Source organism: Phenylobacterium sp. (assembly GCF_037189685.1).
In the GTDB taxonomy this organism is placed as follows: domain Bacteria; phylum Pseudomonadota; class Alphaproteobacteria; order Caulobacterales; family Caulobacteraceae; genus Phenylobacterium.
This window is the reverse complement of sequence record NZ_JBBCIT010000012.1, coordinates 55003-107605: the sequence shown is the minus strand read 5'-3', so window position 1 is coordinate 107605 and position 52603 is coordinate 55003. Positions and strand designations below refer to the sequence as shown.

The 52603-nt window shown below is 70.3% G+C and carries 72 protein-coding genes; 15 read left to right on the top strand and 57 right to left on the bottom strand.

Going from position 1 to position 52603, the window contains the following annotated elements; genetic code table 11:
- The coding region (locus WG212_RS08915) for a Plug domain-containing protein (protein ID WP_337186742.1) at positions 1–414 on the bottom strand (414 nt) is incomplete at its 3' end.
- Between the two features lie 847 nt (positions 415–1261).
- On the opposite strand from WG212_RS08915, the gene ilvD reads away from it, so the two are divergent.
- From ilvD to gatA, 3 genes are all read left to right on the top strand, one after another.
- Entirely contained in the window at positions 1262–2992 is a 1731-nt protein-coding gene (ilvD, locus tag WG212_RS08910; RefSeq protein WP_337186741.1) for a dihydroxy-acid dehydratase, read from the top strand.
- A 70-nt stretch (positions 2993–3062) separates the two neighbouring features.
- Positions 3063–3350: an Asp-tRNA(Asn)/Glu-tRNA(Gln) amidotransferase subunit GatC gene (gene gatC / locus WG212_RS08905; protein ID WP_337186740.1), complete on the top strand. Its 288-nt coding sequence runs from the start codon at positions 3063–3065 to the stop codon at positions 3348–3350.
- Positions 3351–4832: an Asp-tRNA(Asn)/Glu-tRNA(Gln) amidotransferase subunit GatA gene (gatA, locus tag WG212_RS08900; protein WP_337186739.1), complete on the top strand. Its 1482-nt coding sequence runs from the start codon at positions 3351–3353 to the stop codon at positions 4830–4832.
- A gap of 163 nt (positions 4833–4995) precedes the next feature.
- Here the strand turns inward: gatA and WG212_RS08895 are convergent, their stop codons facing one another.
- Positions 4996–5313, bottom strand: coding sequence for a hypothetical protein (locus WG212_RS08895; protein ID WP_337186738.1), 318 nt, complete (start codon positions 5311–5313; stop codon positions 4996–4998).
- A gap of 130 nt (positions 5314–5443) precedes the next feature.
- Between WG212_RS08895 and gatB the strand changes: the two genes are divergently transcribed.
- Entirely contained in the window at positions 5444–6943 is a 1500-nt protein-coding gene (gene gatB / locus WG212_RS08890; protein ID WP_337186737.1) for an Asp-tRNA(Asn)/Glu-tRNA(Gln) amidotransferase subunit GatB, read from the top strand.
- A gap of 4 nt (positions 6944–6947) precedes the next feature.
- Here gatB and WG212_RS08885 read toward each other — a convergent pair whose 3' ends face one another.
- A complete protein-coding gene (locus WG212_RS08885; protein ID WP_337186736.1) occupies positions 6948–7469 on the bottom strand; it encodes an RcnB family protein in 522 nt (173 codons plus the stop codon).
- A gap of 225 nt (positions 7470–7694) precedes the next feature.
- On the opposite strand from WG212_RS08885, the gene WG212_RS08880 reads away from it, so the two are divergent.
- Positions 7695–7967, top strand: a complete 273-nt coding sequence (locus WG212_RS08880; protein ID WP_337186735.1) for a sel1 repeat family protein — start codon at positions 7695–7697, stop codon at positions 7965–7967.
- A 254-nt stretch (positions 7968–8221) separates the two neighbouring features.
- On the opposite strand, the gene WG212_RS08875 is transcribed toward WG212_RS08880, so the two are convergent.
- The 15 genes from WG212_RS08875 to WG212_RS08805 all read right to left on the bottom strand — a co-directional run bounded on the left by WG212_RS08875 (position 8222) and on the right by WG212_RS08805 (position 13875).
- Complete coding sequence (locus WG212_RS08875) at positions 8222–9343, bottom strand: tyrosine-type recombinase/integrase (RefSeq protein WP_337186734.1); 1122 nt, start codon at positions 9341–9343, stop codon at positions 8222–8224.
- The gene (locus WG212_RS08870; RefSeq protein ID WP_337186733.1) at positions 9330–9539 is read right to left on the bottom strand and encodes a hypothetical protein; all 210 of its coding nucleotides are present in this window, start codon (positions 9537–9539) and stop codon (positions 9330–9332) included. The genes WG212_RS08875 and WG212_RS08870 overlap by 14 nt, the downstream gene beginning before the upstream one ends.
- Positions 9540–9553: 14 nt before the next feature.
- Positions 9554–9856 carry a hypothetical protein gene (locus tag WG212_RS08865; protein ID WP_337186732.1) on the bottom strand — a complete coding sequence of 101 codons (303 nt, stop codon included), beginning with the start codon at positions 9854–9856 and terminating at the stop codon, positions 9554–9556.
- Positions 9853–10494 (bottom strand): J domain-containing protein, encoded by a 642-nt coding sequence (locus tag WG212_RS08860; RefSeq protein WP_337186731.1) that lies wholly within the window; start codon positions 10492–10494, stop codon positions 9853–9855. Before WG212_RS08860 ends, WG212_RS08865 begins: the two co-directional genes overlap by 4 nt.
- A complete protein-coding gene (locus WG212_RS08855) occupies positions 10487–10627 on the bottom strand; it encodes a hypothetical protein (RefSeq protein ID WP_337186730.1) in 141 nt (46 codons plus the stop codon). The genes WG212_RS08860 and WG212_RS08855 overlap by 8 nt, the downstream gene beginning before the upstream one ends.
- Positions 10628–10630: 3 nt before the next feature.
- Positions 10631–11011, bottom strand: coding sequence for a hypothetical protein (locus tag WG212_RS08850; RefSeq protein WP_337186729.1), 381 nt, complete (start codon positions 11009–11011; stop codon positions 10631–10633).
- The gene (locus WG212_RS08845; protein ID WP_337186728.1) at positions 11008–11289 is read right to left on the bottom strand and encodes a hypothetical protein; all 282 of its coding nucleotides are present in this window, start codon (positions 11287–11289) and stop codon (positions 11008–11010) included. The genes WG212_RS08850 and WG212_RS08845 overlap by 4 nt, the downstream gene beginning before the upstream one ends.
- A 93-nt stretch (positions 11290–11382) precedes the next feature.
- A complete protein-coding gene (locus WG212_RS08840; RefSeq protein WP_337186727.1) occupies positions 11383–11667 on the bottom strand; it encodes a hypothetical protein in 285 nt (94 codons plus the stop codon).
- A 106-nt stretch (positions 11668–11773) separates the two neighbouring features.
- Complete coding sequence (locus tag WG212_RS08835; RefSeq protein ID WP_337186726.1) at positions 11774–12013, bottom strand: hypothetical protein; 240 nt, start codon at positions 12011–12013, stop codon at positions 11774–11776.
- Positions 12006–12257 carry a hypothetical protein gene (locus WG212_RS08830; RefSeq protein WP_337186725.1) on the bottom strand — a complete coding sequence of 84 codons (252 nt, stop codon included), beginning with the start codon at positions 12255–12257 and terminating at the stop codon, positions 12006–12008. Before WG212_RS08830 ends, WG212_RS08835 begins: the two co-directional genes overlap by 8 nt.
- On the bottom strand, positions 12257–12481 hold the full coding sequence (locus tag WG212_RS08825) for a hypothetical protein (RefSeq protein WP_337186724.1): 225 nt from the start codon (positions 12479–12481) through the stop codon (positions 12257–12259). The genes WG212_RS08830 and WG212_RS08825 overlap by 1 nt, the downstream gene beginning before the upstream one ends.
- 2 nt (positions 12482–12483) lie before the next feature.
- The gene (locus WG212_RS08820) at positions 12484–12639 is read right to left on the bottom strand and encodes a hypothetical protein (protein ID WP_337186723.1); all 156 of its coding nucleotides are present in this window, start codon (positions 12637–12639) and stop codon (positions 12484–12486) included.
- Positions 12640–12642: 3 nt separating this feature from the next.
- Complete coding sequence (locus WG212_RS08815) at positions 12643–12912, bottom strand: DUF2312 domain-containing protein (protein WP_337186722.1); 270 nt, start codon at positions 12910–12912, stop codon at positions 12643–12645.
- Between the two features lie 220 nt (positions 12913–13132).
- A complete protein-coding gene (locus tag WG212_RS08810; protein ID WP_337186721.1) occupies positions 13133–13429 on the bottom strand; it encodes a WYL domain-containing protein in 297 nt (98 codons plus the stop codon).
- A gap of 17 nt (positions 13430–13446) precedes the next feature.
- Positions 13447–13875 carry a hypothetical protein gene (locus WG212_RS08805; RefSeq protein ID WP_337186720.1) on the bottom strand — a complete coding sequence of 143 codons (429 nt, stop codon included), beginning with the start codon at positions 13873–13875 and terminating at the stop codon, positions 13447–13449.
- On the opposite strand from WG212_RS08805, the gene WG212_RS08800 reads away from it, so the two are divergent.
- The 7 genes from WG212_RS08800 to WG212_RS08770 all read left to right on the top strand — a co-directional run bounded on the left by WG212_RS08800 (position 13874) and on the right by WG212_RS08770 (position 17830).
- Complete coding sequence (locus WG212_RS08800) at positions 13874–14098, top strand: helix-turn-helix transcriptional regulator (protein ID WP_337186719.1); 225 nt, start codon at positions 13874–13876, stop codon at positions 14096–14098. The genes WG212_RS08805 and WG212_RS08800 overlap by 2 nt on opposite strands.
- Positions 14095–14373 (top strand): hypothetical protein, encoded by a 279-nt coding sequence (locus WG212_RS08795; RefSeq protein ID WP_337186718.1) that lies wholly within the window; start codon positions 14095–14097, stop codon positions 14371–14373. Before WG212_RS08800 ends, WG212_RS08795 begins: the two co-directional genes overlap by 4 nt.
- 768 nt (positions 14374–15141) lie before the next feature.
- Positions 15142–15609 carry a hypothetical protein gene (locus tag WG212_RS08790; protein WP_337186717.1) on the top strand — a complete coding sequence of 156 codons (468 nt, stop codon included), beginning with the start codon at positions 15142–15144 and terminating at the stop codon, positions 15607–15609.
- Positions 15606–16442: a hypothetical protein gene (locus WG212_RS08785; RefSeq protein ID WP_337186716.1), complete on the top strand. Its 837-nt coding sequence runs from the start codon at positions 15606–15608 to the stop codon at positions 16440–16442. The genes WG212_RS08790 and WG212_RS08785 overlap by 4 nt, the downstream gene beginning before the upstream one ends.
- A gap of 464 nt (positions 16443–16906) precedes the next feature.
- The gene (locus WG212_RS08780; RefSeq protein ID WP_337186715.1) at positions 16907–17221 is read left to right on the top strand and encodes a hypothetical protein; all 315 of its coding nucleotides are present in this window, start codon (positions 16907–16909) and stop codon (positions 17219–17221) included.
- 4 nt (positions 17222–17225) lie between these two features.
- Positions 17226–17657 (top strand): hypothetical protein, encoded by a 432-nt coding sequence (locus WG212_RS08775; RefSeq protein WP_337186714.1) that lies wholly within the window; start codon positions 17226–17228, stop codon positions 17655–17657.
- Entirely contained in the window at positions 17654–17830 is a 177-nt protein-coding gene (locus WG212_RS08770) for a hypothetical protein (RefSeq protein WP_337186713.1), read from the top strand. The genes WG212_RS08775 and WG212_RS08770 overlap by 4 nt, the downstream gene beginning before the upstream one ends.
- On the opposite strand, the gene WG212_RS08765 is transcribed toward WG212_RS08770, so the two are convergent.
- From WG212_RS08765 to WG212_RS08715, 11 genes are all read right to left on the bottom strand, one after another.
- Positions 17827–18180 carry a hypothetical protein gene (locus WG212_RS08765; protein ID WP_337186712.1) on the bottom strand — a complete coding sequence of 118 codons (354 nt, stop codon included), beginning with the start codon at positions 18178–18180 and terminating at the stop codon, positions 17827–17829. The two genes, WG212_RS08770 and WG212_RS08765, sit on opposite strands and share 4 nt — an antisense overlap.
- Positions 18181–18191: 11 nt before the next feature.
- Positions 18192–18494 (bottom strand): ogr/Delta-like zinc finger family protein, encoded by a 303-nt coding sequence (locus WG212_RS08760; protein WP_337186711.1) that lies wholly within the window; start codon positions 18492–18494, stop codon positions 18192–18194.
- A 79-nt stretch (positions 18495–18573) separates the two neighbouring features.
- Positions 18574–19563 carry a contractile injection system protein, VgrG/Pvc8 family gene (locus tag WG212_RS08755; protein ID WP_337186710.1) on the bottom strand — a complete coding sequence of 330 codons (990 nt, stop codon included), beginning with the start codon at positions 19561–19563 and terminating at the stop codon, positions 18574–18576.
- Positions 19563–19994: a phage tail protein gene (locus WG212_RS08750; RefSeq protein WP_337186709.1), complete on the bottom strand. Its 432-nt coding sequence runs from the start codon at positions 19992–19994 to the stop codon at positions 19563–19565. The genes WG212_RS08755 and WG212_RS08750 overlap by 1 nt, the downstream gene beginning before the upstream one ends.
- 2 nt (positions 19995–19996) lie before the next feature.
- On the bottom strand, positions 19997–22378 hold the full coding sequence (locus WG212_RS08745; RefSeq protein WP_337186708.1) for a phage tail tape measure protein: 2382 nt from the start codon (positions 22376–22378) through the stop codon (positions 19997–19999).
- 12 nt (positions 22379–22390) lie between these two features.
- A complete protein-coding gene (locus WG212_RS08740; protein WP_337186707.1) occupies positions 22391–22522 on the bottom strand; it encodes a hypothetical protein in 132 nt (43 codons plus the stop codon).
- 8 nt (positions 22523–22530) lie between these two features.
- Positions 22531–22848, bottom strand: coding sequence for a phage tail assembly protein (locus WG212_RS08735; protein WP_337186706.1), 318 nt, complete (start codon positions 22846–22848; stop codon positions 22531–22533).
- A 46-nt stretch (positions 22849–22894) separates the two neighbouring features.
- The gene (locus tag WG212_RS08730) at positions 22895–23404 is read right to left on the bottom strand and encodes a phage major tail tube protein (RefSeq protein WP_337186705.1); all 510 of its coding nucleotides are present in this window, start codon (positions 23402–23404) and stop codon (positions 22895–22897) included.
- A 79-nt stretch (positions 23405–23483) separates the two neighbouring features.
- A complete protein-coding gene (locus WG212_RS08725; protein WP_337186704.1) occupies positions 23484–24617 on the bottom strand; it encodes a phage tail sheath subtilisin-like domain-containing protein in 1134 nt (377 codons plus the stop codon).
- Between the two features lie 18 nt (positions 24618–24635).
- Positions 24636–25019 (bottom strand): GPW/gp25 family protein, encoded by a 384-nt coding sequence (locus WG212_RS08720; RefSeq protein WP_337186703.1) that lies wholly within the window; start codon positions 25017–25019, stop codon positions 24636–24638.
- Positions 25016–25537 carry a phage baseplate assembly protein V gene (locus tag WG212_RS08715; protein ID WP_337186702.1) on the bottom strand — a complete coding sequence of 174 codons (522 nt, stop codon included), beginning with the start codon at positions 25535–25537 and terminating at the stop codon, positions 25016–25018. Before WG212_RS08715 ends, WG212_RS08720 begins: the two co-directional genes overlap by 4 nt.
- A gap of 202 nt (positions 25538–25739) precedes the next feature.
- On the opposite strand from WG212_RS08715, the gene WG212_RS08710 reads away from it, so the two are divergent.
- Positions 25740–26456 (top strand): PEPxxWA-CTERM sorting domain-containing protein, encoded by a 717-nt coding sequence (locus tag WG212_RS08710; RefSeq protein WP_337186701.1) that lies wholly within the window; start codon positions 25740–25742, stop codon positions 26454–26456.
- Here the strand turns inward: WG212_RS08710 and WG212_RS08705 are convergent.
- From WG212_RS08705 to WG212_RS08590, 24 genes are all read right to left on the bottom strand, one after another.
- Entirely contained in the window at positions 26446–29580 is a 3135-nt protein-coding gene (locus WG212_RS08705) for a hypothetical protein (protein ID WP_337186700.1), read from the bottom strand. The two genes, WG212_RS08710 and WG212_RS08705, sit on opposite strands and share 11 nt — an antisense overlap.
- Positions 29577–30440 carry a hypothetical protein gene (locus WG212_RS08700; RefSeq protein WP_337186699.1) on the bottom strand — a complete coding sequence of 288 codons (864 nt, stop codon included), beginning with the start codon at positions 30438–30440 and terminating at the stop codon, positions 29577–29579. Before WG212_RS08700 ends, WG212_RS08705 begins: the two co-directional genes overlap by 4 nt.
- Before the next feature lie 3 nt (positions 30441–30443).
- On the bottom strand, positions 30444–31199 hold the full coding sequence (locus tag WG212_RS08695) for a hypothetical protein (protein ID WP_337186698.1): 756 nt from the start codon (positions 31197–31199) through the stop codon (positions 30444–30446).
- A 211-nt stretch (positions 31200–31410) separates the two neighbouring features.
- Positions 31411–32241 (bottom strand): DNA adenine methylase, encoded by an 831-nt coding sequence (locus WG212_RS08690; protein WP_337186697.1) that lies wholly within the window; start codon positions 32239–32241, stop codon positions 31411–31413.
- Positions 32242–32437: 196 nt separating this feature from the next.
- The gene (locus WG212_RS08685; protein ID WP_337186696.1) at positions 32438–32842 is read right to left on the bottom strand and encodes a hypothetical protein; all 405 of its coding nucleotides are present in this window, start codon (positions 32840–32842) and stop codon (positions 32438–32440) included.
- Between the two features lie 39 nt (positions 32843–32881).
- Complete coding sequence (locus WG212_RS08680; protein ID WP_337186695.1) at positions 32882–33562, bottom strand: hypothetical protein; 681 nt, start codon at positions 33560–33562, stop codon at positions 32882–32884.
- Positions 33562–33990: a hypothetical protein gene (locus tag WG212_RS08675; protein WP_337186694.1), complete on the bottom strand. Its 429-nt coding sequence runs from the start codon at positions 33988–33990 to the stop codon at positions 33562–33564. The genes WG212_RS08680 and WG212_RS08675 overlap by 1 nt, the downstream gene beginning before the upstream one ends.
- A 9-nt stretch (positions 33991–33999) precedes the next feature.
- The gene (locus WG212_RS08670; RefSeq protein ID WP_337186693.1) at positions 34000–34800 is read right to left on the bottom strand and encodes a hypothetical protein; all 801 of its coding nucleotides are present in this window, start codon (positions 34798–34800) and stop codon (positions 34000–34002) included.
- 3 nt (positions 34801–34803) lie between these two features.
- Positions 34804–35013 (bottom strand): hypothetical protein, encoded by a 210-nt coding sequence (locus WG212_RS08665; protein ID WP_337186692.1) that lies wholly within the window; start codon positions 35011–35013, stop codon positions 34804–34806.
- An 11-nt stretch (positions 35014–35024) separates the two neighbouring features.
- Complete coding sequence (locus WG212_RS08660) at positions 35025–37313, bottom strand: hypothetical protein (RefSeq protein WP_337186691.1); 2289 nt, start codon at positions 37311–37313, stop codon at positions 35025–35027.
- A gap of 3 nt (positions 37314–37316) precedes the next feature.
- Positions 37317–38555 carry a phage tail protein I gene (locus tag WG212_RS08655; protein ID WP_337186690.1) on the bottom strand — a complete coding sequence of 413 codons (1239 nt, stop codon included), beginning with the start codon at positions 38553–38555 and terminating at the stop codon, positions 37317–37319.
- A complete protein-coding gene (locus WG212_RS08650) occupies positions 38548–39459 on the bottom strand; it encodes a hypothetical protein (protein WP_337186689.1) in 912 nt (303 codons plus the stop codon). Before WG212_RS08650 ends, WG212_RS08655 begins: the two co-directional genes overlap by 8 nt.
- A gap of 69 nt (positions 39460–39528) precedes the next feature.
- Entirely contained in the window at positions 39529–40023 is a 495-nt protein-coding gene (locus WG212_RS08645) for a phage virion morphogenesis protein (protein ID WP_337186688.1), read from the bottom strand.
- A complete protein-coding gene (locus WG212_RS08640; protein ID WP_337186687.1) occupies positions 40020–40562 on the bottom strand; it encodes a phage tail protein in 543 nt (180 codons plus the stop codon). Before WG212_RS08640 ends, WG212_RS08645 begins: the two co-directional genes overlap by 4 nt.
- Entirely contained in the window at positions 40559–40792 is a 234-nt protein-coding gene (locus tag WG212_RS08635; protein ID WP_337186686.1) for a hypothetical protein, read from the bottom strand. The genes WG212_RS08640 and WG212_RS08635 overlap by 4 nt, the downstream gene beginning before the upstream one ends.
- Positions 40755–41153, bottom strand: coding sequence for a hypothetical protein (locus tag WG212_RS08630; RefSeq protein WP_337186685.1), 399 nt, complete (start codon positions 41151–41153; stop codon positions 40755–40757). The genes WG212_RS08635 and WG212_RS08630 overlap by 38 nt, the downstream gene beginning before the upstream one ends.
- Complete coding sequence (locus WG212_RS08625; protein WP_337186684.1) at positions 41150–41908, bottom strand: hypothetical protein; 759 nt, start codon at positions 41906–41908, stop codon at positions 41150–41152. Before WG212_RS08625 ends, WG212_RS08630 begins: the two co-directional genes overlap by 4 nt.
- Entirely contained in the window at positions 41908–42252 is a 345-nt protein-coding gene (locus tag WG212_RS08620; RefSeq protein ID WP_337186683.1) for a hypothetical protein, read from the bottom strand. The genes WG212_RS08625 and WG212_RS08620 overlap by 1 nt, the downstream gene beginning before the upstream one ends.
- A complete protein-coding gene (locus tag WG212_RS08615; protein WP_337186682.1) occupies positions 42249–42572 on the bottom strand; it encodes a hypothetical protein in 324 nt (107 codons plus the stop codon). The genes WG212_RS08620 and WG212_RS08615 overlap by 4 nt, the downstream gene beginning before the upstream one ends.
- Before the next feature lie 4 nt (positions 42573–42576).
- On the bottom strand, positions 42577–42804 hold the full coding sequence (locus tag WG212_RS08610) for a tail protein X (protein ID WP_337186681.1): 228 nt from the start codon (positions 42802–42804) through the stop codon (positions 42577–42579).
- Positions 42804–43295 (bottom strand): head completion/stabilization protein, encoded by a 492-nt coding sequence (locus WG212_RS08605; protein WP_337186680.1) that lies wholly within the window; start codon positions 43293–43295, stop codon positions 42804–42806. Before WG212_RS08605 ends, WG212_RS08610 begins: the two co-directional genes overlap by 1 nt.
- 142 nt (positions 43296–43437) lie before the next feature.
- Positions 43438–44436, bottom strand: coding sequence for a phage terminase small subunit (gpM, locus tag WG212_RS08600; protein ID WP_337186679.1), 999 nt, complete (start codon positions 44434–44436; stop codon positions 43438–43440).
- Positions 44437–44591: 155 nt separating this feature from the next.
- Positions 44592–45659 carry a phage major capsid protein, P2 family gene (locus tag WG212_RS08595; protein WP_337186678.1) on the bottom strand — a complete coding sequence of 356 codons (1068 nt, stop codon included), beginning with the start codon at positions 45657–45659 and terminating at the stop codon, positions 44592–44594.
- A gap of 56 nt (positions 45660–45715) precedes the next feature.
- Positions 45716–46588 carry a GPO family capsid scaffolding protein gene (locus WG212_RS08590; RefSeq protein ID WP_337186677.1) on the bottom strand — a complete coding sequence of 291 codons (873 nt, stop codon included), beginning with the start codon at positions 46586–46588 and terminating at the stop codon, positions 45716–45718.
- 158 nt (positions 46589–46746) lie between these two features.
- On the opposite strand from WG212_RS08590, the gene WG212_RS08585 reads away from it, so the two are divergent.
- Both WG212_RS08585 and WG212_RS08580 read left to right on the top strand, forming a co-directional pair.
- Complete coding sequence (locus tag WG212_RS08585) at positions 46747–48549, top strand: terminase family protein (protein ID WP_337186676.1); 1803 nt, start codon at positions 46747–46749, stop codon at positions 48547–48549.
- Entirely contained in the window at positions 48546–49604 is a 1059-nt protein-coding gene (locus WG212_RS08580; RefSeq protein WP_337186675.1) for a phage portal protein, read from the top strand. Before WG212_RS08585 ends, WG212_RS08580 begins: the two co-directional genes overlap by 4 nt.
- Here WG212_RS08580 and WG212_RS08575 read toward each other — a convergent pair.
- From WG212_RS08575 to WG212_RS08560, 4 genes are all read right to left on the bottom strand, one after another.
- On the bottom strand, positions 49546–50127 hold the full coding sequence (locus WG212_RS08575; protein ID WP_337186674.1) for a hypothetical protein: 582 nt from the start codon (positions 50125–50127) through the stop codon (positions 49546–49548). The two genes, WG212_RS08580 and WG212_RS08575, sit on opposite strands and share 59 nt — an antisense overlap.
- A gap of 621 nt (positions 50128–50748) precedes the next feature.
- On the bottom strand, positions 50749–51054 hold the full coding sequence (locus tag WG212_RS08570) for a hypothetical protein (protein WP_337186673.1): 306 nt from the start codon (positions 51052–51054) through the stop codon (positions 50749–50751).
- Between the two features lie 411 nt (positions 51055–51465).
- Positions 51466–51675, bottom strand: a complete 210-nt coding sequence (locus tag WG212_RS08565) for a hypothetical protein (protein WP_337186672.1) — start codon at positions 51673–51675, stop codon at positions 51466–51468.
- Positions 51675–52484, bottom strand: a complete 810-nt coding sequence (locus WG212_RS08560; RefSeq protein ID WP_337186671.1) for a DNA adenine methylase — start codon at positions 52482–52484, stop codon at positions 51675–51677. The genes WG212_RS08565 and WG212_RS08560 overlap by 1 nt, the downstream gene beginning before the upstream one ends.
- Positions 52485–52603: the final 119 nt, after the last annotated feature.

Below are 52603 nucleotides of genomic sequence, written 5' to 3'. Positions count from 1 at the left end.
GAGCGTGCCCTGGGGCCCGCGCAGGATCTCGACCCGCTCCACGTCCAGCGGCGGGCCGCCGGCCAGCACCGTCGAGGTCGTGAACAGGCCGTCGATGTAGATCGACACCGCCCCGTCCACCGCGTGCACGTTGGTCAGGCGACCGATGCCCCGCATGCTCGAGCGGTCGTTCGACGACTGGTAGACGAAGCCCGGGGTGAAGTTCGTCAGGTCCTGGACCGTGCTGATGCCCACCATGTCGCGCTGCTTGCTGGTGAACGCCGAGATGGCCACCGGCACGTCCTGCAGGCTCTGCTCGCGCTTTTCAGCGGTGACGACCAGTTCCTCGATGGTGAAGCCGCTTTGGGCGTGGGCCGAGCCGGCGACAGCCGCGGCCAATGCGCCCGAGGCGAACAGAAACGCTTTCAACTTCATATTATGAGACCTCCCAGCAGCGCGGCGCTTTGGTGCGCCCTCTTGTGAAATTTGGAACGGCGCCGGCCCTTGGGGCCCACGCCTTCGACGATCGAACGGATTTGTCGCAGGTGACGCGCATCTCGGCATACGGCGTCCCGGTCGGCGGGGCCGAGAGGATGCCGATGGCTTGGGCGGAGGTCGCCACGGGCCCATCCTGCCCACGCTCTTCGCGCCCCTCCGCGGTCACGACCAACTCCGCGAGGGTGTTCGCGGATATCTACGCCTGGGCCGATTAGCCTGGTCGGATGCGCCGATCAGGGCGGCCAGCGAGGCGCTGGCCGCCAGCAACTGATGCCTCAACCCCATCTGAAGTGCCTCCCCGCAGCTTCGATGACGGCGCTATTCCCTGCGCCTGCCTTGGAAGGCTGAAGCAGGTGCTGATCGACGTCAACGCAATTGCCGAATATGAACGCCGATAAGTTAATTAGACTCAGTTAGTGTGGCCGTTATGCAAAAGTAGGATTCTCCTGAAGACTTGTAAATTTGAAGGAAATGAGGGACTATCTGCTGGTTTCTGACTTTGTTCATCCCAATGACAACCTATGGGCGCGCGAAATGCGCGCCCTTTTTTTATTTGATTGACGTATTTGAGCCGCACAATCCGGATATTTCGCAATTGCGAAACAAATGGACGCCTTACGCAATAAAGGGCGGCGTGAGTTTGAAGACCGGCGTTATCTGCAATGCAGCAATCCGGGTTGCGCTCCCGAAAATTCGCCCTGAAGTTGATTTTTCGGACGCCTCTTTCGTCGGCGGCCCGCCGCCCTTAGAGAGGGCCGCGCAAAACCGCGGAGGCGAATGACCCATGCACCGGAAGCCCGACGGATCCTGGGACAAGGCCCGGCTGCCGAGCCGCCATACGACCGAAGGGCCCGCCCGAGCCCCGCACCGGTCGTACTACTACGCCATGGGACTGGGCTCGCGGGAGATCGCCCAACCCTTCGTGGGCGTGGCATCGTGCTGGAACGAGGCGGCGCCCTGCAATACCGCCCTGATGCGTCAGGCCCACGCCGCCGCCGAAGGTGTGAAGCGGGCGGGCGGCACGCCGCGCGAGTTCTGCACCATTACGGTCACGGACGGCATCGCCATGGGCCATGAGGGCATGCGCAGCTCGCTGGTCAGCCGCGAGGTGATCGCCGACTCGGTGGAGCTGACCATGCGCGGCCATGCCTACGACGCCCTGATCGGCGTCGCCGGCTGCGACAAGAGCCTTCCGGGCATGATGATGGCGATGCTGCGCCTGAATGTGCCGAGTGCGTTCATCTACGGCGGCTCGATCCTCCCGGGCTCCTGGCGGGGCCGCGACGTCACAGTCCAGGACATGTTCGAGGCGGTCGGACAGCACTCCGCCGGCACGATGAGCCTGGAAGATCTGTGTGACCTCGAACAGCACGCCTGCCCGGGCGACGGGGCCTGTGGCGGCCAATACACGGCCAACACCATGGCCTGTGTGTCCGAGGCCATCGGCCTGGCGCTGCCGCTGTCGTCCGCGCTGCCGGCGGCGTACCTGCACCGCGACCAGTACGCCGAGGCGACGGGCGAAGCGGTCATGGCGCTGCTGGAGCGAAACATCCGCCCGCGCGACATCTGCACGCGCGAGGCGTTCGAGAACGCCGCTGTCGTCGTTGCGGCCACCGGCGGTTCCACCAACGGCGGCCTGCACCTGCCGGCCATGGCGCACGAGTGCGGGATCAGCTTCACGCTGCGCGACGTCGCCGAGATCATGAAGAGGACGCCGTACCTCACCGACCTGATGCCGGGCGGGAAGTATCCGGCCAAGAAGATGGGCGAGGCGGGCGGTGTGCCCATGCTGCTGCGCACCCTGCTGGACGCCGGACTGATCCACGGCGACTGCATGACCGTCACGGGGAAGACGATCCGTGAGAACCTGGAAGGCGTGGTCTGGAACGGCGACCAGGACGTGATCCGGCCCGTCTCGAACCCGTTCACGCCGACCGGCGGCGTCGTCGGCCTCTGGGGGTCGCTGGCGCCCGACGGCGCGATCGTGAAGGTGGCGGGCCTCAACCACGTCAAGCACCGTGGCCCGGCCCGCGTCTTCGAAGGCGAGGAGGCCTGTTTCGCTGCGGTCGAGGCCCGCGACTACAAGGAAGGCGACGTGCTGGTCATCCGTTACGAGGGGCCCAAGGGCGGTCCCGGCATGCGCGAGATGCTGTCCACGACCGCCGCGATCAAGGGGCAGGGCGTCGAGAACATCGCGCTCATCACCGATGGCCGCTTCTCGGGCGCCACCCGTGGCCTCTGCATCGGCCACGTCGGCCCCGAGGCCCAGGAGGGCGGCCCGATCGCCCTCGTCCGCGACGGGGACATCATCGCCATCGACGCCGACGCCGGGACGATCGACCTGGAGGTCGACGCTGCCGAACTGGAGCGCCGCAAGGCCGAATGGAAGCCGCGCCGGACCAACTACCAGAGCGGCGCCGTGTGGAAGTTCGCCCAGGCGGTGGGGCCGGCGCACCTGGGCGCCACGACCCACCCCGGCGCAGCGGCCGAGACGCACGTCTACGCCGACCTCTGAATCCGTCGGCCCCCTTGCGCGGGCAGGGGGGCGCGGCTAACCCACGCCCTCTGTTTCGAGGAGGATGGTCATGGCCATCGACGTCGCGACCGTGAGGAAGGTCGCGAGGCTGGCGCGCATCGCCGAGCCTGAAGACCGGCTGGAGCCGCTGGCCCGGGAGCTGAGCGGCATCCTGAGCTGGATCGAGCAGCTGAACGAGGTCGACACCGACGGCGTCGAGCCGATGGCCTCGACCGAGGCCGTGACCCTGCCGATGCGCGAGGACGTCGTCACCGACGGCGGCGATCCCCGGCGCGTGCTGTCCAACGCGCCCAGGTCGGCGAAGGACTTCTTCGTGGTGCCGAAGGTGGTGGAATAGATGGCGAAGGACTCCACCCTGACCGGGCTCACCCTCAAGTCCGCGCTGGACGGACTGGCGAACCGGTCGTTCTCGTCCGAGGAGATCACCCGGGCCCATCTCGAGGCGATCGAAGGCGCGCGCGCGCTGAACGCCTATGTGGTCGAGACGCCGGATCGCGCCCTGGAGATGGCCCGCGCCTCCGACGCCCGCCGGGCGTCCGGCGACGCCGCCCCGCTGGATGGGGCTCCGCTGGGGATCAAGGACCTGTTCTGCACCGAAGGCGTGGACTCCACCGCCGCCTCGAAGATCCTGCGCGGCTTCAAGCCCACCTACGAGTCCACCGTCACCACCAACCTGTGGCGGGACGGGGCGGTGATGCTAGGCAAGCTCAACATGGACGAATTCGCCATGGGCTCGTCCAACGAGACGTCGGCCTGGGGGCCGGTCGTGAACCCGTGGCGGGCGCGCGGCGGCGCCGCCGACCTGACCCCCGGCGGCTCGTCGGGCGGCTCGGCCGCGGCGGTCGCCGCCGACCTGTGCCTGGGCGCCACGGCCACCGACACCGGCGGCTCGATCCGCCAGCCCGCGGCCTTCACCGGCACGGTCGGGATCAAGCCCACCTACGGCCGCTGCTCGCGCTGGGGGATCGTGGCCTTCGCCTCGTCGCTGGACCAGGCTGGCCCGATGGCCCGCTCGGTCGAGGACGCCGCCATCCTGCTGAAGTCCATGTCCGGCCACGACCCGAAGGATTCCACCAGCCTTCCGACGGACGTGCCGGATTTCCCCAGCTTCTGCGGCAAGTCGGTCAAGGGGCTGCGGGTGGGCATCCCGAAGGAGTACCGCGTCGACGGCATGCCCCCCGAGATCGAGGCGCTGTGGGAGCAGGGGATCGCCTGGCTCCGGGACGCCGGCTGCGAGATCGTCGAGGTCAGCCTGCCGCACACGAAATATGCGCTCCCGGCCTACTACATCGTGGCCCCGGCCGAGGCGTCGTCGAACCTCGCCCGCTACGATGGGATGCGCTACGGCCTGCGCGTCGACGGCGCCAACCTCACCGAGACCTACGAGAAGACCCGCGCCGAGGGCTTCGGCGCCGAGGTCAAGCGCCGCATCCTGATCGGAACCTATGTGCTGTCGGCCGGCTACTACGACGCCTACTACCTGAAGGCGCTGAAGGTCCGCCGCCGCATCGCCGACGACTTCGACCGGGCCTGGGAGACGGTGGACGCCCTGCTGACCCCGACGGCGCCGTCGGCGGCCTTCGCGCTGGGCCAGAAGTCGGACGACCCGGTGGCGATGTACCTCAACGACATCTTCACGGTGACGGTGAACCTCGCCGGCCTTCCGGGGATGAGCGTGCCGGCCGGCCTGGACGCCCAGGGTCTTCCGCTCGGGCTCCAGCTCATCGGCCGCAATCTCGACGAGGGCACGCTCTTCGCCCTGGGATCGGCGATCGAGAAGGCCGCAGACTTCCGGGCGAAGCCGCAGAAGTGGTGGTGATGTGAACGCTCCTCCCCTGCGAAGCGGGGGAGGGGGACCACGAAGTGGTGGAGGGGGCGTCAGGCCCCTGGAGGCGGAGGGGCGGCCTTGCGCCCCCTCCGTCTCGCGCCGGCGGCGCGATCCACCTCCCCCGAAGGCGACCTTCGGGGGAGGAACAGTCGGATCAGAGCTTGTCGAACTCCGCCTGGATTTCCTTGAGCTTGGCGTCGTCGATGGCGCCCTGGCTCATAGGCGCCACCTGGCTGAGCGTCATGGTGGCGATCTGGTCGTAGAACTGCGGGATCTCGGGCAGGGCCTTTTCGAGCGCGGCCTTGGCCTTCTCGTTCTTGATGATGTCACCGATCGTCGTGGTCTCGACCGAGAGCTTGTCGGCGGCGGGCGCCGTGGCGGCGCCGTGGTGGGCATGGTCCTGGGCCTGGGCGAGCGCCGGCGCGGAGACCGCGGCCAGGGCGAGGGCGGCGGCGAGGGCGATGGTCTTCATGGGTGTTCCTTTTTCCCCGGTCTTGACGCCGTTAAGACGCGCCGAACTTTGACTCCAATTCCCGGCCTTTGCGCAAGAGGGCTTCTGCGCCCGCTTCCCGTCCGGCGCGGGCGGCGCTAGTACCGGCGGCATGAACGACGTGACGAACGCAAAGGTGATCCAGGGCCGGACCGGTCCGTGGGAAATCGTCCTGGGCCTCGAGGTCCACGCCCAGGTGGCGTCGAACGCCAAGCTGTTCTCGGGCGCCGCCGTCGGCTTCGGCGCCGGCCCCAACGCCCAGGTCAGCCTGGTGGATGCGGCCATGCCCGGCATGCTGCCCGTCATCAACCGCCACTGCGTGGAGCAGGCGATCCGCACCGGCCTGGGCCTGAAGGCCAGGATCAACGAATGGTCGCGGTTCGACCGGAAGAACTATTTCTATCCCGACCTGCCCCAGGGCTACCAGATCAGCCAGTTCAAGGACCCGATCGTGGGCGAGGGCGAGGTCACCGTCGAGCGCGACGACGGCTCGGCCTTCACCGTGCGCATCGAGCGGCTGCACCTCGAGCAGGACGCTGGCAAGAGCCTGCACGACCAGGATCCCGACTTCACCTACGTCGACCTGAACCGCGCCGGCACGGCGCTGATGGAGATCGTGTCGCGGCCCGACATGCGCTCGTCCGAGGAGGCGGCGGCCTATGTCAAGAAGCTCAGGACCATCCTGATCTATCTTGGCACCTGCGACGGCGACATGGAGAAGGGCAACCTGCGCGCCGATGTGAACGTCTCGGTCTGCCGTCCGGGCGATTACGAGAAGTTTCGCGAGTCCGGAGACTTCAGCCACCTGGGCACACGCTGCGAGATCAAGAACGTCAACTCGTTCCGCTTCATCCAGCAGGCGATCGAGTACGAAGCCCGCCGCCAGATCGAGATCCTGGAGGAGGGCGGAACGATCGACCAGGAAACCCGCCTGTTCGACCCCGTGAAGGGTGAGACCCGCTCCATGCGGTCGAAGGAGGAAGCGCACGACTATCGCTACTTCCCCGATCCCGACCTGCTGCCTCTGGTCCTGGATCCGGCGTGGATCCGGAAGATCGAGGCGGGGTTGCCCGAACTGCCCGACGCCAAGAAGGCGCGGTTCCAGTCGCAATATGGGCTGTCGGCCTATGACGCCGGCGTCCTGATCGCCGAACAGGCCAAGGCCGACTTCTACGAGGCGGCGGCGAAAGGGCGCGACGCTAAGCTGACCGCCAACTGGGTCACCAACGATCTCGCCGCCAAGCTGTCGGCCGGCGGGATCGAGATCGCCGACTCGCCGATCAAACCCGGGGCGATCGCCGAACTGGTCCAGCTTATCGAGGAGGGGGTGATTTCCTCCAAGATCGCCAAGGACGTGTTCGAGCGCATGTGGGCGGGCGAGGGCGCGGCCGGCGAGATCGTCGAGACTCAGGGCTTGAAACAGGTCAGCGACACCGGCGCGCTGGAGAAGATCGTCGACGACCTGATCGCCGCCAACCCCGGCCAGGCCGCGGCGGTGAAGGAGAAGCCCCAGGCGATCGGCTGGTTCGTGGGCCAGGTGATGAAGGCCACCGGCGGCAAGGCCAACCCGGGGGCGGTGAATCAGCTTCTGAAGGCCAAGCTGGGCCTCTGACCGTCTATTGCACCATGTCGAAGACGCGCCCGTCGGCCAGGGACACCAGGGCGAAGCCGTCGCCGACGCGCACCCACGCGTAGCCCTGCGGCGGAGGGCGCAGGCGGTAGCGGCGGTAGTCCTCCACCACCGAGCCCCGGTAGCTGTCGGGCAGGTAGCCGCCGCGCCGGGCCGATGCCGGTGGCGCGAAGCCCCGGGCGGGCGGGCCGCTGTCATAGCGCTCGGTGCGGCCCCGGCGCTCGTCGCCGTAGCCCAGGGCGGGCACGCGGGCGCGGCGTTCGTCGTCGTCGCGCCGGACCTCGGCGCGGCCTTCGCGCCCGCGGTCCTGATCAACCCAGCGGCGGCTGTCGCGCCCTTCGCCCCTGCTCCCCTCTGCCCCGCGACCCTGGCCGCGCGGATTGTCGCTGCGCTCCCAGCGCTCGGCGCGCCGCCCGCGGTCGTCGTCCCGAGACTGGGCCAAGGCCGCGTGCGGCGCGGTCGAGGCGAGGGCGGCCAGGGCCGCGATGACGAGGAGCTGACGTTTCATCTCGCCGACGATCATCGCCTCCGGGGCTGAACTGTCCCTGAACAGAGTCCGAGGGTTTCGCGCACGCCATGACCGGAACTGCGGCAGGGTGTCCCAGGGCGCCATTCTGACAATATGACAACCGCGGCTTTAACCATGTGTTCAGCGTGAGGGCGATTTCCTTCGCTCACAGGCTGGTGACAGGGCCCGAAAAGCGGGCTCGCCGGCCGGATGGGAACGAAGACCATGCTGGCGAGCATCGACATGAAGTCCGATGGCCTGCCGCTGCCGACTCCGGAGGCGACGGGCGACGAACTGTTTCGTATGGGCCTGCTCTATTCGACGGGCCAGGGCGGCGCGCCGCTCGACTACGTCTCGGCGCACATGCTGTTCAACCTGGCCGCCATGCGCGGCTCGGTCGAGGCCAAGGTGTACCGCAAGGAACTCGCCGGCGAGATGGCGAGCGAAGAGGTCGCCGAAGCCCAGCGCCAGGCCCGCCAGTGGCTGGCCCAGGCCTGACGGACCCTGAAGCGTGACCGATCCGGACCGGGCGCGAAATCCGCGCGCCCGACCGGCTAGGCAGACGCGTCTTCGTCCGCTAAGAACCGCCCTCCCGTGGGCGCTTCGGTCGCCTGCGAGCCGGTGACGTGGCCGAGTGGCTGAAGGCAACGGTTTGCTAAGCCACGATAGTTGAGGGGCTTCAGTCTCTTAGCTGTAAACCAGTCCATTTTCGCACCTAACAAGAACAACGACTTAGGCCGCCGACGACAAACTTAGGCCGCCGACGACAAACTGCGGCGGGCCTGTTTCTGCCGCTTTGCGGCGCGGGCGATGGCGGCGTGGGCGATGACGTCGCCGGCGACGTAGGACGCGCGGGTCTGCTCGGAGCTGCCGCGCTGCCAGCCCATGATCCGGTCGACGTCCTCGTCCTCGTAGCCTTCACGGTGCAGCGACGTGGCGAAGGTTCCGCGCAGGTCGTGCCAGCGCTTGCCGCTGACGTCGGGGAGCTTGACGGCTGCGGCGGCGCGGGCGGCCTGCCATTCCTTGTTGAGGGTCGACGCCTTCCAGGGCCGGCCGTTCTTGGTGAGGACGGTCAGCGCCGCCAGAGCCGTCTCGTCCAGCGCGCCGGCCCGGGCCCGGCAGATGTCGAGCACGCGCTGCAGGGCCGTCGTGACCGGGATGTGGACCACGCGCCGCTTCTTGGACGTCCGCCGGATGATCTTCCCGTCCCCGATCGCCGACCATGTCAGACGGAGGAGGTCGCCCTGTCGCAGGCCTGAGTAGGCCGCCAGCAGGACGGCCAACTGGAGATCCTCGCCCGCCTCTCGGCAGATGGCCTCGAGCTCGGGGGCCTTCCAGACGATGTCGGAACGGTCGACCTGATAGATCCAGGGCCATTCGCGCATCGGGTCGGCCGACGTCAGGCCCTGGCTCCGCGCCCAAGCCAGCAGCTTGGACAGTGCGCCGGCGAAGGTGTCGGCCTCACGGGGGCGATCGGCATGGCCGTTGCGCCATTTGAGCAGCCTGGCCCGGCACCCGTCCGCCTTCAGGGCGGCGACGGGGAAGTCGCCCAGCTCGGCCTCGACCACGGCGAGGGCGCGGCGATAGTCCTTCTGGGTGCGGGGGCTCAGCCGGAGCTTGAACTCGGGACTCGCCTGCCAGGCCTTGCTCCAGCCGAGGAGGGTGTCTTTCGGCGCGGCCTTGCGGTCTTCGTGCGCCTCGAAATAGCGCCGGCCGGCCTCGCCCGCGGCCGCGGCCACCTTGAGCTCGAGCACGCGCTCGGCCGCCGCCGTCTCGGCGAGGATGCACGGGCCGCCCCGCCACGCGTACCAGTATTCGGCCAGCCCGGTCGCATTGCGCTTCCGGACGCGGTGGACGCCCTTAAGGGGCGCCACGGCTCTGCTCCCAGGCCGCGAGTGCTGCATCGGGATCGTCCTCCCGAACCGGGTTCGTGGCACGATTCCCCTCGATCGCGCGGTCCAGCTGGACGCGGTCGTAGTAGGCCTCGCCGCGGTGGAACTCGGGCGCGACGCCGAAGTCGACCAGCGGATCCAGGCCGTCCAGGTAGCGCCTGGCGCGTCGGGCGGTCATCAACCGGGGCCAGGTCATGGACGACGAACCGTGGCTTCGCCGTGGACCCTGACCGGTGCGGCGGCGGCCTTCGCCTCGGCCACCCGCTGGCCGGTGGCGATGACCCTGACCATCATATGGCCCAGCTGGTAGGGCGCGGGTCCGCCGTCCATGCGGTTGAGGACGTCGCCGATGACCAGGCCAAGGGCGGTGATGACATCGGCCGGGGCCGTGCCGGCGGCTATCGCGCGATCCACCGCGGTCGTCAGGTCGCCCTGCAGGGCCGCGAGGCCGGTGAGGTGCGCGTCGGGCGGCGTCGGCGTGACCAGCTCGCTCATCGGCCCGGCGCTCCCAGCGCGCGGAGTGCGTCGGCGCGGGCCGCCGTGAGGGCCTTGAAGCGCTCGGCGTCGCCGCCGGCGGCGTCGGGATGGGCCTGGCGGCTCTGATCGCGGAACGCGCGCTGGACGGCGTCGGGCGTCGCGCCGGCCGCCTCAATGCCGAGGATGGCCCAGCAGCTGGGAGGCGGGGGCAGGGCGGCAAAGCCGGTGAAGGCCCGCTCGGTCATCAAGTCGCCGCCGTGGCGCTCGAGCTGGGCCATGGCTTCCAGGGCCAGCGCCAGGCTGCGGACGTTCTCCTCGAAGCGCCAGAAGGCGTCGCGGGCCATGACGAGGTCGCGGCCGCGGCGCTTGAAGTAGACGGCGACGGCCTGGTCGCCCGGCCGGGCGCGATCGCCGCGTGGCAGGCCAGCTTGGTTGAGCTGGAAGTTGCTCGAGATCACCACGTCGCGCGCGCCGACACGGCGCAGGGCGCCTAGCAGACTGTCACGGGCCTCGGCGAAGGTGAGCGCGCCCTTCGAGCGGTACCGGCCACCGTCGCGGTCGCGAAACTTGCCGAACACGTTCTGGCCGTCGCGGAGCTGCGCCGCCGGCGTGCGCGGCCATCCCTCGGGCCAGCGGAGGGGATAGGCCTCAGCCATCGGCGCGCTCGCGGTGCGACTGGCGCGCCTTGTCGATCATGCGGGTCATCAAGTCGCCGCCGATACCGAACCCCGACCAGAAGCCGGCGAGAAAGGCGAAGATGATCAGCCCGAGCGCTGCGTAGAAGTTCACGCCTCAGCACTCCTCGCAGATGTGCGGCGCGGAGGCCGGGCGGGCGCAGCGGCCGCAGGTGAGGGGGCCGCCGGCGCGCTGGGCGGCCACGGGGATGCAGGTGGAGCAGAGGTCGTGGGCCACCCAGAAGCAGCGCTCGGAGCAGGCCTGGAGCTGCCAGCAGCCGCAGATCCGGCAGACCCGGTCGCGCTCGACATTGTTGAGGGCGACGGCGGCCCCCATCATCCAGACGCGGCGAATGGCCTCGGTGAGCTGGTCGCGGCTGAAGCCGCCGAGATGGCCGGGCCCACCGATCTCGCGTTCGATGCGGTCGGTGAGGGCCGCCAGGTCGCGCCGGGCGTCCCAGGGCTTGGGCGCGTAGCTGTCGCGCAGCCGGCGGGTCACGGCTCACCCCCGATCACGAAGACCTGGGCGGTGGCGTCCTGGGCCGCCAGGGCGCGAGCCTCGTCCACGGCGATGCGCCGCAACTGGTGTCCGCGGCTGAGCAGCAGGACAGGCACGCGCGGATGGCCCGCCTTGATCAGCCAGTCGCGGACGCCGGCGGCGATCACCATGGCCTGGTCGACGTCCAGCTCGGCCGGCGTCTCGACATAGACCGCGTCGCCGGGCTGCAGACGCAGCACCTGGACCTCGCGGACGGGTTCCGTCCCGAGCTCAGCCATGGGGGCCTCCGTCGAGGGCGATGAGGATGGCGAGGCCGAACCCGACCAGGATCAGGGCGCCGCACAGGGTGTTGTGGAGCCAGGTCGGCAGGTTCATCGGAACGCCGCCTTCCAGGTGACGTCCGTGTCGTTGACCAGATCGCTGACGCGGCCGTCGACGCCGGCGCGCATCATGGACTCGGCGGCCGCCCCGACCTGGGCCAGACGCAGCAGCTCGGTGACGAGGTTGGCGGTGGACCCGCCCCAGGCGATGGACTCGCGCGAGTGCTGGACCGCCAGCCGCAGGCCGTAGGCCGCGTGCATGGCGCGGACCTCGTCCAGCTGACGCGACTCCAAGCCCCAATCGTCCAAGATGGCGAGGTTCAGGCCGCCGATCATCGCGCGGCTCCGATCAGGTGCAGGAGGCCGGCGGCCGCCACGGCGGCCACCAGGACGAGGAAGCCCAGGAAGGCCCAGCCGTTGGGCGTGAGGGCGCGAAACGGGTTCATGTGACGATCGCCCAGGCGGTCGCCACCACCACGCCGCAGACGGCCGCCACGCCGAGGAAGGCGAGCAGCTGGCCGGCGGCCCAGCGGAGATGGACGAGGCGGCGGCGCTCGGCCGCGATCGACAGGGGCCGTGGCCGCAGGGCGTGGGCGTAGTAGGCCCCACGCGGCCTGACGGTCGGCGGCCCGCGCCAGGCGACGCGGGTGGGGGCGGCCAGCTGGCGGGCCGGGCTACCCACGGGTGAGCTCCTGCTTCAGGCGCTCGAGGCCGGCGCCGGTGAGCCAGTAGTGGGTGAGCATGGAGCCGCTGGTCGACCGGCGGACCCTGGCGTCCACCAGGCCGTAGGCTTGGAGGATGGCCAGGGCGTTGGCGTTGCAATAGGCCAGCCGGAACCGATGCTGGCCCCGCTCGGCCGACACGGCGTCGGCTTTGTACAGTGCGTGCAGCTGCCGCAGCTGGACGGGGGTGAGGCCGACCGCCATCAGAGCACCCCGCCGGGCAGGACGTCGGCCAGGCGGGCGGCGTCGGCGACGTCGATCCGGACGGTCTTCGTCCCCTGGCCCATGAAGCACTGGACGACCAGGTGGTCGCGCTCCTCGGGCTTGTGGGTGCTGCGGCCGGCGGCCGTCATCCAGTACGCGGTGCGGAAGGCCTGGGCGCGCTCGAGGACGTCGCGCGCGGTCGTGAGGTCGGTGAGGGCGCTCACGGTCAGGCCCCGAACCGGTGATTGAGCTCTTCCGCCAGCGCCAGGCAGAACTGTTCGTCGTCGGCGAGGACCTGGACGGCGTCGTAGATCGCGTCGTCGTCGGTCTGGTCGCTACACGCGTCCTGCAGGAGCTTGCTGATGTCGTCGGGAAGCAGCATCGCTCAGACCTCGCCGATCGCGGAGAGGTAGAGGTCGAGGATGGCGTCCTCTTCCTGGCGCCTGGCGCGGTCCATCTTGCGGATGCGGATCACGCGGCGGAGCACCTTCACGTCGAAGCCGTTCCCCTTGGCCTCGGCGAAGACCTCCTTGATCTGTTCGGAGATCTCCGACTTTTCCGTCTCGAGGCGTTCCACGCGCTCGATGATGCTCTTCAACTGCCCCTGGGCGTTGGCCCCCAGGACGTCGGGATGTGCGGATGCGTCGTCGGCCATGGTGGCTCTCCCCTCTGGGTGTCCACCCGAGGCGGGCCTGAGGCCTGACTAACCCTGGAGAACGGCTGCCCCTCCGCAACGCGCGAATCCGGCCCGGCCCAGGTGGACGCGACAATGGTTCGAGAAATTCGAACTCACTGTCAACCAAAAGGTTCGATAAAATAGAACCGTAGCGCCAAAGCTAAGCTTGTGACTCTGGATTTTCACAACCTGTAGATGGCTAGCCCGCGCCTGATTCCTTTTCGGGAAGGAGGACGTGTCGCTCAGATCCCATTTGCCAAGCGATCACCCGATCTAGCCTGAAAGTCCGCTCGGCGTTCGCCTCGCAGCAAAACCCGATGATGTAGTCACCGTTCTGATGCCAGTCTCTCACAATGCGATCTGACGTCTGTCCACTCGCGTTCCTGTAGGTGAAGTGGAGCGCCGGCTCAGTATCCGAATTCGAGACATAGAGAATGATGGCCACTATGAAGGCGCCGCCGATGAGGGTCATGAGGATGCCGAATGCCAAGAGCATGCTTGGCGTCCCCTCTGTTAGGCGGCTCGGCTCAGACTTCCGGACGGTCCAGCTTGGCCGCCAGGTTCGGCGGATGCGGCTGATTCGGCCGTAATGAGCGCAGCCGTCTCCTTCAGACGTCGATAGGCCATAGCCTCGCTTGGCGACATCAACAGTTCAAACGGCCGAATACCAAGCCAGGCCGCCACTTCGTTAACTATGTCACGACGATAGGGCTGCTTGCTGTGCCAGATGATGTGCGCCTTGGACTTGTCCCACCCAAGTTCATTGACCAAGCTTGCCTGCTTCTTCTCGAAGTGAACTAGCCACTCCCGCAAATGCCAATCTGGGTCATCGGACTCGGACACGTTCTTATTGTGCGAACTTTGGCCAGCTTCGTCGTCCGGCTGGGTCGAACTTCCATGGGTTGACATAAAGTTCGAATGAATCGAACTCTTGGTCACCATGGACCTTGCCACCTATCGGAAGCACCGAAGGCTCTCGCAGCGAGAATGCGCGAGGGAACTCGGCCTGACATCCAAGAGCTACATCTCGCAGCTTGAGACCGGAAAGGTCCGCTTTCCGGTCAAGCTTGCTCTGAGAATTCAGCATTGGTCGGGTGGCGCGGTGCCGGCCGTCGAGATCTGCCCGGACGTCCGCGAGTTCATTGCCGCCGAGGTCCGGCCGTGAGCTGGGCCCAGGCGGCCATCCTGGTCCTGCAACTCGTCCTGCTGGTCGTGCTGCTGCATCCGCGGCTGCTCACATCCGCTCAGGAAGCGCAGATCCTTCAGCTCATCGCCGAAAAGGCCGACGCTGACCGCCGTCGAGACGATGAAGACCGGTTGCGGGAGCTCCTGGGCAGCGTCGGTGTCTACTGGAACCCGAAGCTCGAACCGGTCCCGCCCTACAAGGCGCTGGATCTCGCTCTTCGCGAACTGGCGCGGGAGGAGGGCGGTGTTGCCTAACCTCTCAGCGCGGCCTGAACGGCTTGATGTCGGCCTGTTCGCGCACCTGCGATTCCCCCCGTTGGTCGGAAACCTCAGGGGAATGCGCCCGGCCGAGTCGCGCAAGCGGCCCGGCCGGGGTTGCGCCGGGCGTGACGCCGGCCGCTGGGCCGACCCCCGACCCGGGGCCGCCGGCGGCAGCCGAGCGCCTGCATCCGTCACCCGCATCGCCGGCGCGTGCAAGCGCTGCCGCCGGCGTCGACTCACGTCATAGGGATGGGGAGGGCGCGTCACCCCGCCCTCGCACCGACAGGCGCCTTGCGTCCCGCGTCGTTAACGCCCGTTAACGATTGCTTCCTGCTGTCTGAAAGCCGTCCGTCCGCCACCTGGGCCCAGGTCCGGTGGCGCCGCCGACTGCTGGCGCGCCTGTGCCGCGACCGCGAGCGCCTCGGCCGCCAGGCCGGATGAGACCGGCCCAGCCCTAAATCCGCGATCGCACTCAGGTCCCACGAGGCCGAGGGAACCCCTTGCGGGGCGGCCCCCGCGGGCCTGAGGCGACGCACCGAACACCACGCATCCGGCTCAGGCCGCGCGGCTCCTTGCGCTCCCAACATAGGAACGCACGGGGAACGTGGCAACGCGGGCCGTCGAAGCCCCCCGTCCGGCCCCGCCGCGACGGGTGAGGCCTTTTGCGCCCGCGTCAGCGGCGAGGTGCGCCCACCGTCCCCCATGCGGGGACGGTGAACGCGCACACGCGGGCGGTCAGCCGGAAACACCCAGGGGGTTTCCGTGCATTCGAAGACGCACGCCACATTGGCGCGCCTGCTCATCAAGGCCTGCGGCGGCCTGGAGCGGGCGGCCGACAACTGCCGCCTCGGCAAGTCCAGGCTCCAAGAGATCCAGGATCCCGACAACGAGTCCTTCATGCCGGCCGACGTGATGGCCGACCTGGAGGCCTACGCCGGTGAGCCGCTCTATTCGGCGGCGATCGCCAAGGCCCGCCCGGCGGCGCCGATGCCCAAGGGGCTGATGGAAGAGGGCATGGAGACGGCCGAGGCCGGCGTCGAGGTGATGCGCCTGTTGCGCGTCGCGCTGGAAGATGGGGAGCTGACCGCGTCCGAGCGGCTGCAGGTCGAGGCCCAGCTGGTGGTGCTCGAAGCCCAGGTGTCCGACGTCCGCGAGGCGATGAACCGGCGAAGCCGGGCGGCGCCCAGAGAGACGGGCGGCGGCGAAGGCGAAGGGGAGGGCGGGGCATGAGCGCCGTCGCCACCCTGCGCGCCTGGCCGTCGCGCGACGCCGACGGCCGGACGAACCAGAAGGTGCGGCGGCGGCCTAAGGCGGGCGACAAGCCGGGGTGCGTGGCCAGCCGCGAGGCCGTGGCGCGGGAGCCGCAGGCCTTCCTCAAGCCCGCCCAGCGCCTGGCGCGCATGAACGCCTTCCGCCGGCACGCGAAGGACAGCCGGGTGAGGGGTAAGCGGCGGGGCTGCCTGAGGCCCGACGGGACGCCCACCTATTCGATCTTCGCCGGCGATGTCCTGGACTACCTCATGTACTACGCCGTGCAGACCGGCCGGATCTTCCCGAGTTGTAAGGAGATCGCCGAGGCCGTGGGGTGCGCCTACCGGACGGCGGTGAACTGCATCCACCAGCTCGCCGCCGGCGGCTGGCTGGAATGGGACCGACGATTCGTGCGGGTCGGCTCGCCCGGCGCGGCCGAGCCGCAGGTCGAGCAGACGTCGAACTTCTACCGCCTGAAGCTGCCCAACGCGGCCGGCGAGCTGATGGCGGCCTGGAAGGCGCGTCGGCCGCCGCCGCCCGACGATGTGGACGTGGACGATGCGGCCGAGGAACACGCCGCCGAGGCCGCGCGGGCCGTCCGACGGGGAACCGCCGAGGTCGAGGCCGACCTGGCCGCGAAGCGGCGGGACAATCAGTTCCTGGCCAATCTCGCGAGCTGCCGGACGCCCGCGGCCGTCGAGGCGCTCTTCGTCCAACGCCTCCGCCTCAAGGAAGCGCTGGCCCAGTGGGGCGACGGGGTCGAGGCGTCATCCACAGGGGCGAAGGCCTCGATTCAGCGCGAGTTCCCTTAGGGCGCTCAAGCGCGGGCATATGATTATCTGAAGGGTTTCCGAATGCGGCGTGGGCCTTGCGGCCCACAAGTTCTCCCCCCGATGTGAACAGCCTACCGCGGTGCTCAGGCCCGCCAAGGCGACCTCGCGTCCGCGAGGCGCGCTTTCGCGCGACCTTGACGGCCCTTCCGCGCCGCGGACCTTCGGAGCCATCGGGACGAGGCGCGCTCCGTTCGCTCCGCCTCCGGCGGATCGAACTAGGCGCTGGGGCGGGCCGTGGACGAGTCGGCCGCCATGGTCGATTGCGGCTATGCTGAAGGCGCGAGTACCCCATGGCCGGGGATGTCTATGCCGCTGGCGCAGGCCGTCGCGCAGCGCCCGAAAATATTCGCGGGACGGGTTGGCGAACTTATCATGTATGATAAGTTCTCTTCATCGGCACACACCGATGCGGGCGCCTCGCCGGACAGGGGTCGGAGAACACCATGCAAATGCAACTGCAGACCCGCACCTTCGGCTCGAAGGAAGAGTGGCGCGTCGTCCAATCATGGGCTCGGGTGACCGGGAGGTCCCTGGCCAGCGCCGTGCGCCGCCTGAGCGACGAGGAGGCCGATGGCCGCCGCATCCACGGCTACGCCGGAAACCGCGTCTATGGCGGCAGCGCCTGGCGGTTGGTGACGGTCGACGGTGGCGTGGTCGGAGTGATCAACGACCAGTTCGTCCTGCAGTCGGTCGAGACGTCGGGAGAGCGCTGGTCTGACCTCGCCGCCGACATCAACGCCGGCCAGATGCTGGTCTAGCGCCATGACCTGCGCCCACATCAAGCAATTTCTCCCTCGCCAGCCCACGGAACTCCTCCAGGTCATGTCGGGTACGGACGAGGCGTTCGGCCTGATGCTCCCCGTTATCGACATGGAGGACGAGGCGGCCCGCTGCCTCGTCATGGGGTGTGCGCTGAACGCGGCGTTGCACAAGCGCGGCGTGAGGGGCGCGTTGCCGATCGGCGTGTCGATCGCCAGGCTGAACGCCGCCCTTGAGACCAGGAGCCGGGTCGTGCGCACTGACGACGACCTGAAGGCCTGCCGCGGCAATTACCTATTGTTCGCCCGCCTGCTGCGGCGGCTCCATCACGCCCAAATCTGCATCCCCGTCGAGGATCTGGAGGGGTTGTTCGATGGCGATCAGGACAGTCGTACCGCCTATTTCAAGCGCGCATTCGAGGGCTTGCCGCCATGACCGTCGCCGAGGCGATCCGCGCCTATCGCGCCCGCTTGGGCTGGACCGCCGAGACGCTGGCGCGGCACTGGGATGTCCCGCTCTCGACGCTGCGGGGCTGGGAAGCCGGCAAAGACGCGGGGAACACGGGGCGAGTGCTGCTGGCCTTGATCCGCGACCACGGCCTAGCCTAGCCCTCGCCCGCGCCGCGGCCGTCCTGCGTGACCAGGCGCGGGCCCAGCATGCGCACCAGGTCGGCGAGGGGGATCGGGTAGCGCGTGCCGGCCTCGGGGTCGGCGACGAAAACTAGCCAGGGCGTGGAGACGTCGAGGTCGACGTAGCAGCGGGTGGCGCGGCCCGACCGTTCCGACCAGGCCGAGAGGGCGACGTCGTAGGCGTCGTCGGGATCGATCTCGACGCGCTCGGCGATGAAGGCCGCGCACGCGGCCAGCGCGCGGGCGAGCTCGGGCGGGGGAAGGTGGGGCTCGTACAGGGCCAGGAAGCGCTGGGCGATGGTGCGGACCTGGCGGTAGGCGGCGCGCATGGGGCAGGACGTCAGGCGGCCGGCGGCGCGACGGCCAGGCCGTCGTTGTCGTTGGCGGGCACGAGCTTGCCGGCCCGGCGGCGCGGCGGGGACTTGGGCAGGTGGACGCCCGGATGCGGGGCCGAGCTGGGCGAAATCTCGCTGATCACCGCCAACTGGGCCTTGAACGTGAACCCGCAATGCAGGTTGCTGCAACGGAAGTACATGTCGCGACAGATGCGCGTGACCGGCCGGCTGTCCTCAACGATCGCCTGCTCTTCGCAGTGCGGGCACTTCATCGTCAGACGTCGATAATTGTGTTGCTTCAAAGCCATTGTACTCGCCCCAACCTGAGCCCCGCCAACACTTATCCACAACCTCGGCGTGATTGATAGGGGCGGACGTCGCCACGCGCTAAGGCGCCGCGGTCTCCAGCTCGATCGCCGTGGTGGCGCTGGTGTCGCCCCAGGTGTGGGTGGCGCGGGCGATCAGCCACGCCTGGCTGTCGATCTCGGGATGGCCGAAGCCGGTGACGCGGCCGCGGCGCTCGGGGAATAGGTCGGGCCGACCCACGGCCAGGGCGTAGCGCAAGGTGGCCGCGCCCCGGCGCAGGCGGCCCACCTCCGCCTGGCCGGCCTGGCGCGCGTCGGCCTCGGAGGCATAGGTCTTGCGCATGCGCTTGCGCCGGCCCTGATCGTCCGCGCCGCCGACCTGGACCGTGCGGGTCTCGCCGGCGTCCACGTCATGCCAGCGGGCGGAGACGCCGACGTAGCTGTCGCGGTCGGCCTCCTCCCAGACATGCTGGTCGCCGTCGGCGCGGCGGATCTCGAAGTCCGGCAGGGCCAGGCCGCCCGCCGAGGCCGCCCGCCCGATCGGGGCGAACAGCAGGCGGCCGGCCTTGATGGTGGCGACCGCGTCGTGACGGCGGCCGAGACGGCGCACGAGGGCGGCGTCGCTCTCGCGGCTCTGATCCACCAGGGGCGTGGCCAGCGCGGCGAGTTCGGGGGCGATGACCGCCTGGAGCCCCTGGCGCGCGGCGACCTCGCCCAGGACGTCGCCCAGGGTGCCGCCGCGCCAGGTCTGGTCGCGCCGGACGGTCAGGTCGGCGGTGAAGTTCGCGGACCTGGCCTTGAGCGTCATGATGTCGGGCGACCCGGAGAGACCGCGCTGGTCGATCCGGAACGTGCCCTTGGGCGTCAGCGGGCGACCCTGGTAGCCCAGGGCGAGCGTTATCACGGCGCCCTTCGGCGGCAGCGGCGTGCGGCCCTTGTCGACCAGGACGATCTCGAGTTCGTCGGCGTCGCTGTCGCGATCCTCCTTGAGGGTCAGGGTGGAGAGGACCGGCCGCAGGCGGTCGGTGAGGTCGCGGCCGTCCAGGCGGATCTCGATGGCGGGCGCCGGCATCAGCCGCGGATCCTGAGGCCGGCGGGAAGGGTGCGGTCGCGCACGTCGTCCTCGTCCACGCCCAGCAGCTCGACGGTGAAGTCGGCGCGGCGCGGCGCGCCGTCGTCCAGGAAGATCTGACGGCCTTCGGTGAGGCTTTCGATGACGAAGGCGCCCCACATCTCGCCGTAGCCGGTGACCAGGGGCCAGGCCGCGCCGGTGTCGCCCATCTCGCGCAGCTCGTCCAACGCGCCCAGGCGGCCCAGCAGACCGGGCATGACCATGCCCGACAAGGTGATCTTGTCGGCGTCCGGCCCGCCGAACTGAGTGGCCGGCCGGCGGCCGAAGCGGGGCGTCTGGCCATGCCGCCACGACGTCCGGCGCTGGAGATCCTGGAAGGCCAGGTTGGGCAGGGAGAAGGGGAAGACGCCGAGCGCCAGCAGCTGGGCCATCGTCAATCCCCGTCGGTGTCGTTGCCGAACGAGCGGCGCGATGGGCCGCCCGCGCCGCCCAGGGCGCGCTGGACCGCGCCGGCGACCTGGCTTCCCAGGGCCTGGCCGTCCACGCCCGGGCCCGGGTTGTGGATGTGGATGGTGATGGCGATCGGCGGCGAGGCCGGCGGCGGCCCCCGCCCGGGCCCGGCGGGCGGCCCGCCGCACTGGACGCCCGCCGCGGCGGGCGTGACGACCAGGCCGAACCCGCCGGCCATGGCCGCGGCGGTGCGGCCCAGGCGGGCCCGGGGGCGGGCGCGCCCGCGATCGAGGCCCAACGCCAGGCCGGCCATGGTGTCGAGGCCGATGGCGGCGAAGACGCGGGAGGGCGAGCGGATCCCGAGGGCCTGCTTCATCCCCTTGGGCAACAGCTGCCCCGCCATCTGGACCAGGGCGACCAGCGGCGCGATCCGGGACTTCATGCCGGCGATCATGCCGTCCAGGGCGGCCTTGCCGATCTCGACCATCAGGGCCGGCAGACCCTTGAACCATTCGAGGATCTCGGCGAACCGCTTCTTGGTGTGGTCCCACTGCGTGTAGACGCGGTAGGCGGCGACGCCGAGGATCCCCAGCACCGCCACTACGGCGAGGACCGGGAAGGCGATGGCCCCCACCGTGATTCCCAGGGCCCCGGCGACCAGGGTGAGGGCGGCCAGGGGCGCGAGGATCGCCGCGGCGATCAACGCCAGGGCGCCGACGCCGGCGACCAGGGCGCCCACCAGCAGCACGCCCTTGGCCAGCAGGCCGGCGAGGCGCGGGTGACGGGCGGCCCAGGATCCGATGGCTTCGGCCACGTCGCCGGCGAAGCGCACCAGGTTGTTGATCGTCGGCAGGACGCCGACGGCGAGCTGGATCTGCAGGCGCTGGGTGTTGACCTGGAGCTGGCGGGCGGCCTCGGCGCCGTCCTTCAGGCGCTCGGCGAAGTCGGCGTCGACCACGCCGCCGGCGGCCATGGCCCCGTCGCGGATCCGGCGATACTCGTCCAGGTTCTGGATGAGGGACGTCAGGCCCTTCTGGACCTCGCTGTCCTGGAACAGGAAGCCCAGGCGGCTGATGTCGCCCCCCAGGGTGTCGCGGGTGATCTCGGCGATGGCCTCCAGCGGATCCTTGCCGGCCTCGGCCGCGCGCTTCATGGCGGCGGGCAGGTTCACTCCCGCCTTCTCGAAGGCCTTGATGGTCTGGGGGGCGTTGATCTTCTGGAGCACGTTCTCGAGGTTGGTGGCGGCCGAGCTGGCGTCGCCCGCGCCTTTGCGGGTGATCTGGAGCGCGGCGGCCAGGTCGGCGACCGAGCGGACGCCGCCGCGGCCCAGGCGCTGATAGCTGGCGGTCAGCGCCGGGAAGTATTGCGCCATGTCGCGCAGCTCGAAGGCGCCGGCCTTGCCCGCATAGGCCTGGATGTCGAGGACGCGGGTCAACTGCTCGACCGGGACCTTGAGGTTGTCGATCGCCGCGTAGCTGGACGCGGAGACGTCGGCCATCTCAGCCCGATAGGCGGTGGCCACCCGGGCGATCGGGCCGATGGCGCGCATGGCCTGGCGCGGATCGAGGCCCATGCCGGCGAGGACGTCGACGCCGGCGGCGAGATCCACGGCGGCCTGGTTGACCTTGGGCGAGAGGGCGATGAGCTCGCGGCCCATGTTCCGCGCCGCCGCGCGGCCGAGGTCGGCCTTCTGGGCGATGTCGGTCAGGCGGGTCTCGAGCTCGTTGGCCTGGCCGCGGCCGCCGAGGACCGGGGACGCGATCGCCGCGCCCGCGCCGACGGCGATCGCGCCGCCCATGGCCAGGCGGCCGGAGGCGTCCCGCATCTTGCCGGCACGCGCCTGGGCGGCGTAGGCGCGGTTTTGCGCCTGCCCGAGCCGGTCGAGGCCTTCGCGCTGGCGCTCGAGCGCCCGGTTGGCGCCGACCAGCTTCATGTTGAGCTCGGTCTGATAGGCCGCCAGCCGGCGGGTGCTGGCGCCGGCCTCGCGGACCTCGTTGCGCAGGGTGCGCAGCCGCTGGGTCTGCAGCTGGTAGGTCTGTCGGGCCTTCTCGGATTCGCGGTTGGCGGCGGCCAGGGCTCGCGTCTGGGCGCGGGTGGGCTTCTCGACTCCGGCGACCTCGGCGGCGAGGCGCCTCGCCTCGGTGCGGGCCTTGCGCCAGGTGGCGTGGGTCTGGCCCATGGCCCCGCGCAGCTTGTCATAGCTCTCGACCCGCGCGCTGGTGCGCTGAAGGTCGCGGAGCGCCTTCTCCTGCTCCCGGATGTCGCGCTTGGCCTTGCTGGACGCCTGGGCGAGGTTCTTGATGGGCCCGGCGGCGTTCCCCATGGCCGACATCAGGATGCGGATCTTGAGCTCGCGGTCGTTCATCGGGCCAATCCGTTATTTGGGCGGGCCGTTACGCTGACGGTCAAAGCGGGCGGCGCGCTCGACCCATCGGCCCAGCTCGGCCAGGCCCATGCGGTCCAGCTGGTCGAGGCCCACGCCGGGCAGGACGGCGAGGACGTAGGCCATGGCGTCCTCTAGGTCGGCTGGAAGGCCGCCCTCACGCCCTTCGGCAGCAAAAAACCGACGATCTCCGAGCCGCAGGCGGTGAGGTCGGCGGGGTCCATGTCGTCGGCCTCGGCCTCGGTGATCGGGGGCGAGCTGACGCGGGGCAGCACCTTGATGATCGCCGAGACATCGCAGTTGAGGAGGTCGGAGAGGCTCAGGCCGCGCAGCTCGCCGGCCTTGGGCTTGCGCAGGGCGAGCATGCCGATCACCTGCTCGCCGCGCGAAATGGGCTGCTCGAGCAGCACCACGCCGGGGTTGAGTTCCGCGCCGGTGTTCTGGGTTTCCAAAGGCTTCTCTCCGATTTCTGAGGTGGATGGCGGCAGCGACGGCGGCCTAGAGGCCGATCTGTGCGCGCATCTCGGCGTAGCGATCGACGCCATCGACCACGAAGATCTTCTCCAGGACGTCGATCTCGAAGCGCACCTGGCCGTCGACCGACCACTTGAAGTAGGTGGCGTGGGTGATGGCCTTGGACTCGACCTTGGAGCCGACCTCCTGGTCGCCGAATTCGAGCTCGAGGTGCGTGCCCACGGCGACCAGTTCGTGCGCCTGGGGCCGGCCGGTGTCCTGGTCCTGGTAGGAGCCCACCCAGCGCAGCAGCTCACGGCCCAGGCCGGCCGAGCCGAAGCCGGCGGTGATGGCCCGGGGCAGGGGGCCGGCGTAGGTGTGTTCGATGTCGAGGGCCTCGAGCACCGTGGGCAGCTTCACCGACCCGAAGCCGGTCACGAAGTCCTCGGTCTTGAGCACCAGCTTGGGCGGCGTGAGCTTCTGGGCCTGGCCGATGAAGCTCTCACCGTTGCCGAACGTGTTCATCATCTTCAGGACGGAGGGCAGGCGGCTCATCGGTCAGTCCTAACGGGTCGTTGCAGGGGCGGGCGGCGAGGGTCGGGCGGCGAGGGACGGGGGACGGGGGTTGGCCGGATCAGATCCGGGCGGCGAAGTCGAAGAAGAAGTCGTCGGTCTTGGCGACGACGACGCCGAGATCCTCGAGCGGCGGGGTGTCGGTGAAGCGGTAGCGGAGCCGCAGCTTGCCGGCGGCGAGGGCGGCGGTCGTGTTGTCCTCGGCGTCGTACCAGGCCTCGAAGCCGATCAGCCGGCCGGCGCGGATCAGTTCGCGGCCCTTGAGGTTGATCATCTCGAGGATGTCGCGGACCAGGCTGGGGTGAAGGGGCAGGTCCGCGGCCCACTGGATCCCGTCGGCGATCATGTCCTTGATCGCGGCGTTGGTGCGCACCGAGGACTCGAAGGCCCAGACCGGATCGTCGCTGCAGGTGCGGTTGCCCCAGAAGCGGTAGCCGTTGTTGTGGATCAGGGCGGTGACATCGGCCGCGTTGAGCACGCCGGCGTCGGTCTCCATGCTCTCGAAATCCCAGGTCAGCGGCTGGGTGACGCCCGAGATCCGGCGGAGTTCGACGTTGCTGATCGTCTTGTGCCAGCCCGCGGCCTGGTCGATGCGGGCGCGCAGGCCCATGGCGGCGGCCACGGCCTGGACGGTGACGCCGGCGCGGCGGGCGTCGGGGTAGAGCAGCATCAGCTCGCGGGCGGAGAATTCGCCGCGATAGGTCACCGCCTCGGCGACGGTGTCGGCGCCGTCGCCGGCGGCCGAGGCGTAGGCGAAGCCGCGCAGCTGGGCGGCCACGGCGGCGAGCTCGCCGGCGACGTCCTGGGTGTCGAGGCCGGGTGCGCCCAGCACGCGGGGCCGCACGCCCAGGGCGGCCTGGGCGGTGAGCATGAGCTCGACGGCGGCCACCACATTGTCCTCGGTCGTGGGCTGGCCTTCGCCACCCGCGCCGGCTGTGGTGCGGATCACGACGGCGACCGGATCGGCCTGGTCGGCGACGGCCTGCAGGGACGCGGCCAGGGTTCCGTTCGCGCCCGCCTTGGCGATCGCGCCCCGGACGTCGGTGAGCAGGACCGGGGTGTTGGCGGGGAAGACGTCCACGTCGGCGTCGGCGGCGATCCCCACCAGGCCCAGGATCGACTGGCTGCGCTCGCGCAGGTAGCGCGCGCCCTCGGCGGACTCGGTGAACTTCAGGCCGTGATGGTAGGTCGCCATGGTGAACCTCTGGAGCCGTCAGGCGGGCTGGGGGATGGCCGCGCCGGCGCCGGCCGGCAGGCGGATGGGGAAGGCGAAGGCCAGCAGGGCGTTGGGATCGGGGGCGGTGCGGTCGCGCCCCTCGACCCGGAGCCGGGCCTGGCCCGGGCTCAGGTGCTCGATCGACGTCCGGGCCAGGCGGAACTGAGGGAGCCAGCGCAGCAGCGCCAGGGCAGTCGCGCCGTAGAGCAGCACCGTGGTGGCGGCGTTCTCGGGATGGTCGACCAGCTCGGGCAGCAGGGAGCCGAAGTCACGGCGGCCGACGCGCGATCCGACGGGCGTGAAGAGGACGGTGCGGATCGCCTCGGACAGGGCTTGTGGCCCCTCGATGGGCGCGAGGCGGGCGAGGGAGAACGACTTCATGACGGCATCGGGCCGCCGCTGAGCCCCGCGCCGGGCTGGACGTCCTTGTGGGGGTGGCCGCGGAGGCTGATGTCGCCGGCGACGACGTCGCCCGAGGCGCGCAGGTCGCCGGCGACATAGACGTCGGCGGCTATGGAGGCCTTGCCGCCGGGCGGCAGCGCGACGTCGAGGGCGTGGGCCTCGGGGTCGTAGGAGAGGCGGGCCAGATCCTTGAAGCGGATGGATTCGGCCTGGCCCTCGGGCAGGGGAAAGGCCGTGCTTTCGACGCCGGGGAAGAAGAGACCGAGGCGGATCTCGCCCTCGGGGCAGAGGAGCAGGCCCTGCTCGCCCTTGGAGGGCGGCGACCAGATCACGGTCTCGCCGGCGCGGAAGGCGAACCAAGGGATAGGGCCGCTCAAGACCTCGCCCGCGCGGACGATCACGCGCTTGCCCTCGCGCGCCTCCACAGTGGCCCAACGCGCGATGTCGAAGGCGCGGCGCTCGGTCTCGTGCGGGTCGATCGTGGGGGCATCCAGCATCGCCGGCACGATGGCGAGCCGTGCGCGGGCGGGCGCGCCGCGGCTGTCGGGAGGGCGAGGCGTCCCGACAGAGCGGAGATCATGGACGGAGAAGGGCACGCATGAGGCGAGGGCGGAACGGCGGGTTCGCTTTCCAGGGGTTGGCCGGTTGACGCAAGCTCAACCTCACGCGAGGGTTGTGGCCTCGATCGGAGGGGACCTCATGCGCACATTTCTCCTGGCGGCCGCGGCCGCGGCCCTATCGCTGTCAGCCGGCGCGACGCAGGCGGCGGTGACGGCGATCGAGAGCTACAGCGAGGTCACCTCGGTGATCCAGGTGTGGAAGGAGAGCGAGGTCAACACCGTCAATGACGAGGCGCTGGACTTCGACTTCGGCGAGGCGCTGACGGCCGCCGACCACGTGCTCAGCCAGGCGCTGAGCGCGGCGGCCACGGACGGGCGGGGGGAGGCGACTGGCGACGTCACCGTACTCACCGAGCTGACTTTCGACGACCTGGCGAGCGGCCAGATGCGCCTGCTGGCGACCAGCACGCTCTATGCCGACGACGATTTCCGGGCGCTCTCGACGATGACGACCTCGATGTACTACGTCTTCGAGTTGGACCGGGCCTCGACGCTGACGCTGGCCTGGAGCGGCTTCGAGCTGACCAGCCTGAGCGATTTCGCCGGCGGCGACATTACCGGCAGCGGCAGCCGGATGGTCGACCTGGCTCCCGGCGTCTACAACCTCAACCTGAAGGCATACTTCAACCGGGGGCAATGGGAGCCCGGGGAGTCCACCGCCTCGTTCGACGCCCTGCTGACCTTCGCGATCGCCGAGACGCCCGGTCTGGTTCCCGAGCCGGCGACCTGGGCGCTGATGATCGGGGGCTTCGGCCTGGCCGGCGCGGCGCTGCGGCGCCGCGCCGCTACGGCGTGATGTCCTCGACCCTGGCGTAGCCGATCTGGGGGTTGCCGCCGCCTGTGCCACCCGCCCCGGTGACGACCCAGACCCGCAGCCAAAGCTGGGTCGAGGTGGCCACCACATCGAACGTGTAGCGGGTCATCCTCGGCTTGGGGATCGAGCTGATGTTGCCCGTGTAGCCGCCGGCCAGGTGGCCGGTCACCGTGCCGGCATTGGAGACGTGCTTCGATCCGCTGAGGATGATGCGCGTCTGCACATCGAGATCCTCGCGATAGCTCTCGATCACGAGGTCGACCGTCACCCGGTAAGTTCGACCTGACACGACGGGGTAGTCGGCGGCCAGGTTGGCAATCAACGAGGGCTGTGAATTCGACTTGAGCGCCCTCACCATACCCGTCGTCAGGGCGTCGCCGTTGTCGTCATAGATCGTCGTCGTGGGCCGGTGGCTGATCGTAATCGGAACGTCGGCTGCGCCCTGCTTACTGTCCGAGAGCAGCGACGCCCAGAATCCGGGATAGTAGGCCTGTAGAGACCAGCCCATGTCGTGCTCGAAGTGAACACCCGGCGGCTGCGCGGGTCGGGCCGGGATCGCGACGGTGTCGGAGGCCACAGGATCACCGCCGCCCACGGGCGTCAGGACATAGCCGAAGGTGACCGAGTCCAAGTCATCCGCAGCGATCGCCCGGCTCCAGCCGACCGCGCCAGGGATATCCTCGCCGTCGCGTTGCCACTGGGGTTCCTCGAAACCGGCCGAGATGTCGCCCGTCCACATGCCGCGACCGGCGTGGATGATGGACCCGGCTTCGATGTCGAGGGTCTCGCCGTCGATCGACTCCATCTCGAAGTGCCACCACTCGGGATACCGATCGCGCAACAGCTTCGGCGCTGACACGCAGACCGGTTCGCCCGAGGGCGTGCCCTGCGTGGTGACCCACATGCGGCGACCCGTGGGATTGCCGACCCAAGTGTCCTGAACCCGTCGATTGTGGTTCACCGACTTTGGACCGGGGCCATAGGCATTGCGTCGCTGGTACTGCACCGCGATGTCCACCCCGGCGGGGAGCCCGGTCACCTCGCCCGTGAGGGGCTGATCGTAGAGATGCTGCCAGTCCCGCTCGTCCAGGGCATAGTGCAGATCACAGGACGTAGCCGAGGGGTCCGAGGAGCCTAGGTCCGAGAAATCATAGGCAAATCCGTTCTCGATGGGCCAGAGAAACGCGCCCTGGTTCTGGTACTCGGGCGTAATGCCGTCCGGTGCAGCGAGCCAGCGATCGACACCCCAATCATCACGGGTGGCGTCATAGATCTGGCGATAGACGTTCGCGAGGATGGTCTCGAAGCCGATCTGCCAGGGCTGCCTTCCCGTGACGGTCCGGCGGTATCGGTCGGCGTAGCCGATGACGTGGGGCTTGCGAGTCCCTTCAGCCAGGGTGTCACCGCCCGTGATGACCTGTGCGCCAGTCTGTCCATCCGGCCCTCCACGGGCGATAGACATGGCGTAGATGCAGGGCTGGTTCGCCTGGCCCGCGCTCTCCGTTTCGTAGTTGGCCGGGAAGATGAAGTGATGTCGCGCCTGCGGCTTGAAAGGTTCCGCAGGCGTATTGGGGCTGTGCGTCCAATGGTAGCGCCCAACGTCGTCGTGCCGCGCGGTCGTATGCGCAAATCCGCTCGTACCTGACGGCCAAACCGAGGTTCCGACCAACTCGGGCGGGACGATCCCGGTCTGCTCCAGCTCGTTGGAAAGCAACGCAAAGACGTCGTCGAACACCTCGGGTAGGTGCTCATGCACCATCATTCCCAGATAGAAGAGGAACTGGATATACCCCGCGTTCTGACCGGCCCCGACATTGCCGCTCTGCCCCGTCCCAACCTTGCGCCCCCAGACCATGCGCCGCGATAGGCCCCGGAGCTGCTCGCCAAAGGTGGCGATCCGGATCATCTCGGCCTGGCGCAAGGGCGTGTCACCCTCCGCATGCATGGCGAAGAGATGATTAGCCCATTGCTTGGCATAATCCCGCGAGTAGCCGCTGCTCTCACCCAGGACCGGGTTGATCGCGAAGAGGCGCTGATATTCTCCGAATTGACCGAAAAACGGCTGAAACGAGCTGTTGAAGACTTGGGCGTCGACGCTCTGCTGGAGCGTCCGCATTCCAGCCGGCAGGGTGAATCCGGGCGCCCAGACGGACGTGCTGAGCATATCCTCGGTGATGTAGCTCGTTTTGTCGTGCGAAACCGACGACGGCGCGATCGCCCCGACCGGCGGGATCTCGTCCACGAAGTGGATCACACTAAAGCGTTGAAAGATCCGCCAGCTCAGACCCGTGGGCGGCGTGGTGAGGCCGGTAAGCCTCTCACTCTTGACGACCGTGAACGCGGGCTGCTCGGGCGTGATGGTCATCGCCCCGGCGAAACCCGGGTCAACATTGTACTTCTCACCCAGCCACGGCATCGGCGCGTCGTCGCCGGCATTGATGGGATGGGCCAGAAGGTGATCGATCCCCTGGCCATCAGAAAACTCATTCGTCGGATCGGCATAGAAAGGATGGAACGGGTCGATCTCGGCGCCGTTGGCCCAGAAAAGCTTGCCCTGCGCGTGGTGCATGCCCGCGCCGTCGGTGAAGGCCACCGCGGCGGGGATTTGTACGCTCGGAACGTCGGTCCCCAGCCAGGCAAACTCCCGGTCCTTGAGCACGAAGATCTGCTGGCCGCACACGTAGTGGCCGGCGAGCACCTCGCGGTCGAACCCATAGTTGTGACCATGGCCCAGGATGGTCTCGACCAGGTCGTGCGCCTGGCCGTCGCCGACGGGGGCGGCGATCGGGCCGACCAGGGCGCTCAGCACCTGGATGATGGCTCCCCCCTTCTGGAGGACGTAGGCGATCCGGACGTGCTTGAGGAAATCATCGCCCTCGGGCGCGTAGGTCGGCCCGTCGCCGATCACCGTGCCGTCGGCCCAGGTCCACACGGGTCCCGAGGCGATCGACGTGCCGACCGCGGGGACGGGCGGATGGGCGACCAGGAGGCCGCCGACGCGCGCCACGCCGGAGACGTAGGGCGCGGCGAGGTAGGCCGGCGGCGCGGGGGGCGCGCCGCCCCCGCCCGGGCCGTGGGTCAGGGTCAGGAGCCGCCAGCGATTCATGCGGCGCGAAGGGCCCAGACCTGGGGCGCGGCCACGTCGCCCGCCGCGCCGGCGTAGACCTCGCAGGCGATGCGGGTCCCGGCCGGCAACGCCTTGCGGATCGTCCGCGCCACCAGGCTGCGGAAGTAGGGACCCGATCCGGAGACCTCGACAGGACTGTCGTGGACCTTGACCGCGTCGCCCGCGCCGACGCCGCCGTAGCCCAGCCGAAGGACCGCGCGTTGCGGGGAGAACGAGGTTCCGGCGTTGGCCCGAAGACCGAGGTTGACGACGAACGCGCCGGCATCGTGCGGCAGGGCCGCGACGGTCGTCCAGCCGGTGTCGGGCGCGGCCACGAAGGCGAGGTCGACCGAGTTGGGGACGGAGTTCGCGGTTCCGCCGGCGAGGAGCTCGCAGATGGCGAAGCCCGGCGGGTGGGCGGGGGTGCGGATCTCGCCCTCGCCGCGCACCCAGATCGTGGCGCCGCTGCCCTGCGACTGCCAGCGGGCCCAAAGCTTCTGGCCGGCCGCCAGGTTGAGGCCGTCGAAGGCGATGCTGAAGACACCGACCGTCCCCACCATCACGGAGATGTTGGGGATCAGCACCGTGGTGCCGCCGTCGCCGTCACCGACACCGATGTCCATCAGTCCACGGGTGGTCGAGCTGCCCGCTTCGCAGGCCGTGATCGTGAAGCCGGTCAAATGGTTCCCAACCGCGCCGTCGACGCCGCTGGCGACGAGCTGCGTCCAGGCCCCCTTGGTGTGGGCCGCGCCAGAGACGATCTGAGTTCCTTTAGCCGCGGCGTTGCCGAAGGACTCGTACGCGGTGTCGATGTCGACGGCGCCACCGCCAACCGCGGCCGGAGGCGAGATGATCCGCATCAGTCAGACCGCCTTTGTGAAGATCACGCCGCGGATGGTGGCCGCCGTGCTCTTGTGCAGCCCGAGCGCCTCGCCGGCGGCGGTGTAGATCTGGGGTTCCTCGAGGTCGCCCAGGTCGAGGAGCTGGCCGGCCTTGAGGTCGATCGGGGGGACGATCCCGTCCCCGTCGCTCAGGAAGGTGATGGCGACATCGATGTCGCTCTGGAGCCAGCCGGCGTAGACGAAATGGCGTTTCTCGCCATCGGCGGCCAGCAGCTCGTCGGCGTCGGCTCCCGCGACCTCGAACGGCGTGCGGACGAGGAAGGCCTCGAGGTCGGTGCGGCGCGGCCGGGGGGGCAGGGCCACGACCTGGGTCGTGGCGGCGAGGACGAGCTCGCTCAGCGTGGCTTCGGTGGCGAGTCCGCCGGGCCCGGCGGGGGCCTCCTCGGCGGCGATGAAGGCGACGCGGTGCCCCGTGCGCAGGCTCACACAGGCCGCGCCGCCGCCCGCGAAGTGCAGGATGCCCAGGGTGGGATCGACCAGATTGGGCGGCCCCCAGGCCATGAGCACGGCGCCTTCCAGGACGGTGACCCGGGCGAAGCCCCGATCGACGGTCTGGCGGCTCTCAGCGGGCCAGGCCGGGGCGGCGGCGCTCTGACGGGGTTCCGCGCCGATCGCGTCCAGCAGTTGGGGCTCCCCGACGATCTCCTCGAGCACGGCCGGGTCGCGCGTCTCGCCGAAGCGCCCGAGCTTGACCCACTCGATCTTGACCTTGGCCATTGCGCGCTCGCACCCATCATCGCCGGAGAGGCGACCACGATGGCGAGAGACGCCGCTGCGGACGCGGCGGACGTGTCGGGACGGCCCCGCGCCCCGACAGAGGCGGACGCGCGCCGTTCCCGGAATCCGGCCTAGACGGCGGCGTCTATGGCCGCGGGCGCTGGCCACCCTAGACACCTCCGTCTATCGGGCCCGGGCGCGGGCCTTCAGCCTAGCCGGAACCGACTATGTCGGCCGAGGACGGCTCGTTCGCGATGATCAGTTCACGCGCCTGGGTGACGCCCTGGCTCAGGGTGTAGTTGAGCTCGACGGCCTCGACCTCCGCCCAGGCGAAGAGGTCGCGGATCTCCGGCGTGTCGTTGATCGACAGGATGAAGCGGCCCTTCAGAGTACGAAGCGTGTCGGCCAGGCGCTGGAAGTCGGCCGGCGAGAACAGGCCAGGCCCGTAGTAGTGCTCGGAGCCGGAATAGGGCGGATCGCAGTAGAAGAGCGCGCCGGGCCGATCATAGCGGCGGATGAAGGCCTCGAAGTCCAGGTTCTCGATCCAGACCTGATCCAGGCGCTCGTGCAACTCCTCGAGCATCGGCTCGAGGCGGGCCAGGCTGAAGGGAGACGGCCGGCCCCACGAGACGCCGAAGTTGCGGCCGATCACCTTGCCGCCGAAGGCGAGCGTCTGGAGGTAGAGGAAGCGGGCGGCGCGCTGCAGATCGGTCAGCGTCTCGGGATCGACCTTCACCAGGCGCTCGAACTCGGCGCGGGTGGCGAGCTGGAAGCGGAGCACCTGAAGGAACTGGACATAGTGTTCGCGCAGGATCCGGAAGAAGTTGGCGACGTCGCGCGAGGCGTCGTTGATCAGCTCCTGGCGCGGTCGCGAGGTGCGGCGCAGGAACACGCCGCCCATGCCGACGAAGACGTCGGCGAAGACCTGATGCGGCGTGGCGTCGATCCTGGCGCAGATCCGGCGGGAAAGGTTCTTCTTGCCGCCGACATAGCCGGCGATCGGGCGCGCGGACGCGACCGGGACGAGGGGACTCGACTCCATGTTGAGAATCTTCGCTTTTGCACCCTGCCGTCGCGCGGCAGGGGACCTGAGCGCCGCCCTAGGGAGACGCAAGGGGCGGGGGGCAATTCCCGCGGTTCAGGCGTTGGCGCGCCTGGACCTCCCCTCACACACCGCGTGGCGAATCGCGGGCCGCCAGTGTCGGCCAGGCGGGGCGTCCCGACAAGTCCGGGGCCGGTCAGGCCAGGAGCGCGTCGGCGCGCTCGGAGGTGAGCAGCTCGGCGGCGACGAGGTCGGCGAGGGCGGCGGAAAGGCGGGGCGCGTCGAGGTTCACCGTGGGACCGGCGAAGAGGTAGCGCAGCCAGACGCGGATGGCGGCGTCGCCGTCGGCGGCGGTCTCGATGGCGACGAGCTCCTCCGTGGTCAGGCGTTCCATCCATTCGCGCAGGGTGATCACGCGGCCGCCGGCGGCCCCGTCGCCGGCGACGGGGACGAAGCCCGTGTCCGCGAACCCTTCCGACGCCGCCACCCAGGACAGGTCGGCGAGGTCCGCGTCGGCCAGGCCGACGAGGTTGGCGGGCAGGGGGCCGGGCGCGCCGACCGGATCGCCGGTGGACACCTGGATCTTCTGATAGAGGCTCATGTGCGCTCCTTCGAGGCGTCTGGGTTGGTGGGGTCTGGGTCAGTGGGGGCCGGTGATCACGACGCCGCCCGGTTCGGGCGCGCGCTGGTCGATCCCGACCGGGGCGCCCGCCCAACCGAAGCCGCCGCGGCCGGCGGTGCGATCGGGGATCTCGTCCAGGAAGCCCGCGCCGCCGCCGACCACGGCCAGGCCACCTTCGCCATAGGACCCCGTCGCGGGGCCGTCCGGCGTATCGGGGTCGTCGTCCAGGTCGAGGGATCCGGCGCCCTGGCCGCCCGTCCGGTTCAGGTCGCCGCCGGCGGCGGACCCGCCCGACCCGCCGGGCGTGTAGCCCGCGCCGCCGGTCTGGCCCGGCCCGGCCGAGACGGTGCGGCCGGCGAAGGTGACGGTCGTGGCCGCGGTGTGGGCGGTGACCAGGCCCGTCAACCGATCGCCCCGGTCCAGCCAGAGCCGCCAACGCGCGGCCGCGCCGCCGCCGCCGTCCGACGCGGCGGTGCCGAACGAGAGGCCGCCGTAGCCGCCCGGCCCGAACACATAGACCACATGCCACCCGGAGGCCTGGGCCTCGAAGTCGAAGGCCCCGGGCGCATAGATGTCGTATCGCCGGGCCCGATCCGCCCGCCGCCGGGGATCGAGGCCGCGATCGCGCGGCCGTGGCGCGGGATCGGCGCGCACCTGGCCGCGCAGGGCGGGACTGTAGGCGCCGATCCCGCGGGGCATCAGAAGTCCTCGATCTCGGCGTCGAAGGCCACGTCGATGCCGGTGACGGCCACGCCCACCCAGATCTCTTCGTCGGGCTCGCCCTTCAGGGGCTCGTCGCGGCTGAAGGGGAAGGCGGTGGCGGTGATGCCGCCGGTTGTGGCCAGGGTCTGGGCGGGCAGGGTGACGCTGCGCGCCAGGTGGGCGTCGGTGGCGCCGTCCACATCCGGCCGGCGGCGAAGGAGATAGAGCGCGCGGCCGGTGACCGTGGCCAGGGGGAGCGCCTTCAGGCCGGTGATGAGGCCGCCGAAGGGGCCGAACTGGCAGAGCAGCACGGCGTTGACCGTGTCCTTGAGGGTGGTCTTCGCCGTGGTGGCCGCCGCCCAGAGCGCGCTGGCGGTGCGGACCTCCTGGGTGAAGCGCGGATCCGCGCCGTCGGGATTGGCCAAGGGAGCCTCCTAGAGTGCGATGGCGAGGGCGCGGGCCCGCCTGAGGGTGACGGTGTCGGCGGCCGCGGCCGCGGCGAGGATGGTCTCGAGCTCGACCGAGGCGGCGGCGAGCTGGGCGTCGTCGCGGGCCAGGCCGGCGGCTTCGGCGGCCGCCAGGGCGTCGTTCCGGTGCGTTTCGGCCTGGTTTCGGTAGCCGAGCGCATCGTCGCGGGCGGCCTCGACCAGGGCGAGCTGCTCACCGACGCCGGCGACGCCCTCGGCCGCGGCGAGGGTGGCGTCGCGGACGGCGCGGCCCTCCTCGAGGAGGGTGAGCTGGGCCAGGGTCGAGCCGGCGATCGCGGCGATCAGCCAGTCGTCGTGTTCGCCCTCGAGGCCGGCCAGGGCCTCGACCTTGATATCCCACTGCCCGGTCAGCCGGTCATAGGCGAGGGTGCGGACCACGGCGTAGGCGTCCGGCGTGGCCGCCCGGGTCAGGATCGCGAAGGGGCCCGGCGCGAAGAGCTCGCGGTTCGTGGCGTCGACGGTGAGGTAGAGCTCGCCGGCCTCGACCAGCGCGGCCGGCGTCGTGGACGTGGCGGTGAGCCATTGCAGTTGGGTGATGGCCAGCAGCTGCCCGCGCAGGCTGGCGATCACCGCCTCGGAGCGCGACAGGACGCGATCGAGCACGACGGCCATCGCCTCGTCCTCGGTGAGCCGCTGGAGCTCGAGCGGATCCAGGCGCGCGTTGATGTCCAGGAACCGGCGGTTCAGCTCCTTGGGCGTGAGCCGGGTCTGGCTCGTGACGCGGTAGACGGCGCTGCGGTCGGCCATGGGCTAGCCGATGGGCTTCGCCGCGGCGATGCTGTCCCGCACCGCCTGGGCCACGTCGCCGCGCAGCTCGAGCGGATTGTGCGCCGGCGACAGCATGCGGCCGCGCCAGGGGACCGGCCGGGCCAGGTCGACGGCGTAGAAGCGGTCCGGCTCGAAGGTCTCGGGCACGGCGGGCGCGGTTTCGGGCGGGGGCGCTTCGGACTTCCGGCTCATGGATCGGCTCCTCAGATGTCGGTGACTTCGATGGCCTCGACCACGGTGAAGGGCCGGGAGGCGTGGTCCGTGGTCATCTCGATGATCCCCTGGTAGTCGGTCATGGCCGCGCCCAGGTCGAAGGTGGCGATCTTCTCGACCACGCCGTCGGGATGGGTGAGGGTGACGAGGGTGTCGTGGGTCTCGACCACGCCCGGGCCGCGGTCGATCTTCATCACCACGGTGTGGTGGTCGGGGTCGAAGCCGCGCATGCGGATGGTCATCACCGCCGTCTCGCTGGACGCGACCGCGGCCTCTTCGGAGACGTGCTTGGCGGCCAGGGCCATGCGCGAGACCACGACCTGGGAGCCGTCAAGCATAAGGCCGGGCATGACGTCGGGCGTGCCGACGAAGGTGGCGCGGAACGCCGCCAGCGCCGGCAGGGTGGCCAGGACGCCGGGATCGGACGGGTCGAGGGGCCGCCATACCCCGCCGATCTGGACGGAATAAACCAGGTCGGTGGAGCCCGGGACGACGGCCTCGGCCAGGATGTCGATGGCCTGAATCCCGCCGGCGAGCTGCAGGCCGGTGAGGTCGATATCGACCCGGGACTTGGGGAAGACGGCGGTGAAGTCGCGCCACAGCAGATGGACGCTGGGCTCGGCGAACCACTTCCCCCCGTTCATGCCGTAGAAGTACTGGCCGGTGGCGCCCGAGCTGTCGGCGCCGGCGGCGTCGGCCACGCCGATCTGGAAGTTCTGCTGGGTGACGATGAAGTAGCCGTACCGCTCACCGCCCTTGAGGAAGGTGGGCTCGATGGCGATCTCGGGAAAACCGCCGGCCGCGCCGACCAGCTGGACATCGGCGGCGTTCACCGTGGTGAGGGCGATGACGCGCGAGAGGTCGGGCTCGCCGCGATAGGTCTCGCAGATCCCGACGGTGATCGAACCGTTGGCGGGCTTGGCCTTGAGGTGCGGGCCCAGACCCACGACCCAGCGATCCTGGGCGTTCAGGAAGGTCTCGACGTGGGCGTAGCCGAGCTTCTCGTCCTCGGTGACCACGCGCGACCAGTAGGGGGCGGCCACTTCGTCGGTCCAGAACTTGGCGAGGCGCACGATCTTGTGGCCGTCCTGGTCGACCTTGCCGGTCTCGTAGACCTGGAATTCCTCGCCGCCCTTCTGGAAGACGCCGCGAATGCCGTCGTTGAGGCGGCCGAGATAGGTCCCGGCGTTCCACCAGGCGCCGCCCACGGTGACCTCGAAGTCGCCCCCGAACCGGACGCGCGCGCGGCTCATCTGGAGCCTGACCAGGGTGCGCGCCTCCTGGGCCGAGTAGTCGGCCAGCGACAGCGTCCCGTTGTCGCCCTTGGTGATGCGGCGCTCGGCCTTGACGTAGGCGGGCAGAAGCAGGCCGCCGGCGGAGACCTTGGCCTGGGGCTGGTTGGGGTTGAGGAGCGCGAGCTCGCTGGTTTCCGAGGCAGCGAAGGGGAAGCGGAGGCCCTCCTCGAGCCGGGCGGCGTAGCCGGCCGCGCCGGGGTCGGATTTCGACGCGTCCAGGAAGGGCAGCGCGCGGTAGCCGACGTAGGTGTCGGGGATGTCGAGGCGGGCCTTGATGCCGGCCACGTCGCCGGCGATCTGGAGCAGGAGCTCCTTGTTGCCGGTGGCGGCGGCGTCGGCCGAGAGACGGGCCAGGTCGGAGCGCAGGGTGGCCACCTGGGGCCGGGTCTCGTCGGCGAAGGCGTTGAGGATCTCGACCTGGCCGGCGACGTCGCCGAGGTTACGCAGCTCGGCCGCGGTGTTGCGGGCGATCTCCACGATGCCGGCCGCGTCCATGTGGACGAGGGCGACGATCACGCCGCCGGCGTCGACGGCCGGCGGCTGGGGGGCCACGGCCTCGGCGCCGCCGATGGCCTCGAGGCGGGCGCGACGGCGGCTCTCCACGGCCACAGAGTCGGCCTCGTAGACCTGGTTCTCGGCGTCGACCTCGAAGTCGCGCTCCTGCTCGTCGGTCTCGATCAGGTCGGCCGAGGCGACGATGGCGACGACCTTGCGGTTGATCGCCGGCTTGAGCGCCAGGAGGTCGATGTCCACGCCGTCGGCGTCGGCGCGGTAGAAGACCTGGCCATTGTACCAGAGGCGCCCGTCCTGGACGTTGACCGAGGTGGCGGTGTCGGCTGTCACCGCGAAGCCGGTGAAGCGGCGGCCGCGCTCGATGGCGTCGAGCGCCAGGTGGTCGATCGAGGCCCGGGCGAAGCCGTGCAGGTTGTTGAGATCGTCTTCGGTGACGGTCTGGCGATCGCGGAAGATGACGGCGCGTTCCATGGATCAGGGGCTCCTGACGATCTGGCCCAGGCGATAGCTGCCATCGAGGGGCACGCCGTCGCCGGCGGTGATGGGGCGATAGAGGCCGGTGCGGACGAGCACCTGGTCGCGGCCGAGCTTGGCGGCGCGGACGGCGGACAGACCGGCGTCCAGGCGCGTGCGATCATGGGCGCGCACAGGGCCGCTCGGACTGAGCGGCCACGGACGGCGGCCGCGCTGGCGGTGGCTCAGGTCCACCGACAGGCGAAGCTGGAAGGCGGGCTGGCCCAGGATCGAGCGGCCGACGAAGATGCCGCCGCGCGACTTCAGCCGGCCGTCCCGCGCCATCGCCGGGTCGAACAGGCGATAGCTCCGGGCGACGTGCTCGTGGCCGCGGTTCCGCCGGACGACGGTTCGGGGACCCAGCGCGCGGCCGGCGACCAGGCTGCGTGCGCCCTGGACGGGCGCCGCCGAGAGCGTCGAATGGGCCGCCGCCGGCGGCCGGCCGGGCGAGACGGCATGGATGTTGGGCTGGCGGCCGTGGAAGGCGTAGGTGCGCGCCGCGGTGTCCTGGCGTCGCGGCGCGCGGCCGGCCAGCACGCCGCCCACGCGGGCGCCGCCCATGTTTGCGCGACCGGGGCTCGCGCCGAGCGTGACCACCAGGTGATCGCCGCGGGCGCGGATCGGCACGGGGATGGGGATGGGCGTCGGGGTTCCGTGGCGGACGAGCACGGCCCTGGGTCCGCAGTGCTCCCGGGCCAGGTCGGCGCGCACGGCGCGGCGTGACCCACCCCAGCAACGGCCGGCGACCAGGCTGCCGCGGCGATGATGCCGTTCCCGCACCCAGGTGACATCCAGGCGCGGGAACTGTCCGGCCCAGCGGCGGCGATCGGCGTCGGTCCAGGGCCGGCGGGGGACGAGCCGGGCGGGCGGCGTCCTGGCGCGGACGAGCTCGGCGTCCACGAAGGCGAGATGTTCGGCGAAGGCCGGCAGGGTTCCGAGACGGCGCTTCAGGGCGAGGCTGCGGCGGATGACCTTGCGCTTCCTGGCCGTCGACCACCTGGGGTTCCAGACCATGACGCCCAGGTCGGCCGCGAGGGTGGGCAGGCGGGCGGCGGGCGCGCGGACCGGGTCCCAGAGGGTGGCGAGGTCCGCGGGCGGCAGGTCGAAAGCCTCGGCGTAGGCTTCCGACAGGGCCCGCATGACAGGGGTGGCGTTGGGCGGGAGCAGCGACCGGCCGCCGGGGTTCGACGGATCAGGCACCTGTCACCTCGGTCGAGAGGGTCAGGCCCGTGACGCGCACGACCTGATCCGGGGCGGGGACGAGGTCGGCCGGCAGGCCGCGGATCCGGAGCACGCCGCCGACCGTGAGGGCCGCGGCCAGGCCGGTCTGGGTGAGCGGCGCGCCGATGCGCCGGCGGCCGGCCAGGTACCTGGCCAGGCCGGCTTCGGCCGCCGCGCGCACGAGGCCGGCGTCGGGGCCCGGGCCATCGAGCTCGAGCACAACGTCCAGCGCGACGTCCAGGCGTGTGGCGGCGCGGATCTGCAGGGTGTCGGTGCCCAGGTGATGCTCGGCATCCAGAAGCGCCGCCCGGGCCAGCTCGACCTGGGCCGCCTCGCCGGCGGGGCCGTCGTCGCCGGCGTCGCCCAGCAGGATGACCGCGACCGTTCCGCGCTGGACGAGGCCAGAGGCGTGGTTGAGGGCCAGGGCGTCGCTCAAACCGGGCGCGTGGGCGAGGGCCCAGAACATGTAGCCCGGCAGCGATCCCGGCACGCGGGCGTGGGCGGCCAGCATCAGCCGCCAGCGGAACCGGTCGTCGGTCTCGCCGGCCTGGCGGAGCACCGCCTGGCCGATGTCGGCGTAGTAGCTGGCGGCGAGGTGATCGAGGGCGGCGCCGTCGCCATGGGCCACGGTCAGGCGATTGGCCCCGTCGTTGAGCTGCTGCAGGGCGAGCACCCGGCGGAGGGCGACTTCCTCGGAGAGGATGACGATGGGGTCGGTCTCGGCGTCGGGATCGAAGGCCTCATCGATGGCCGCCAGCCGTCGGCCCACGGACGCGAGGATCTGGGCGCGTTCGGCCTCGAAGTCGGCGTCCGCCAGCTGGAAGGGCGGCAGGCGCGACAGGTCGAGCGATGCGGCGGCGGGCAGGATGGCCATCGGCGCCATGTCGCCGCCGGCGGCGAGCGCGGGCGACGGGCCTCTGTCGGGAGGGCGCGGCGTCCCGACAGGCCCGGGTCAGGGGTCCACGTGGTCGAGGATGGCGTCGAGGATGGCCTCGCGTTCGTCGTCGGTGAACCCGAGCAGGCGGCGCATGGGGTAGCGGGCCATGGGGCCGCCGGGGGAGGTGCGATCCTCGCCGCCCTCCTGGTGGACCGTCGCGATCCGGGCGGCGCGGCCGCTGAAGCCCACGGCGACGCCCTCGGCGTCGATCTCGCCGCGAAGGAAGGCGGCCGTGCGGATCTTGCGGAACATCGGCGCGCCGGCGCGGCGGCGGACGCGTCCCGGCCGGCGGCGGATTTCGGCTCGGGCCTGGAACCGACTGGCCTCGGCCGCCTGGGCCTTGCGCGGCGCGAAGGGCGAGCCGTCGGGGTTCTCCTGGCGGGCGATGCGGGCGGCCTGGCTACGCCGGAGGTCGCGGAGCAGCCGCATCTGCAGGCGGCGCACGCCGGGGCCGTCCAGGGCGGCGATCGTGGCCCGGGCCCAGGCGTCGAGCGCCTCGAAGTCGCTCATGGCCCGCCGTCGTCCTCTTCAGGGTCCTCTCCAGGACCCTCCGGCGGGGGCTCGGGATGAGCCTGGCACTGCATGAGGCGCTCGGTGTTGGCGTAGAGTTGGTGCAGCAGGCCGGGCGGCGCCAGGTCGAGCTCCTCGGGATGCTCGGGGCGGGGGGCGAGGTCGAAGCCCGCGCCGCCGACTGCCGCCTCGCCGACGACACCTTCCGTGAGGGGGATGGTGAGCTCGAGATCGGCCTTGCGGCTGTCCAGGATGTCGGCCTCGAAGCGCACGCCGTCCTCGGCGGTGGCGGGATTGGCGAGCAGCTCGCGCTGGTGGCGGCCGAGCCAGGCGAACACCAGGGCGAAGAGTTCGGCGCGATCGCCGTCGAAATCCAGGAAGACGAGCTTGACGGTGTAGCGCCACTCGAAGCTGAGACCCGGGCCGTAGCCGGCGACGGCGCGGCCCTGTTCGACGCGGACGAGGACGCGATCCTTGTTGGCGGCCACCCAATCGTGGCCGGCCTCGAGATAGCGGCGAAGATGATCGGGCTTGATCATCGGGGTTCCTTGAGGAACGGCCGGCGCCACCACGGCGCGGCCAGGCGGGCGACCGTGGCCCGATCGCGCGTTTCGCAGCGGCCGAGGATCTCGAGCGTGTCGGCCTGGCGGCCGTTGGCCTTATCGAGCTGGCCGGTCTGGGCGGTGGCGAACCGCCAGAGGCGGCCGGCGTCGGCCTCGGCGGGCGGCAGCTCAGCGCCGGGGATCGGCCTGCGGAAGCTCTCGGGCAACAGGGCGCTGCAGGCAGTCGGGATGCTGACGATAGGCGGCGTACTGGCACAGGCCGTGGCGACCAGCGCGATTGAGCTCAGGATCAAGGCGCTGGCGAGCGCCCGGAAGTGCGTCGATGGCATCGGAGGTCTCCTGGGTGAGCCGATCGGTTCGGGAATCGCGGGCCGCACCGTCGACCACGACGACCACGGCGTCGCCGGCGGCGCGGGCCCGGGCGGCGGCGGCCGCGGCCTCGACCTTCGCGCCGGCCGCGGCGCGGCGGGCCGGGGACGAGACGGCCCAGGCGAAGAGGGCGAGGACGACGACGGCAAGCGCCAGGACGGCCCAGGCGCGGGGCGTCAGGATCCGGAGCCAGATCATGCGACATTCCCCCTCGCGACATTTGCTGGCTGCAGGCCCTCGGCGAGGAGGGCGGTGACCTTGGCGGCCGCCTCGCCCTTGGTGATGACGCCGTCTTTGTCGACATCGAGGCCGGCGTTCTGGCGATAGGTCGTGGGCCGGGACGTCCGGTCCCAGAGCGGGGCGGACAGGGGCTGGCCGATGGCTGCGGGCCACAGGATCGCCATGTAGCCGTCGGCCAGGCTGCGGATGCGGCCGGCGTAGGGTTTGAAGTAGCGGTAGACGTAGTTGAGCTGGTCTTCCGGGGTGAGGGCGGCCAGGCGGTCACAGGCCGCGCGGCCGGCGGCCTGGCGCTGGGCCTTCGTCATCTTCGCGATCGCCGCCTTGGTGTGGAAGAAGTGCAGGGCGGTGTCGGGCATGAACTGGATCAGGCCGGTCGCGCCGGACCCGGCCATGTTGCGGATGTCGGCGCGGAACGAACGCCCGGTCTCCCAGGCGATCCAGGTCATGAGCCAGTCGGGGGCGGGGCGACCCGGCTTGGAGCCGATGTCGAGGTTCTCGCAGATCCAGCGGACGCGATCGCAGAAGACCGTGGAGACCTTGGCGCTCCAGGCCAGGGGCGTGGCGGCGGCCGAATCCGCCCACGCCGAATCCGCGCCCGAAGGGGACGGCCCCGGCGAAGCGGCGGGCGGCGCAAGCTCGGCAAGCAGGCGGTCGAGATCCTCGACGGCCGCGACCAGGCCGGCCCGGATTCCCAGAAGGGCTTCGCGGGACATCAGCGGCGCTCCCACGGCGGCCCGGGCGTGATCGGCGGCGGCGCGGTCCGCGCGGCCGGACGATCGGGCGCGGGCGACGATCCACGGCCGAACGGCAGGCGGACGCTGGCGACCAGGCGGCCGACGTCGTCGGCGGACGCGCCGCCGAAGTAGAGCACCCAGAGGATGACGATCACCGTCATGAGGCCCTGAGCGAAGGCCAGGAGGTGGCCGGCCGGCATGCGGGCGGCGACGAACCACAGCAGGCCGACCAGGAGCACCGAGGCGCCGAAGGTCAACAGGCGACGCCAGAAGAAGCTCGCCTCGGGCAAGGGGTTGTCGATGTCGTGTCCGCCGCAGGTCACTTCGATTGCTCCAGGGCGGTGAGGCGGCGGTCGATGTCGACCAGGCTGGTCTCGATCCTGGCGATCGCGCCCACGGGGAGCTGTTCGCGCAGGCTGGCGACGTTGGCGTTGAGGGTGGCCAGCATCCAGACGACGGAGGCCAGGGCGCTGCCCAGGGTCAGGACGCCGGCGGCGATGGCCACGCGCGCCTGGGCGCGGGCGCGCTCGGCGTCCTGGGCGGCGTCCTGCGCGGCGTTCTGGGCGGCGTGGTGCTGGCGGACGATGTCGGCCGGCGTCAGCGCATGGGGTCGGGCGGTTGCGGTTCGGGCGGCAGGGGGCATGGGCCTAGTCCCAGAGCTGGATCATGGCGGCCGGATCCGCGGCGCCGTCCGCCGGCGCTTCGGCCAGGTCGGGGATGACGACGTCCAGGCCCTCGGGCAGGGCCTGGCCGCGGGCGGCGAGGCCGGGGTTGGCGGCGAGCACGGCTTCGATCGCCGGCGAACCGCGGCCGGTGACACGCCAGACCAGGCGGTCGATCGGCTCGCCTTGCCGGGCCTGGACCACGCGCGTCATCAGACCAGCTCGGCGAAGATGCGCGACTCGCCCAGGAGATCGCGGACGGCGCTGCGCTGGGCCCGGCGGTGTTCGCCGGCGGCGGCCTGAAGGTCGTCGGCGCGATCGTGGCCGGCGGCCGTTAGGCCCAGCTCGCGCATCCGTTCGAGGAGGTCGGCCGCGGTCGCGGCATAGACGGCCCGGGTGTAGAGGATGACGGCCTCGGCCACGCCCTCGATCACCTCGCCGGGCACGTCGTCCAGGCTCTCGCGGCCGGCGGTGAGGTGGGCCGCCTTCCAGGCCGCGAGCTCGCGGCGGGTGGACAGGATCGCGAAGATCGCGGCTTCGCGGAGCCAGGCAAGGTCGACCGCAGGGTCGATCCGCATGACCAGACGCAGATCGGCCAGGTCGATGTCGGGCCAGAAGGCGTCGCCCTCGAGGACGACGTCGGCGGGCGCGGCCGGCGGGATCTCGGCCGGGTTGAGCGGCGGCGGGGAGACGAAGCTGGTCATGGTGGGGCTCGTTTGCTCCAGTTCGTCTCCCCCTCGGCCCCCCGGCTACGGCGGTGGGGGAAACGGCGGCGGTCGACGGAAGGGAGAGGGCTTCCGGGACCGACGCCGCCTCCCGCCGCCGAGCGCCGGGGGCGAGCTCGGGTCAGGCGTCGCCGGGCGGCGGCTCCTGGGATGGCTTGCTCTTCACGGGCGGCGGGGCGTCGGCTTCGCTGGCGCGCGGCGGCGGGTCCTCCTCCTTCGCCAGGGTCCTGCGCAGACGGGCGAGCTCGGTCTTCACGCCACAGGCGGGGTCGAGCTCGAGCGCGCGGGCCAGGCGGCCCACGGCCTCCTCGAGGCGGGCGCGACGCTGGGCCGACGGCTGGGGATCGTCCTCGGCCGGGGGCAGCTCGGCGCGGCGCGCAAACTCGCGGCCCATGGCCTTGAGCATCTTGGCGCGGACCTCGTCCGGCATGTCGCGGTCGCCGGTCAGGGCCTCGATCGTCATCAGCGACATGATGTCGGCGCCGCGGCCGGCCTCGAGCTCGGCCAGGGCGACGTCGGCCGCCTCCTCGACCACGAAGACAACGAGGTTGCGGTGGAAGTTCGGCGGCAGGGCCCAGTCGTGACGCAGCGCCAGCTCGAAGAGCGGGAGAGCCCCGGCCAGGTCGCCGACGTCGATCCGCCAGATCAGGACGTTGAGGGCGACGTCGTCGGCCGGTGCGCGGTAGTCCCGGTCGGCGGCGACGGCGCGCTCGATACCGGCGAGAAGGCCGGTGACCCACGGGTCGAAGCCCTCGAGGAGCTCGCGCTTCAGGTCGACCTTGGCCTCCCGCGACTGAAGCGCCTTCAGGCGGCGCTTGGCCTCGGCCATCTTCAGGCGCTCGAGGGTTTCGGGGCTGGGCTGGCGGTCGGGCGCGGCGCCGTTGTCGTTGGCGGCCGCCAGGCCGGCCAGCGCGCCCTGCAGGCGTTCGGCGGTCTCGCCGACGCCGCCGGCGGCGGCCTCGCCCGCAGCGCGGGCGGCCTTGCGGGCGGCGAGGCTGGGCCGGCCGGCCCGGGGGGGCCGCGGCGCGGTCATGTCGGCGGCGGGGGCGACGGCCGCCGCGTTGCGGGCGGCGATGCGGGCCTCGACCTTGTCACGGTGGCGGCGGGCAGGACTGGTCACGGGTCTCTCCGGCTTCTCCAGGGGCCTAGGGAAGGGTCCGGCGCGCGGGCCCTTGCCGAGGCCCCCGCCGCCCCGGGAGGAAGGCGGCGGGGGCGGTGCGCGTCCTGCGGGGGAGGTTCAGGACGCGCCGGGGGGTATTCCTCAGAGGATGTTCCTCAGGGGTCTTCCGGCTCAGGCGGCGTGGCGCCGAGCTGGATGTTCTCGATGAGCAGGGCGTAGTCGTAGTCCTCGACCACATAGGCGTCGTTGGAGGACTCGTAGGTCTCGATCTGGTCGAGCTCGGCCCGGTCCACGATGGTGCGCCGGCGCTTGCCCTCCTGTTCGTAGATCGAGAGGTTGGATTCCTTCTGGGTGAGCCGGACGATCAGGATGGCGTCCGGCGGGAAGAACGGCACGGTGACCGCGGTCTTCTTGCCCACGCGCTTGGCGCTGATGATCAGGTCGGACGCCAGTTCCTCGGTGGGCTCCAGGTTGGAGTTGACCAGGGGGAAGAACTTGTCGTGCATCAGGTCGTCGCCCAGGACGGCGACCAGCTCAGGATCCTGTCGCGCCCACGACGGCAGCAGGTTGTGGACGGCGTCGACCACCAGGGCGTCGAGGTTCTTGTAGTCGCCATCCGTGGGATCGATGACGATCTTGCCGTCTTCCACGGAGCCTTCGGCCAGGTGGCGGGCGCCCGAGTTCCAGGCGCGGATGTGCTGCAGCCAGCCGATGTTGACGTCCTGGAGCAGCGGATTGGCGATCTTGTTGGTGGTGGCGGCGGCCGAGACGCCGTTCCAGCCGACCATGATCCGGTCCAGGGCCTGGCGCTTGACGATGTGGTTGCGGATCCGCGTCTGGAAGTCCTTGAACTTGGCCCAGGCGTCGATCTTGGCGTAGCGGATGTGGGTGTCGGAGTTGGTCTGCTTGCACTCGTAGCCGTCCTCGTCGAGCGTGGACGGGTCGACCGTGGTGCGCTTGGTGCCGGCGGCGGTGTTGGTGCGGCTGGCGATCGGGCCCGCGACGCCCAGGCCTAGCTTGTCGCCCTTCATCTCGGTGACCTGGGTCACGTTCACCCGCTGCAGGAAGGCCGAGGACTCCTGCTGCTTGTCGTTCAGCGTCTGGGCCACCGACGGCTCGACGGTGAACTTCTTGCCGCCGCGCACGATGTCGGCGCTGGTGTTGTTCAGCTCCGCCTGGCGATCGAGGTAGCGATTGAAGGCTTCGCGGGTTCTGGGTTCCATCTACGGGATCCGTGGCGTGAGGGCGGGGGGCGTGGGGCGAGGTTGAGCGGGGCGGCTCAGCAGTCGGTCTGTTCGTAGGCCAGGCCGCCGCCGGTGACGGGCGGGCGCGGGTTCGACAGGTTTTCCTTGCTGTCGAGCTGACCCTTCAGGCTGTCGTGGTCGGCGCGGAGCTGGTCGATCTTCTGCTCGACGCCGGCCATGGCGGCGCCGGTGAGCTCGGCGACCTTGGCGAAACCGGCCTCGATCGAGGCGGTGAGCTTGGTGAGGTCGGCCGCGCCGGCGTCGGCCGGCGGCGCGACGATGACCGGCGGCTTCGGATCCGGCTTGGCGAAAAGCTCCTTCAGCGCGCCGACCAGCTGGTCGCCCAGGCTGACCGTCTGTGAGGCGTCGGCCTCGAGCTCGAAGGCGGTCTCGTAGGCGGCCGAGAAGAAGTTGGCCTTGTCCTGCTTGCGGCCGTCGAGCATCGCCTTGATGCCGGCGGCGGCGGCGTCGGACCCGGCGCTGAACTCCAGGATGTCGGTGCCCAGGCTGGCCGGGCCGTCGGTCACGGCCAGGCCGACCAGGCCGGCCTTGTTTGTGCCGGCGAAGTTGGGCGCCACCTCGATCGAGGTGTAGATCTTCTGCTTGTCCTTGGTGATCGCCACCAGGGCGTCGGTCGGCTCGATCCGGGCGTAGAGGCAGGTGCGCTTTTCGGCCTTGCCGCCGATCTGGAGCTCGTCCTCCTGGACGCGGACCTCGAGCACGTCGCCGTACGCGTTGAACGGGGGGGCCGGTGAGAAGCCGCGGATGTGCTCCATGTTCACGCGGGCGCCGTAGGTGGCGCGGTTGTAGGTGGCGGCGATGTCGGTGAGCCAGGTCTTCTCGATCTTGCGGCCGTCCGTGGCGGTCAGGCCCTCGACGGCGACGCGGAACCACTTCGACTTGGCCATGTGACGGGCGCTCCTGCAGGCGGCTGAGTTCGGTCGTTGATCGCCGGCAGGGGGGACCGGGGGCGGCCGTCAGCTCAACTCGGCGCTGTCGGGGCGGCGTGGCGTCCCGACAGGGCCGCGTCGGGCGGGCGGGGGGCCTATGGGCAGGCTCCGCGCCGATGGACACGCCGCCGCTCGACATCCGGCCACCTGCGTTCGACCCGCGCCGCGAGGCCAAGTGGCTCTACTGGACCGGCTGGCGCCTGGTGGACATCGCCGAGCGCCTGGGCCTGCCGCTGCCGACGGTGGCGAGCTGGAAGGGGCGGGACGGGTGGGACTCGGTCAAACCGATCGACCGGGTCGAGGGCGTGCTCGAGGCCCGCATCATCCAGCTGGTCGCCAAGGACCACCACAGCGGCAACGACTTCAAGGCGATCGACAACCTGACGCGCCAGCTCGAGCGCCTGGCGCGGATCCGCCGGTTCGGCGAGCCCGGCGGGCACGAGGGCGACCTGAACCCCAAGGTCAGCGATCGGGGCCGCAAGGCGCGGGCGGCGCGGCCGCCGGCGAACTTCTTCACCGCCGAACAGGTCGAGGAGCTGGGGCGGCGCTTCCGCGAGCGCAACTTCGCCCACCAACGGCTCTGGCTGGCCAACAAGCACCAACGGACGCGGGAGATCCTGAAGAGCCGCCAGACGGGGGCGACCTTCTACTTCGCCGGCGAGGCCCTGGACGACGGCCTGAACGGTGGCGGCAACCAGATCTTCCTCTCGGCCTCGAAGAACCAGGCGCGGGTGTTCCGCACTTACATGATCCAGCTCGCCCAGGAGGTCGGCGTCGAGCTGAAGGGCGACCCGTTCGTGTTTCCGCCGATGAACGGGCACGAGGGCTTCGAGATCTACTTCCTCGGGACCAATGCGCGGACGGCCCAGGGCTATCACGGCAACTTCTACTTCGATGAGTTCTTCTGGACGTTCAAATTCCGCGAGCTGAACAAGCTGGCGCGCGCGATGGCGACGCACAAGCACTGGCGGCGGACCTACTTCTCGACGCCGTCCAGCAAGTCGCACGAAGCCTACCAGATGTGGTCCGGCGGCGAGTTCAACCGCGGTCGCCGCAAGGACGAGAAGATCCAGCTCGACATCAGCCACGAAGCGCTGCGCGCCGGCCGGCTGGGCGAGGACGGGGCCTGGCGGCAGATCCTGACCATCCACGACGCCGTGGCCGGCGGAATGGACCTCTTCGACATCAACGAGCTGATGCTGGAGAACAACCCGGCGGACTTCGCGAACCTCTACCTGTGCGACTTCGTGGACGACACCCTGAGCGTCTTCCCGCTGGCGCTGCTCTCACCGTGCATGGTCGACGCCTGGGAGCGTTGGACCGACGTCGACTGGCTGGCCATCGACATGGGCGGCCGGCCGTTCGGGAATGCGCCGGTCTGGGTGGGATACGATCCCAGCGCCACGGGGGACACCGCGGCGCTGCTGGTGGTGGCGCCGCCCCGGCGGGCGGGGGGCAAGTTCCGGATCCTGGAGAAGCAGCAGTTCAGGGGGCTGGACTTCGACAAGCAGGCCGCGGCGATCCGGCAGATCTGCAACCGCTACAACGTCGAGCGGATCTCGATCGACGCCAACGGCGTGGGCCTGGCGGTGCTGCAGCTGGTGCGCGCGTTCTTCCCGGGGGCCGAGGCGGTGGGCTACACGCCGGCCGACAAGCAGAAGATGGTCCTCAAGGCCTATGACGTGATCAAGTCGCAGCGCCTGGAGTTCGACGCCGGCGAGGTGACGATCGCCCAGGCGCTGATGGCGATCCGCAAGACCCTGACGGCCAGCGGCCGGCACATCACCTACGAGGCCGGGCGGACGGACGAGACGGGCCACGCGGACCTGGCGTGGGCCCTGTTGCACACCCTGATCAACGAACCCCTCGAGGAGCCGCATGGCGGCGCGGCGAGGGCCACGGTGGAAGTGTACGGATGACGCGCAAGACCAAGGCGGCCGCGGCCGCGGCGAACGACCAGGTGATGGCCTTCAGCTTCGGCGACGCCGAGCGCGTGCTGGACCGGCGCGAGATCCTGGACCATCTCGAGTGCTGGTCGAACGGCCGCTGGTACGAGCCGCCGATCAACATGAACGGCCTGGCGCGGGTGCTGCGCGTGGGGTCGCACCACGAAAGCCCGGTCCGGCTGAAGGTGAACCTTCTCACCGAGCTGTTCGTGCCCGGGCGGCTGATGTCGACGCCGGTGTTCTCGGCGCTGGCGCTGGACTTCCTGGTGTTCGGCAACACCTACCCGGAGATGCGCCGGGCGGTGACCGGGCGGTCGCACCATTTCGAGCGGCCGCTGGCGCGCTACATGCGTCGGGGGATCGAGCCCGGGGTCTACTTCCAGGTCCATCAGCACTTCGATCCGACGGGCCGGCCGGAGTACGAGCACCGCTTCGAGAAGGGCGCGATCTTCCACCTGGCCGAACCGGATGTGAACCAGGACATCTACGGCCTGCCCGAGTACGTCAGCGCGCTGCCGGCGGCCTTCCTGAACGAGAGCGCGACGATCTTCCGGCGGCGCTACTACGAGAACGGGAGCCACGCGGGCTTCATCCTGTTGGCCACGGATGCCCAGATGGACGAGCCCGCGAAGGATTCGATCCGCAAGGCGCTGAAGGACGCCAAGGGGGTGGGGAACTTCAAGAACCTGTTCGTCCACCTGCCCAACGGGAAGTCGGACAGCCTGAAGCTGATCCCGATCGCGGAGATCGCGGCCAAGGACGAGTTCCTGGGGATCAAGAACACCAGCCGCGACGACGTGCTGGCGGCGCACAGGACGCCGCCCCAGCTGGTCGGCCTGGTGCCGGCAAACGCGGGCGGGTTCGGGGACATCGCCAAGGCGAGCGACGCGTTCGTGCGCCTGGAGATCGCGCCGCTGCAGCGCAAGCTGCTGGCGCTGAACGACCAGGTCGGCGAGGAGGTGATCCGGTTCAAGCCTTGGGAGCCGATGGCGTCGACGCCGGCGGCTCCTGGCGTCGCGGCGGCCTAGGGCGGAGCACCAGGTCCACCTCGCGGCGGCAGACGGGGCGGCCGCACATGCCGCGCAGCTTGTCCCGAAAGCCGTCGATCGACAGGGCGTGGCCCCAGGCCTCGACGTCCTCGGGGCGCTCGATCGTGGCGTTCCACGCGCAGATCGCGCAGCTGATCGACAGGTAGCCATCGGCGTTCCGCATGAGACGGGCGGCCGGGAACTTGTCGCGCTCAGGCTTGGGCAGGGTGGCATGCCAGCGGTCGTGCAGGGGCAGGATCCGGGGCAGGGGCACGCCCCATAGGTTCAGCTTCCAACTGCCGCCAGGCCGGACTGCGTAGAACTTCAGCCGATCGTTGCAGCCCTCGGCGGGGCAGCGCGGATGGCGCCCCCAGAGACTGAAGCGCGGGCCGCGCTCGCGGATCAGCTTGTCCAGATCTACCAGCTTGCGATAGCCGCAGCCACACACAGCCTGGACCGCGGCCTTCTCCAGAGCCAGCGCCTCAACGTCCTCAGTCCAACTCGCAATGAACGCATCACCCATTGGCCCGCCATACACGCGCGCGAGGTCAAATGGAACATTGAGCGAACACCGAAGACCCCCGGCCGGGGTCTGCCCCTCGCGAAACGCGCTGCTGCCCCCGCGCCGCCTGCCGGCTTTTCAGTGCCTGGTCTACGCAGGGGGGGCCGCAGGGGGCACCCCTCGGGGGGAGGGTGGGCGCCGACGATGCGGTTCTATGCACGTCGGCGGGTCAGTCGGAGGCCGACGAACATATGTGCCCGCCTGGACCCGAAGAAGACCAGCTGAATTCGACCCGGAGGCAGATGGAGCGGGAGGATAAGCTTCCACTCGGCTCCGCCGTGTTTCTCTGCCCGTCTGACCGTGACGAACTGATCGAGAAAGAGGCGCCGTCGCCGGCGCGAATTGGCGGTTCTCAGTCTCATCGTCCATTCCTGCGGTAGGGCTCGAACTTCAGCTTCACGGGTCCTGGAGAGGTGCGCTGGGCGACGCGGTCTGCGTAGCCTTCCCGCCAAGCCTCCGCCTTCAACGGGTAGTCCTTCTGCGGATCAAGAAACACTCCGAGCAGGTCCTTGTCCCAGTCGGCGCGTTCAGCGCCGCGGGCTCGCAGCTGAGCGGGTGTCAGGAGATGAGAGTAGTCCTGCCTCACAGCTTCACCCGCCGAGGTGACCGCTGGTGGCCGCGATCGGCCTGGTGATCATGAGGTGGCGGCGGCTTGCGCTGCATCTCGCGGTCCTCGCGGATCCAGGCAGAAATCTCGTTGCAGATGAAGCGCAGGTTGGCCGCAATCCCGGGGCCGGTCCGCTTCAGCCGCCAGTGATAGAGGGCACGGTAGATCCGGCGGGCCCGGACGAGCTCACGACTCACGGCCGCCTTGTTGCAGGCGGCCGAGCAGTACGCCTGATCAGAGCGGCGCGGCTTGAACCAGGCGCGGCATTCCAGGCAGTTCAAGGGCGCCGCCCTGAAGTCTTTAGAGACTTCGCCGTCAGAGGAGTGGTGAGGCGATCCCGGCCTCCGGCGGGGTCGAGGCTCACGTGCAAGCTCCAGGCGGTCCACGGCGAGCCTTTCGCCCCTCTGACACGTCTCGCGAGTAGCCAGCATGAATCGGTACCACCCATTCGGAACCCATGTGTGAAGGCCCGCTGGGCTCCTGGGTGGCCGCCGGCCACCAGCAGTATTGCTTGCGGAAGGCGCCGCCCTGACTGGCCCGCAGGAGGCCCGACCTCTGCAGAACGATCAGAGCTTGCTTCAACCGCGGCTGTGTTCCCGCCCAGCCGATGTTCCTGCCGATCGAGTAGGTGGTCTGGCCGGGCAGCCGCGCGACCTCGGACAGGATCACCTTGAAGTGGGGGAGTGGAGGGTTCACCGCGCCCACCAGCAGATCATCGTGGCGTAGATGTCGGAGCCGCTTCGCACGAGGCCGTGCTCCTCGAGACGACGCAGGCGGCGGCGGATCCGCGCGGTCTGGCCTCGGGCGCCGATGCTGTTGGCGACGACGTAGGTGGGCAGGCCCGGCCGTTTGCGCAGGGCGTCGAGGATCAGCTCGTCCTCTGAGGGTTCGATGTTGGCCATCAGGCGCCTTCCGCGGTGGCGTCGGCTCGGCCGACATAGTCGAGGGCGGTTATGCCACCAGGTTCCATCGGGCCGGCCGCGCCGGCGTCCATAGTCAGGACCGTCTGTGAGGACCTCGATTCCGGCATAGTCAGATCCGGCGGCCCGCGATCCCCGACCTCGAGAAGCGCAGCGAGCACGGCCTGACGCTCGGCCGGCGGCAGCTCGGCGAACTTCCGCGCCCAGCGCTGGGCCTTGCGCTTGATGCGCTGGCGGTCAGTGAAGTCGCGGCCGGCGTAGGTCGACCAGTGGGCGGCCGTCGGCTCGAAGTTGAACCACACCTTCTCGGTGCGCACGCCGCCCCGCGTCATCGCCTGGAACTCGCGCGTACTCCAGCCGGGGTAGAGCTCATCGTAGAGCGCGGACGGATAGCTCGAGATGATGATCGAGCACCCGTGCCACGAAAGGTAAGTGAGGATGCGGGCCAGCTGGCGGTGACCTTCGTCCGCAAGTTCGTGGCGGTAGCGCAGCCGGCTCGTTCGGGTCGAGTGAGGGTAGGGCGGATCGAGGTAGATCAGTACGCGCCCGAGTTGGCCGACATCGAGGGTGGCCAGATACGCCAGGGCGTCAGCCTGCAGCACCTCGATCCTGGGCCCGGTCGGAGCGCGATTCACCGCGTCTGAGTCCATGTCGATCAGGATGGACCGCGCGGCGGGGGCCTTTCGTCTCACGATCGCCCCGGAGCCCAGGAAAGGCTCGATGTAGGTGTCGTGCGGCGGCATCAGCGCGATGATCGCCTGGTAGACACCAGCGCCGGCTTTGGAGCCCATATAGCCCATCAGGCGCGCGCCCCTTTCCAGGCTTCCCAAGCCTCGGCGTGCGAAGGGCAGAGATCCTTTTCAGGCGCGGGCTTTGTCGAGCAACTGATGCAGAGCGGCTTGTCGCAAGT

Bases quoted from the DNA above. Each gene is read 5' to 3' on its own strand.
- ilvD (WP_337186741.1), top strand. From the start codon at position 1,262: ATGCACCGGAAGCCCGACGGATCCTGGGACAAGGCCCGGCTGCCGAGC.
- gatC (WP_337186740.1), top strand. From the start codon at position 3,063: ATGGCCATCGACGTCGCGACCGTGAGGAAGGTCGCGAGGCTGGCGCGC.
- gatA (WP_337186739.1), top strand. From the start codon at position 3,351: ATGGCGAAGGACTCCACCCTGACCGGGCTCACCCTCAAGTCCGCGCTG.
- WG212_RS08895 (WP_337186738.1), bottom strand. From the start codon at position 5,313: ATGAAGACCATCGCCCTCGCCGCCGCCCTCGCCCTGGCCGCGGTCTCC.
- gatB (WP_337186737.1), top strand. From the start codon at position 5,444: ATGAACGACGTGACGAACGCAAAGGTGATCCAGGGCCGGACCGGTCCG.
- WG212_RS08885 (WP_337186736.1), bottom strand. From the start codon at position 7,469: ATGAAACGTCAGCTCCTCGTCATCGCGGCCCTGGCCGCCCTCGCCTCG.
- WG212_RS08880 (WP_337186735.1), top strand. From the start codon at position 7,695: ATGCTGGCGAGCATCGACATGAAGTCCGATGGCCTGCCGCTGCCGACT.
- WG212_RS08870 (WP_337186733.1), bottom strand. From the start codon at position 9,539: ATGACCGCCCGACGCGCCAGGCGCTACCTGGACGGCCTGGATCCGCTG.
- WG212_RS08865 (WP_337186732.1), bottom strand. From the start codon at position 9,856: ATGAGCGAGCTGGTCACGCCGACGCCGCCCGACGCGCACCTCACCGGC.
- WG212_RS08860 (WP_337186731.1), bottom strand. From the start codon at position 10,494: ATGGCTGAGGCCTATCCCCTCCGCTGGCCCGAGGGATGGCCGCGCACG.
- WG212_RS08845 (WP_337186728.1), bottom strand. From the start codon at position 11,289: ATGGCTGAGCTCGGGACGGAACCCGTCCGCGAGGTCCAGGTGCTGCGT.
- WG212_RS08840 (WP_337186727.1), bottom strand. From the start codon at position 11,667: ATGATCGGCGGCCTGAACCTCGCCATCTTGGACGATTGGGGCTTGGAG.
- WG212_RS08830 (WP_337186725.1), bottom strand. From the start codon at position 12,257: ATGGCGGTCGGCCTCACCCCCGTCCAGCTGCGGCAGCTGCACGCACTG.
- WG212_RS08820 (WP_337186723.1), bottom strand. From the start codon at position 12,639: ATGCTGCTTCCCGACGACATCAGCAAGCTCCTGCAGGACGCGTGTAGC.
- WG212_RS08815 (WP_337186722.1), bottom strand. From the start codon at position 12,912: ATGGCCGACGACGCATCCGCACATCCCGACGTCCTGGGGGCCAACGCC.
- WG212_RS08810 (WP_337186721.1), bottom strand. From the start codon at position 13,429: ATGCTCTTGGCATTCGGCATCCTCATGACCCTCATCGGCGGCGCCTTC.
- WG212_RS08800 (WP_337186719.1), top strand. From the start codon at position 13,874: ATGGACCTTGCCACCTATCGGAAGCACCGAAGGCTCTCGCAGCGAGAA.
- WG212_RS08805 (WP_337186720.1), bottom strand. From the start codon at position 13,875: ATGGTGACCAAGAGTTCGATTCATTCGAACTTTATGTCAACCCATGGA.
- WG212_RS08785 (WP_337186716.1), top strand. From the start codon at position 15,606: ATGAGCGCCGTCGCCACCCTGCGCGCCTGGCCGTCGCGCGACGCCGAC.
- WG212_RS08780 (WP_337186715.1), top strand. From the start codon at position 16,907: ATGCAAATGCAACTGCAGACCCGCACCTTCGGCTCGAAGGAAGAGTGG.
- WG212_RS08775 (WP_337186714.1), top strand. From the start codon at position 17,226: ATGACCTGCGCCCACATCAAGCAATTTCTCCCTCGCCAGCCCACGGAA.
- WG212_RS08770 (WP_337186713.1), top strand. From the start codon at position 17,654: ATGACCGTCGCCGAGGCGATCCGCGCCTATCGCGCCCGCTTGGGCTGG.
- WG212_RS08765 (WP_337186712.1), bottom strand. From the start codon at position 18,180: ATGCGCGCCGCCTACCGCCAGGTCCGCACCATCGCCCAGCGCTTCCTG.
- WG212_RS08760 (WP_337186711.1), bottom strand. From the start codon at position 18,494: ATGGCTTTGAAGCAACACAATTATCGACGTCTGACGATGAAGTGCCCG.
- WG212_RS08755 (WP_337186710.1), bottom strand. From the start codon at position 19,563: ATGCCGGCGCCCGCCATCGAGATCCGCCTGGACGGCCGCGACCTCACC.
- WG212_RS08750 (WP_337186709.1), bottom strand. From the start codon at position 19,994: ATGGCCCAGCTGCTGGCGCTCGGCGTCTTCCCCTTCTCCCTGCCCAAC.
- WG212_RS08745 (WP_337186708.1), bottom strand. From the start codon at position 22,378: ATGAACGACCGCGAGCTCAAGATCCGCATCCTGATGTCGGCCATGGGG.
- WG212_RS08740 (WP_337186707.1), bottom strand. From the start codon at position 22,522: ATGGCCTACGTCCTCGCCGTCCTGCCCGGCGTGGGCCTCGACCAGCTG.
- WG212_RS08730 (WP_337186705.1), bottom strand. From the start codon at position 23,404: ATGAGCCGCCTGCCCTCCGTCCTGAAGATGATGAACACGTTCGGCAAC.
- WG212_RS08725 (WP_337186704.1), bottom strand. From the start codon at position 24,617: ATGGCGACCTACCATCACGGCCTGAAGTTCACCGAGTCCGCCGAGGGC.
- WG212_RS08720 (WP_337186703.1), bottom strand. From the start codon at position 25,019: ATGAAGTCGTTCTCCCTCGCCCGCCTCGCGCCCATCGAGGGGCCACAA.
- WG212_RS08715 (WP_337186702.1), bottom strand. From the start codon at position 25,537: ATGCTGGATGCCCCCACGATCGACCCGCACGAGACCGAGCGCCGCGCC.
- WG212_RS08710 (WP_337186701.1), top strand. From the start codon at position 25,740: ATGCGCACATTTCTCCTGGCGGCCGCGGCCGCGGCCCTATCGCTGTCA.
- WG212_RS08705 (WP_337186700.1), bottom strand. From the start codon at position 29,580: ATGAATCGCTGGCGGCTCCTGACCCTGACCCACGGCCCGGGCGGGGGC.
- WG212_RS08700 (WP_337186699.1), bottom strand. From the start codon at position 30,440: ATGCGGATCATCTCGCCTCCGGCCGCGGTTGGCGGTGGCGCCGTCGAC.
- WG212_RS08695 (WP_337186698.1), bottom strand. From the start codon at position 31,199: ATGGCCAAGGTCAAGATCGAGTGGGTCAAGCTCGGGCGCTTCGGCGAG.
- WG212_RS08690 (WP_337186697.1), bottom strand. From the start codon at position 32,241: ATGGAGTCGAGTCCCCTCGTCCCGGTCGCGTCCGCGCGCCCGATCGCC.
- WG212_RS08685 (WP_337186696.1), bottom strand. From the start codon at position 32,842: ATGAGCCTCTATCAGAAGATCCAGGTGTCCACCGGCGATCCGGTCGGC.
- WG212_RS08680 (WP_337186695.1), bottom strand. From the start codon at position 33,562: ATGCCCCGCGGGATCGGCGCCTACAGTCCCGCCCTGCGCGGCCAGGTG.
- WG212_RS08670 (WP_337186693.1), bottom strand. From the start codon at position 34,800: ATGGCCGACCGCAGCGCCGTCTACCGCGTCACGAGCCAGACCCGGCTC.
- WG212_RS08665 (WP_337186692.1), bottom strand. From the start codon at position 35,013: ATGAGCCGGAAGTCCGAAGCGCCCCCGCCCGAAACCGCGCCCGCCGTG.
- WG212_RS08660 (WP_337186691.1), bottom strand. From the start codon at position 37,313: ATGGAACGCGCCGTCATCTTCCGCGATCGCCAGACCGTCACCGAAGAC.
- WG212_RS08650 (WP_337186689.1), bottom strand. From the start codon at position 39,459: ATGGCGCCGATGGCCATCCTGCCCGCCGCCGCATCGCTCGACCTGTCG.
- WG212_RS08645 (WP_337186688.1), bottom strand. From the start codon at position 40,023: ATGAGCGACTTCGAGGCGCTCGACGCCTGGGCCCGGGCCACGATCGCC.
- WG212_RS08640 (WP_337186687.1), bottom strand. From the start codon at position 40,562: ATGATCAAGCCCGATCATCTTCGCCGCTATCTCGAGGCCGGCCACGAT.
- WG212_RS08630 (WP_337186685.1), bottom strand. From the start codon at position 41,153: ATGATCTGGCTCCGGATCCTGACGCCCCGCGCCTGGGCCGTCCTGGCG.
- WG212_RS08625 (WP_337186684.1), bottom strand. From the start codon at position 41,908: ATGTCCCGCGAAGCCCTTCTGGGAATCCGGGCCGGCCTGGTCGCGGCC.
- WG212_RS08615 (WP_337186682.1), bottom strand. From the start codon at position 42,572: ATGCCCCCTGCCGCCCGAACCGCAACCGCCCGACCCCATGCGCTGACG.
- WG212_RS08610 (WP_337186681.1), bottom strand. From the start codon at position 42,804: ATGACGCGCGTGGTCCAGGCCCGGCAAGGCGAGCCGATCGACCGCCTG.
- WG212_RS08605 (WP_337186680.1), bottom strand. From the start codon at position 43,295: ATGACCAGCTTCGTCTCCCCGCCGCCGCTCAACCCGGCCGAGATCCCG.
- WG212_RS08595 (WP_337186678.1), bottom strand. From the start codon at position 45,659: ATGGAACCCAGAACCCGCGAAGCCTTCAATCGCTACCTCGATCGCCAG.
- WG212_RS08590 (WP_337186677.1), bottom strand. From the start codon at position 46,588: ATGGCCAAGTCGAAGTGGTTCCGCGTCGCCGTCGAGGGCCTGACCGCC.
- WG212_RS08585 (WP_337186676.1), top strand. From the start codon at position 46,747: ATGGACACGCCGCCGCTCGACATCCGGCCACCTGCGTTCGACCCGCGC.
- WG212_RS08580 (WP_337186675.1), top strand. From the start codon at position 48,546: ATGACGCGCAAGACCAAGGCGGCCGCGGCCGCGGCGAACGACCAGGTG.
- WG212_RS08575 (WP_337186674.1), bottom strand. From the start codon at position 50,127: ATGGGTGATGCGTTCATTGCGAGTTGGACTGAGGACGTTGAGGCGCTG.
- WG212_RS08565 (WP_337186672.1), bottom strand. From the start codon at position 51,675: ATGGCCAACATCGAACCCTCAGAGGACGAGCTGATCCTCGACGCCCTG.
- WG212_RS08560 (WP_337186671.1), bottom strand. From the start codon at position 52,484: ATGGGCTCCAAAGCCGGCGCTGGTGTCTACCAGGCGATCATCGCGCTG.